Here is a 57671-nt window from a genome sequence, read left to right as displayed (position 1 = left end):
GATGCGCGCCGGTCAGTGCTTCCTCAACGGCGCGGCGTTCAATTATCAGGCGCCGTTCGGTGGCTACAAACAGTCGGGTAACGGTCGCGAATGGGGTGAGGAGGGGTTGAACGAGTTCGTCGAAGTGAAGGCGATCCAGGTGTGACGGTTGACGATTCAAACTGTTCGTCAACCACGATGGTTGCTACTCCACACCGTCAACCGATACGCGGGAACAAATCTAAGGAACCACAATGAAAGTACTGATCGTCCACGCCCACCCGGAACCGCAATCCTTCACCGCCGCCCTGCGCGACCAGGCTGTCGCCACCCTCGAAGCCCAGGGCCACGAAGTGCAGGTCAGCGACCTGTACAAAATGAACTGGAACCCGGTGGCCAGCGACGCGGACTTCTCGAATCGGGAAAACCCCGAATACCTGGTCTATGCCCTGGAACAACGCCTGGGCGTGAAGAACCAGTCACTGGCGCCGGACATCCAGGCGGAACTGGACAAACTTCTGTGGGCCGACCTGCTGATCCTCAACTTCCCGATCTTCTGGTTCTCCACCCCGGCCATGCTCAAGGGCTGGATCGACCGGGTGCTGGTGTCCGGCATCTGCTATGGCGGCAAGCGATTCTACGATCAGGGTGGTTTGGCCGGGAAGAAGGCACTGGTGACCGTGACCCTGGGTGGACGTGAACACATGTTTGGCGAGGGCGCGATTCATGGGCCGCTGGAAGACATGTTGCGCCCGATCTTGCGTGGGACCTTGGCTTATGTCGGTTTTGATGTGCTGGAGCCGTTCGTGGCGTGGCATGTGCCGTACATCAGTGAAGAGGCGCGCCAGCAGTTTCTGGTTGATTACGGGCAGCGGTTGCAGCATCTGAGCGATGATCAGCCGCTGGTGTTTCCGAAGTTGGCGGAGTTTGATGACAAGCTCTATCCGCTGGCCACCAACACTTAATATGCACCGCATACCCTGTGGGAGCGAGCTTGCTCGCGATGACTGACTACCAGCCAATATAGATGTCGACTGACAGTCCGCTATCGCGAGCAGGCTCACTCCCACACAACTCCCACCGCCTGTTCGGAAGTCCATCCTTGCGGGGCCGTTGAACTACACTTTTCAGTTGTTCCACCCGATCGGCAGGGCGACGCATGACGTCGCTTGCCATCCGCCAGTCGCCCCAAGGCTTGCCCATTGTTGCAAGCCTGTCGGAGGTCATCATGAATAGGTTTTCACCGGTCAGTCTGTGCATCGCATTGTCGGTTTTGAGTAGCCCGGGATGGGCGCAATCGGTGGTGCCGATGAAAGGGCAAAGTTCTCAACAAACCCAGGCCGACATCAACGAATGCAACAGCATTGCCGCCAGCCAGGGCACTTCGACGTCTTCCTCGTCTTCCGGCGGGCGGCTCAAGGGGGCCGCTGTGGGGGCTGCCGCTGGTGCGGCCGGGGCCCAGGTGCGCGGCAATCAGCACGACGACGCTTATGATCGTGTCGACGATGACAGGAAACAGGACTATCGCCAGGACCGCGCCAAGGAGACGGCGGCCGCCGGGATGGTGGTCGGTGGGTCACGTCAGCGTCAGGAACGCCGAGCGGATCAGAAAACCACCCAGGCCAATACCGCGTCGGCCTACAGCAGCTGTCTGCAGGGCAAGGGTTATCAGGTCAATCCTTGAACTGACCCTGAACCGGGCGCCGGCCGCCTGAACAGATCTCAACCTGTGGGATCTTCAGTGTTTCAAGAATCCGGTCACGAGCACAGCTTCCGGGGCTTGAGCTCGCTGTTTCAAGGAAACAGACGGATAAGGAAACTGCCTGTAGCACAAATCTGACAACCGTTCATCGGTGAACTACGCTGCGGTACGTACCCTCGATCTGAATTTCGTGACGTAAGGATCCGACACATGCGGAGCAGGCTGCTCGCTGTAATGTTTACTGTTTTCGGGATGTTTTGGTCGGTGCAACTGTGGGCCGAAGATGCGCCGAAAGTGGTTGATGCTCCCGTTGAATTGAAAGTGGCCAACCGCAGCATCATGGTGTTTCGCGCGACCATCTTCGGAGAAGCCCCGGTGTCGCGGGTCAAACGGGCGAAAGCGGTGATCGGTGAGGCGCTGGATGACACCGACGATCTCAATGTCTCCATCGACCCGATCATGAAAAGCTACATGGTGCTGCTGGGCAGCCGGTGCGCCTTTATCGTTTCGCCCAATGATTTCGACGCGACCGAATTCGACACGGTACAGCAGGCCGCCGAAGCCGCGGCCGACCGGCTGCGCCAGGTCGTGGCCGAAACCCGGGAAGCCCGTAACCTGCAGTTGATCCTGCGCTCCGTAGTCGCTGCGTTGATCGCCACCGGCGTTTACATCGCGCTGCTGTTCGGCATGTCGTACCTGCGGCGCAGAGTGCTGAAGAAACTGCCCGAGCTGATGCACCGGCACACCCAGGCCCTGAAAGTCGGACGGGTGCCGCTGGTCGACGCCAATTACCTGTATCCGCTGGCCAGCCGCCTGCTGGAGCTGGTGCGCTGGGTCGTCGTGTTGCTGCTGACATACGAATGGCTGGGCTTTGTGCTGTCGCGCTTTCCCTATACCCGTCCCTGGGGCGAAAGCCTCAACAATTATCTGCTGGAGCTCGGCGGCTATCTGCTGCAAGGGATCGTCGGTGCCATACCCGGGCTGGGCGTGGCGCTGGCGATCTTCTTCATTGCCCGCGGCGCCACCGCGTTCATGCGGCGGATACTGCGGCGCATGGCGGCACCGGGCACCCTCAGCTGGCTCAACCATGAAACCCTGCAACCGACCCAACGCCTGACGTCCCTGGCGATCTGGCTGTTTGCCCTGGCCATGGCCTATCCGTACCTGCCGGGTGCCGGCACCGATGCCTTTAAAGGCTTGTCGGTGTTGATCGGCCTGATGATTTCCCTGGGCGCCACCAGCGTGGTGGGGCAGGCGGCGGCGGGGTTGATCCTGACCTACACCCGAACCTTGCGCCCCGGCGAATTCGTGCGCATCGGCGACTACGAAGGCACGGTGACCGAACTGGGCATGTTCACCACCAGTATTCGCACCGGACTGGGCGAGGTGCTGACTCTGCCCAATTCGATGATCACCGGCACCGTCACCAAGAACTACTCGCGGGTGGTACAAGGCCCCGGCTACGTGGTCGACACTATCGTGACCATTGGCTATGACACGCCGTGGCGACAGGTGGAGGCGATGCTGCTGGAGGCCGCGAAACGCACGCCGGGGATTCTCGAAGTGCCGCCGGCCCAGGTGTTCCAGACGGCATTGTCGGACTTCTACCCGGAATACCGGCTGGTGGCCCAGGCCATTCCCAGCCAGCCTCGGCCGCGCGCCGTGCTGCTGAGCATGCTGCACGCCAACATCCAGGATGTGTTCAACGAGTACGGCGTGCAGATCATGTCGCCGCACTACCTGGGCGATCCGCAACAAGAGAAATGGGTGCCCCAGGACAAGTGGTACCCAGCCCCGGCACAAGAACCGAAGGAACCGTGATTTTTCGCCTGAAAGGGAGTTCGCACCATGCTTGAGTTCATTCTCCACGCCCTGCGGACTGACCCGGAAATCGCGGTGTTCCTGGCCATTGCCCTTGGCGTCTTCGTCGGCCGCATCCACATCGGCAGTTTCCACCTCGGTTCGGTGGCCGGTGCGCTGTTGATGGGGCTGCTGATCGGCCAGATCGGGCTGGAGGTGCCGACCGGATTGAAGTCGGTATTTTTCGTGATGTTCATCTATGCGGTCGGTTTCAAGAGCGGGCCGGAGTTTTTCGGCAGCCTCAATCGCGGCACGCTGAAACTGGTGGTGTTGAGCGTGGTGCTGTGCGGGACCGCGCTGGCGGCGATCCTGCTGATGAATGCGGTGTTCGATTTCGACGCCGGTTTCACCGCCGGGCTCGGCGCCGGTGCACTGACCGATACGGCGATCATGGGCACCGCCACCAGCGCCATCAATCAATTGTCGATCGACACCGTGGCCAGGGCCCAACTCAACAGCCACATGGCGATTGCCTACGCGATCACATACCTGTTCGGCACCATCGGCCTGATCGTCTTCGTCGGTAGCATTGCCCCGAAGTTGCTGGGCGTGGACCTCAGGGAGTCGGCGCGGGAGCTGGAGCTGGAGTTGGGTATCGCCAAGGAAGAAGACGCGATCACCGTGCCCTACACCCGCATCGTCGTGCGTGCCCATCAGGTGGCGGCCAATGGTTCGGCGAATGGGCAGCGTATTGCCGAGGTGGAGAAACAGCACGAGTCGCTGACCGTCGAACGCGTGGTACGTGCAGGAAAAATCTTCGAGCGAGACGAAGCGTTCACGCTGATGGCCGGGGATATCGTCGGGGTCTACGCCTTGCGTGAAGCCGTGGGCACGCTCACCCAGTGGATCGGACCGGAAATCGACCATGCCGAATCCTTGTCTTTCCCCACCCGTGAGGTGGACATCGTCGTGACCTCGCCTGAGTTCGCCGGCAAGACGATCCATCAGGCGAAAAGCCGGATGGAAAGCGCCAGGCGCCTGGGCTGCTTCATCAATACCATCACCCGCCAGGGCTACGAGTTGCCCTTGCTGCCCAACACCGTGCTGCGTCGAGGCGACGTGATTACCCTGACCGGCCGCACCGCCAGTGTGGAAGCCGTGGCCAAGCGGTTAGGGCGAATTCGCGAGCACAACTACAAGAGCGACATCGCCGTGCACACCCTCGGCATGGTGCTGGGCTCGTTGCTGGGGCTGTTGTCGACCCATGTCGGGATGATCCCCGTGGAACTGGGCATCGGAGGCGGGGTGTTGGTCGCCGCGCTGGTGATTGGCTGGTACAACTCGCGTCACCCGGAAATCGGCGCGTTGCCGCCCGCCGCGCAATGGGCGTTTTCCGAGTTCGGCCTGACCGCGTTCGGCGCGGTGGTCGGCTTGCTGGCCGGTCCCGCGGCGTTTGCCGCGATGAAGGAACAAGGCCTGGCATTGCTGCTGTCCGGCGCCGTGGTCACCATTGTGCCGCCGCTGGTGGCGCTGTACTTCGGCCGCTATGTGTTGCGCCTGCACCCGATGATCCTGTTCGGCGCCCTGGCCGGTGCGCAGACCGAAGCCGCTTCGATGAACAAGATCATCGAGCAGTCCGGCAGCAACACCCCGGTGATTGGTTTTACCGTGTGTTATGCGATTTCCAATGTGTTGCTGGCGGTGTGTGGGCCGATCATTGTGTTTGTCGTTGCCGGCTAGCAATTTTGCAACCGCAGTGACTTCTGTGGCGAGGGAGGGCGCATTGCGGGAGCAAAGACGCACCTGAGCACCGGTTATCGGACCCGGTGCCAAGGTGGGGGCATCGCACAGAGTGCGTTGAGCGACCAGCAAGGCCGCTCAGTTGCAGCGGTATCAGAAAAGCATGTAGGCGGATGCGGTCGTCTGATTCAGGTCGATCTCTCCGACCTCCAGGACTTCGTATTCGGCGCGCAGGCCGATGTTGCGAAAGACATCGAGCTCGACGCCGACACCGTAGGTCAGGTCAACCCCGGTATCGTCGTCGGTGGCATTGCCGTCGGCGTCCCAGGCGTGAGCGCCGACACTGCCGAACACCCGCAGCCGATCACCCAGCGGAAAGCCGACATGGGCGGCAGCCTGGGCCGATTTACCATCGAAGTCGACGTTCTTGTCCTTGAACTGACCGAGGTCGACATAGGCGCCCTCGAAGGCCAGGTAGCTATTGACGCGATACCCGGCAAAAACCTTGTAGCTGGTGTCGTCGTCATCCAGTCTGGATTCGTCGGTCTGAATGCTGCTTACGCCAGCTCCAAGATATAAACCTTTGTCATCAGCGAGCGCCTGAAAAGACAGCAGCGATAGCAGTGAAGCGAAGCCAAGGTTTCGAAGTAGCATGTTGAGTGGAGTCCTTGTACAGGGTTGTCTGGTGTTAGGGTTCGGCGAGCATTTGAGGGACCATGAGGGGTTAATAGAAGTCATTGATTGATATTTTTGGGTCGTAGGGCGGGATGTTTTCCGGACATTGAAAGTAGCGTCTTGCCAACGCTTGAATCGGCAGTGCTTTGGAGAACAACCAGCCTTGCGCCAGTAGAACCCCTTCCGAAACCAGATGCGGAAGTTGTTCCTGAGTCTCCACACCTTCGGCCACGACCTTGAGCCTTAGCGATTTGGCCAACTGGGCAATGTGGCGCCACAAGGCATCCTTGGCCGCGATCTTGTCGCCTGCGATGAACGAGCGGTCTATTTTCAGAATGTCGAAAGGCACTGAATCGAGGAGCGAGAGGTTGGAATAGCCGATGCCGAAGTCGTCCACGGCAATGCGGTGTCCGCACGCACGAAGCCGTCGCAATTGCAGGGCGGCGGGCTTCTGATCGAGCATGGTCCTTTCGGTGATTTCAAAGGCCATGGCGGACACAGGCATGTTGTAGGTTGCCAGCACGCTGGCCACATAGTCCGGGAAGCTCGGGTCCTGAATATCCTGGGCGCAAAGATTGACCGTAATGTAGAAGTCCTTGCACGCCCAAAGGTAGGTGCTGTAATCCTGCGCCACTTGTCGAATCACCGAGCGCGTAAGTTTGCGGATCAAGTCAGACTTCTCCGCCACCGGGATGAAAACATCCGCCGGCACTTGGGTACCGTTGTCGTTCCAGTGGGAAAGTGATTCGGCGCCCACCAGATAGCCCGTCGTCAAATTGACGATAGGCTGGTAGTGAACGCCCAGCGTGTTGGTTTTCAGGGCTTTGCGAAGCCGTACGGCGGTAGAGGTGTAATGTCGTTGAATACACCTTGCGAGCAAGAGCAGGGCTGTAAACAGGCACGCAAGGCCAATGAATAATTTGAGTTTGAGACCAGTCAGGTAGCTCAACGGAAGAGAAACGACAGCGATCAGTTCATTTCGGTTGCCCGCAAAGGCGATCAGGACCTTATCTGCCGAGATAACCAGTTCTTCCAGGTGGAAGGGTTTGTGCATCGTCAGCGGTGTATGGCCGGTGGAGGCGATGGGCACTGCGCCGCCGGGGCCGATGAGGTCCAGTTGCAGGTCCTCGGGAAACTTCAGATTATCGAGCAGGATCTTCTTGTTTGCCCAGACGTAGGTTGACTGTTCCGACACAATGATAAAGTCGGTGTCCGCGGAAACCCTGTGGCTAGCATCCACCCAGTAGGTTCGCTTTCCAACGGAGAACTTGCGTTTCTCGCTACCGGCCAGTATCGACGGGAGTTCTTGTCCGTAGGAGGAACAGATCTTGCCATTGGGCAACTGGATTGCCGCTTGATCAACAAATCGCAGGTTCTTGACCAGGTCAGCCAGTTGCGAGTATTGCTCGACGGAGCATTCCTGACCCGAACGATCAAGATCGTCGAGGGTTTCCAGTACTTTGTCGATCTGCGCATTGGGTTCCACTTGAGCAGCACGCAGATCGGCATAAATGTTATTCAGCTTCCGTGCAATGAATGGCTCCGCCAGTACTCCAGCACTGAGCCATGCGGCCCAACCCGCAGCAGCAATCAGACAGACAGTGACTGCGTGCCTTCCAAGTAACGCTTTATATGCGGCAACCATCGACAAACCTCGAGGTATCATTATTTCACTGTGCATCCTGCAGTCGCGGATTAAACGACTTCAGTACCAGTCAATTACCCAGGCCAATAAGATGCCGCTTGCATAGACGGCCATGCACAGTGCGATTTTCTGCTTGAGTGGCAGTGTGTTTATTCGATGATGCATGCTTATCTCCCTTGAGTAGGCAAATAAGCAATTTTGGATACCTGTGGTTAATCAAGGGAAATCATTAATCATCATTTACGGGGCATTTATAAATACCGGTTAACGATGATTTCTACCCTCGGCGACCTGATTGTAAACGGGGGAGACCGTGCTCCTGGGCCTGGCTGAGTTGCGCCTGGCCGTTTCCGACGGCGTCTCTCCGTAAGCCAACTGATACGCCTTGGAAAACCGGCCCAGATGATGAAAATTCCAGAACATCGCGGTTTCGGTGACGGTGGGCCAGGTTTTATTGATCAGGTCGCGACGGGCGCTGGCGAGTCTCAAGTTTCTGATGTAGGCGATAGGCGACATGCCGAACGTTTCAATGAAGCCAAAGTGCAGGGTGCGGGTGGTGGTTTCCAGTTGCCTTACGAGCGACTTTATAGTGAGCGTTTTTTTTGTGTTTTCATGGATGTACTGTATGGCTTCTATCGCCACTTTTCTTCTAGTCGGGACTTTGCGGCTGAAACCGCCTGCGGGTGTCAGCGATTGCAACAATGAAGCAAGCACTGCACTTCCAATCGCAGATCGCTGTGCTTCATCGCATTCTGCCGAAGCCGTGTCGCTGATATCGACACAGCAAACACTGATGGCTTGAATGGCCGATTGAATGAATTGAAAGTTTTCAGCCTGATAGCTGTGGTTTGTCCGGTTTGCAAGGATATCTATGACAGGGTGATCTTGGCGGTATCGGTCATAGTACTCCAGTGTCGTGGTGAGGGTGAAAAGTGTTTCATTCGGTTCGCAGGTGTAATGCACCGTTTCATCGCTGTGCAATACGATGACTTCGTTAGGCCGCAGTTTGTGATCGTTGACGACGGGGCGACCAATCGGCGCCTGGGAGATGGCGAATGTCACGAATCCGGCAGGGACAGAACTGACCAGGGTCACGGATGAGTCGAACTCAAGACGACTGCACTGCAGTTGCGGGCTGTGAAAGAGTTTGTGTTGCCGAATGCGCGCCTCATGCTCGGCCGGAAAAAGGCTCATTTCCCAATTGCCTATTGTTCTATTCAGTTGGCTCGGCAAGGCGGAAGACAAATGAAAGATCTCGTCGGGCGGTGCGATACTCATGAAATTGAAGGCTCATCTGTTAAATGAATAGGGTCAAGCCTGACGGGCAGTCACGGAGAAGATACGCGATTGGCCGTTCTTGCTGTCGGTAAGCTCGACCTCGTTTCCATTGGCTTTGAACGGGGTGTCAGAGGCCCCGGATCAGTTCCAGTTCCGCAGAAAATGCGTACTTGCTGTCCAACGCTGAGTCGTCCATGTGTTGAACATTGCGCGGATCGATTTTCGAACTGAAGATCTGCGATTGGGGTTTCATCGGGTCAATGGCAGCTGCTGTAAAGGCGTGAAAGTCGTCGATACGATAACCGGTTTTTACCTGATAGCCAGTTTTCACGGTACTTGGGGCCTTCTTGTTGGTTTCGATACTCGTCAATTTGGCACTGTAGAAGCCCTTGTCGTCGGCCATGGCCTTGAGGGAAAGCAATAAACCAAACGACACGGTGACGAAGTTTTTCAGTAGCATCGAGGCGATTCCTTATTAACAGTTTATTCAGGCAGAACAGAATGTCAGCTGTATCTCTGCCACGACTTGGGCTGTAAATAATCTCACTTCGATTGTGCCTGCCAAAGTCAATAACTCATATTTGCCAGGTCGCCGGAAGAGGTCAGTCAGCGCTTGCCCCTGCGGATACAACGCTCCTCAAAGTAGTATGAACCAGTTGGCGTAGCTCATGCCGGCATCACTTTGTGGTGGAGCAGGGAGAGCAGAATCACTGTTCTGTTCGTCCGTTTGATACTCATTCTCACTGTGGATTTTCAGATGCGACAGTTTCTGACTGTCATCCGGGCTTGTTTCAATTTCATAATATTCAATGGTCGTGCTTTCGACGGAGCGCTCGTCGTGTGCCAACGAATAAAGTGGCATGGCAGACAGAAAAAAGACCGCCAGGTATCCGAAAGTCGTCGTTCTATGGGTTCGCAGGAAATGCATGGTTTTCACTTGATTCTCCTGTATAGGGCATTGTCCCGGGTGAGAATCAAGCAAGCTCGATTCCAAGGATTATCGGCGAGGGATTTTTGGCAGGAGAGACGTATGATTCAAATCAATAAGTGTTATTTTTGTTTGAAGGGTTCTTTGATGTGAACCTGTGCCAGGTGGGTGTCGAGTCGCTACCTGAGGCCGATTAATGGCTCATGCAGCGCAAGCGGCCAAGTTCATGGATGTAAAAACACGCGGCGCTTTTATCCTGGGTCGGAATCAACTCGTAGTTAAGAATGGCGCCTTCTTGCAAGACATACTGACGCCTGAAGAACAGGTCAGGGGTCTTTTCAATGGCAAAAAGTTCATTGTCCTGGCTGAGTTTGACATTACTGACTTTGATCTCGACGTGTGTCTTGCTTTCTCCGATTATATTCGCCGAGATGGTCGCATTACGGATTTTTCCATTCAGGCTTTCCAACGTGGTTCCCGTGAGTCGACCATGCCCGATAGTGAGGTATTCTTCGGTATTGAGTTGGTTGAGATCCTCCAGCCATTGTCGGGATTTTGTCTGGTAGCTGATATTTTCCATGTAATGAGAAGGAGAGTAAAAAATGGAAAAAATGCACAGTGCATTGATCAAGCCTATAAGAGGCCAGTGAACGGCCTGCGGAATTTCAAACTTCATAAGGTGACTTCCAGACATTGACGAATCATCAAGGCGAGGTCTCTTTCGCTGCTGTTCAATTGCAGATTTGCAGTGCTTTGATCCTGGCGGATGCACGAAACGGAATAATTGGCTTTATACAGGTTGATCCAGACCTGGCCCTTCAGGTTTGGCGGTAGCTGTTCAGTTTGTTTGGCCGACAGGTCCATCAGCGCTTGAGCCTCGGCAAGATTGCTGCCCACGGCGTGTATGACCAGTCCACTCTTGTCGAGACTGGAAATTTCAATTTTTGGCGCGTCGAAGTCGAATTGAAAAATACTAAAGGCAACGACTGCCAGCGTAACGACATAAGCGATCAACTGAGCCTTTGTAATACGAGTGGATTGACTGGTTTTACCAGAAGGCGCCAGTCGTTCATCACCACCCGGTGGCGGTAGTTGCCCGGTGAAGGCCTCGGGTGGCTGTGCCGTTTCCTCTTGGGGTGTCGTTACATCTGCTTGTGCATCGACGACACATTGCCGGTTGAAGCAATATCCTCGTCGAGGAACCGTCATCAAGATCTCGTGATCCCGACTGTCATTGAGAATATTGCGCAGTGAGAAAACCGTCTGGTTCAAACTGCCGGAGGCAACCACGCGGTCATTCCAGGTGTACTCGATGATTTCATCGCGGGTTTTAGTGACACCTGGCTCCATGAGCAGCAGGTCCAACAGGCGCGACTCAGCTCTACCTAGCGTGGAATTCTGTACATCTCCATGGGGTGTTGTAATGGAAAGCATGGCGTTGTCGGGGTCGAATACCGCCACGGCGCCATTTTTCAACTTGAAGGTGTAGCTCATAGAAATCTTCCGTTCAGGCGGTGCTGGCCTGAGTATAGGGGCCGGATTTGGCTCGGTACATTCTGGTCTGGGAGGTGAGCGAAGATGAGGGTCGGGCGGAAGGTGCGCTGCGTGTCGCATTTACAGTGCCGGACTGGCTCGTGTCAGAGGCGTGCGGTTCGGCAAACAGCCGGGCCTGTCAGTGGTATCAGTTCAATCAAACAAAAAAAAAGCATTGCTGGATGATCCATGGTTTTCGATTTGGACACCATGAATAATGCTTGGAATGGATTAACGGCGCTATCCGAAAACTGCAAGCTGGAGCAGGTGGACTTGCGTGCAGGCACGCCTGAGTGAACTAACATCGCTGTTGCGACAGGTTTCAATTTCAGCCTGAACTATCAGGATACAAATCAATGGTTGTGTTTTTCTGCGCCGGGTTTGTTAAAGATTATTTTTGATTCTTATTAGCTTTGAACCAGAGGCGTTACCGATTTAAATGGCTCTCGAGGAGCGTTGACGCACATCGCGCTCATGCTTTGTTTGTCGCGGCGTAAACGATCCTCACCTCTCGTTCTACGGCTTTGCCCCGGGTCCTTTCTTGAAGGGCCCGGGGCTTTTTTTGAGCGCGGTAAAAGACAGGGGCACGAACACTCAAGGCCATCGTCGCCGCCGATCAGGGCAAGACATCGTAGCCACGTTGTTGCAGGCAACTGTTGTAGACGGAGTTGTTGGCGGTGACGCTTTGTTCGCTCTCACTCAGGTTCTGCCGGCGCTCCTGGCGTTGTCTGGAGCCCCCGACGACGGCACCGGCAGCCGCGGCACTGTGTGCCCGGTTCTGGCGATAGTCTTGCTTGGTATCGTCGTCGATCTGGTCATAGAGGTTTTCATGTTGGCGACCGCGAATTTCTGCCGCCGTGGCACCGGCGACCGCGGCGGTGGCGGCGCCCTTGACCCGACCACCGGAGGGCACGGTGCCTTGCACCGGATGTTGCGCGTTGGCCTGGGACTGGCAGGCACTGGTGTCCTGCTGGATGGTCTGGGAAGTCTGACCTTTGAGGGGAATCACGGTCGCAGCCAGGGCGCTGGTGCCCAGCAACATCGTAGCGAGCGCTAAGGTATTGGCCAGTATTTTCATCATTGAGTCTCACGTCAGGCGTCGGTACGGTTAACGGTTTGTCAGAGGGAAAACACGGCAAGGTATCACATTGAAACCCCATGCAGGTCTGCTTGCGATGGGGTTTGCCTGAGCGTCAACGCTTGAGGAGGAGGGCCTGCATATCGTCTGTCATGCCTTTGAGTGCAACCTTGAAGTCATTGGCAACAATCGGCTGTTCGGCATTCTTGATGGTCTCGCCGAATACCTTGCGCACGATCTTCGCGACCGGCATACCGGTCTTGGCGTCGATCAGGTTGGCTTCGATGTACATCTCGGCGGTCTGGTCCCGATGCCCGGTGGCGGCTTGTGTCGCCCCGACAATGGCCCCGATTGGAACGGCCTCATACCAGTGCATGCCTTCATTGTTAGCGCTGACGTGGGTGATCGCCGCCTGCAGGATCAGTGACCGCGAATCGGTCGGCGCCAGCTGCGGATAAGGGACGATCGCATAACGACGGGCAAAGGCGGTCTTGACGCTGTTACTGGCCATCAATTGCAAGTCTTGCAGGGTCTTCAGGCTGACGCGCGCGGTCGGCTGCGGCGATGGATACAGTTCCATCTGCCTGAACACTACTGTGGAATACGTGCGTGGATCGAACCCTGGCGATACCCAGCGCAATACTTTCTGCTCACTCGGCGTAGTTTGCTCCTCCAGGCCCTGGTAATTGCCCAGGAAGCCCGAGTATTGCTCTTGCTGCGCGACTTTCGAGACACAGCCGACCTGAAATACACAGCTCAAAGCAATACCCGCAATCCATTTGTTCGACATGCCCATGTGTTTGGTTCTCAAGTGATTAAAGTTGTCATTCGGGTTCCGACCTGGCCCCGGGCATTGGTCCGGGCACCTTGTATCCAGGCACTGGTACTCGCCGGTCGGTTACGCAAAGCAGGTGCTTGCACGCCGGTCAATGCGGGCCGAATGCTGCACGTAGCGGCGGGATAATCCGAATCAATAACTCTCAAAAACTGTTAAATACCCGAGCGGAAAAAATTGCACATCGATCACAGTTGCCTACGCTAACCCTTTGCAATGCCGGCTTTGGCGTCTACAGGTGAGTGAGATGGATTTGAAAGAAGGATGGATGGGTACCGCGTCGACACTCGTCGTTGCGTTGGGTTTCATCCCGATGGCTCAGGCCGACGATTCGGCGGAATTGGCGAAGAAAGCCCTCAACCCGGTCGCGGCGATGTACAGCCTGCCGGTGCAGTACAACTGGGACCAGAAGATGGGGCCGACCGGGGAGGGCATGCACAGCGTCACCAATATCCAGCCTGTGCTGCCGTTTGCCTTGAACGAAGACTGGAACCTCATTTCCCGGACCATCCTGCCGATCATCGACCAGCACGGCCTGGCCCCCGATGGCGCGGCGGACAAATCCGGCAGCGGCGATATCACCCAGAGTTTTTTCTTTTCGCCGACCAGGCCCACGGAAAGTGGCTGGATACTCGGTGGTGGCCCGGCGTTGCTGATACCGACCGGCAGTGATGAGTTGCTCGGCAGCGAGCAATGGGGCCTGGGCCCGACGGCCGTGGCGTTGAAACAGTCCAATGGCTGGACCCGAGGCATTCTGGCCAACCATATCTGGGGCCTGGACGACAGCCCGCCGGACGACAAGGAAAAGGTCAACCAGACCTTCCTGCAACCCTTTCTCTCGTACACCACCCATACGTACACGACCTACGGGGTGAACACCGAGTCGACCTACAATTGGCAATCGCGCGAATGGTCGGTACCGGTCAACCTCACGGTCACCCAACTGCTGAGGATCGGCGGTCAACCATTGACGGTGCAGGCCGGCCCGCGCTACTGGCTCGACAGCCCGGAAGACGGCCCGCAAGGCTGGGGCTTTCGCGCCGCTGTGACGCTCCTGTTTCCACGCTGACAGGCCGTTTCCGAGGGCCTGGAGGAGACACCCCATGGACCGATTCGCCGGCGGTTGTTTGTGCGGCAAGGTGCGTCTTGTCGCATCGGGGCGCCCGTTCCGGGTTGGCGTTTGTCACTGTCTCGACTGTCGCAAGCACCATGGGGCGCTGTTCCACGCGTCCGCGATATTTCATCAGGATGCCGTGACAGTCGAGGGCGAAACCCGTGACTACGCCGGGCGGTATTTCTGTCCCCACTGCGGTTCGTCCGTGTTCTCGCGCAGTGCAGACGAAATCGAAGTGAACCTGGGATCCCTGGATGCTCCTGACCAGTTGACGCCCACCTACGAGAGCTGGACTGTGCGCCGTGAGGCCTGGTTGCCGGCGTTTGCGCTCACCCGGCATTACGAGCGCGATCGAGATTCCACGGGGCGTTTTGAAGACTAACGGGCACATACTCCATCCTCAACAAATCAATATCAGCCCGTTATCCCCAGCGCGACCGACGAGCAGTCGATCGCGTGCTGTCGGTCAATTGCTCATGATGGGTGCCAGTGCAGCCTGAATCCGGGACATCTGTGCCGGCGTTGTCATCTGCGTCAGCAGTCGGCCGAAGTGTGGATGCCGTACACCCGAGATAATGTATTGCCAGCGGTAGGCGCTCAGCACGCTGGCTTTGATTTGCGCCGTCTCATCGACACTGAACGATCGTGAAGCATTACCAATGAAGTAGTCGGCATCGGCTGCCGCTTGTGCCTGCAGGATTGTGTCCACGGCCGCCACCAGCGCAATCAGGTCATTCACTGCCTGGTCGCGCTCGGCTGGCGAGAGTTTCACGTGCTCGTCCCGCCACTCCAGTTCATCGAGTACCACGTGGCGGCTTTCATCCTTCCAGTGGAATTTGAAGACATCCTTGAACAACGGGCACAGCTCCTCGCGCGGGGCGATGCTTTGCACGTAGTGCGCCTGTACGAACAGTTCGATATGACAGGTCAGCGCCAGTACCGACCAAGTGCTGGCCGCGAGTACCGCGCGCGCGACCTCGTTTGGATCGGCAACCTGACGATATCCCGCGGGCAATTTCGAACTCATCATCGTCTCCATGCGCCGGAACAACTCCTGGTGCTTGATCTCGTCGTTGGAAAAACGCACCAGTGCTTCAAGCGCCAGTTGATCGTCAAACACATGGGCCCGACCCTGATCGAGCATCTTGGCACTGATGAAACGCTCGACCAGGCCAAAGATATACGCGTAGGTCCGGCCCTGGATCTGACTGAGCAGACGTGCCTCGGCCGCATCGAGAAAAGTCAGGCGGTCGACCTGTGACAGTCCGTCGGGCAGGAATTTGCGCGAGAAGTCGAAACTGCGGTCCTGGAGCAGATCGCGATCGATCTGCCATTCGGTTTTTTTCGAAGACCTGACCATTTGCGCATAACGGGCGGTGTTGCCTGACGCTGAGCCGGGTAGGGTAACGACGCTGTTCATATGGATCTCCTGCTGCCCTGGTTGAGTTGGTATGGGGCAATTTCGGTTGACGTCGGAGCCAGTGAACCTCTGGGGACAATCTCGATCGCTGAGTCCGCGTTGGTGCTAATCTAGGCGTCGCAGTCCAGGCGGTGAATGACCGTTGCGCCTGAATACCTGCTCCGGACTCCGGAAAGGATGGCGATCAAGTGTTGGATGCGCTTTCTGATGTCTTGCGTGTGATTCGGCTGTCGGGAGGGGTCTTCCTCGAGGCGGAGCTCACTGCGCCCTGGTGCATCAACGGCAGAATCTCGACGGATGATTGCAAGCCGTTCCTGGCGGCCCCTCGACACATCATTGCGTCGCACTTTGTCGCCGCGGGGCACATGCAAATTCAAATCGACGGTGGCGCCGCCATCGAGGTAGGGGCAGGCGAACTTGTTTTGCTTCCCCGCAACGATGCCCATTCCTTTGGCAGCGACCTGAGCATTGCGCCCATGCCGGCCCGGGAAGTCATCCAGCCGCCAGAAGTCGGCGGCATTTCACGGATCAGGTACGGCGGGGGCGGCGAGGCCACGCAGTTGTTGTGCGGGTTCCTCGGTTCGGAAACTCCCTTCAGTCCACTGCTTTCATCGCTGCCTTCCTTATTGAAGCTGGACCTGCGGGCGACGGCTTCGGGCACCTGGATCGAAAGCTCATTCCGTTTCGCTGTCAGTGAAATCGCGGCGGGCCGCGTCGGCTCGGCAACGGTCATCGCCAAGCTATCGGAACTGCTGTTCGTCGAAGCCGTCGGCCAGTATGTCGCCAGCCTTCCCGCTGAGCGGCGCGGGTGGCTGGCGGGTTTGCGCGATCCGCATATCGGGCGGGCACTGGCGTTACTGCATGCTCGCCCGACCGAAGGCTGGACCGCAGAAGCCCTGGCGCTTGAGGTAGGCATGTCGCGCTCTGTATTCGCCGAACGCTTCACGGCATTGGTCGGACAGCCACCGATGCAATACCTGACGCTGTGGCGCATGCACGTGGCGGCCCAACAGCTGCGCGAAGGTCGCGGCAATGTGGCGCAAATCGGCTTTGCCGTTGGCTACGACTCCGAAGCCGCGTTCAGTCGCGCATTCAAACGTCAGTTCGGCACATCCCCCGGCACCTGGCGCAGACAATCAGCGTGAGAGGGGCCGGTGCCGGCTCTCCATGGTTACCTGACCAGGCTTGCTCCTTTGAACTCAAGGAAGCCGAGGCAATTGCGCCCGAGCCTGGCTGGCTCGCAGCGTATTGGAGACCTTGGCTTGAATCTCGTAGGCAGGCGCCTCGACGGCTTCGTAATCACGGGTATAACGGGTGGCAAACTCGTGATTGCCCCATTGCTGGTACTGCTGCACGTGTTTCAACTCATGGGCCCACAGCGCGACATCGTTCAGTGCATCTTCGGCATTTCGAAACACGATGATGTCGATAAGGGTGACCGCACGTATATCGGGATTCTGCAGCATGGTGTTTGCGGCGTTCAGTTCCACATCATCGCCGACTTTGTAGCGAGCCGAATCGAGCACTTGAATGTCATACCAGGGTTCGAGCTGGGCCCGGATATTCAGCGGGATTGGCAGGATATCGCCCGTTGCCGCGGATTCGCGCGATTGCACAATCCAGCTCTGCAATCCAGAGGCGGCCATCTGGTTCATGTCGTCGAAGATCGATCCAGCGTCCTCTTCGGAATCTGGAGCACAAAAACAAGCGACCATGCAGACCTGGGACTGGCCGGCCGGGCAGGCGAAAACCGAAGATGAGGTGCCAGTGCAAAGGAACACTATCGTTAACCGGAAAACCTGACGCAAAAATACAGCTGACAATGGGTTCTCCCCTGGGCAATGGCGATCGGCAGGCAATACGTTGGGCATCTTGTGTCCATTGCCCTGCCGCGTGTTGGACCGCTGCTACACCGTTCGATTCCCTGGGTTCCACAGTATTTTCAACATCACCTGAAAGGCCGTGCCTGTGAGCATCAACGCCAACATCATTGCGTTCTTCTTCGGGCTGATTTACCTGTTTGTGCTGGGACTTGGGAAAGAAAACCTGACGCTGATTGCGATCATGGTTGCAATCTCCTTCGGGCGCTAACGTAACCCCAAAGACTGACGCAACTGCGCCGGACTCACTCCAAGGCGTTGTTTGAAGGTGGTCGCCATGTGCGCCTGGGAGTTGAAACCGCAGGCGTAGGCAATCTGCGTCAGGGTGGCGGTCGAATCGCGCATCAGGGCGCGGGCCCTGGCGAGGCGGCGGTCGATCAGGTAACTGTGGGGGCTTTTGCCGGTGGCGTTTTTGAAGGCCCGCATGAAATACCCCTCGGACAATCCAAGCAGGCTCGCCATCGCCGGCACGCTCAACGGGCCATCGAGGCCAGCGTCAATGAATTCATCGAGCAAGCGCATCCGGCTGCCGGTTATCGAGCCATGGGGGGCTGTCGACAGCGCTTCGCTACCCGTCGCCCGCTCGGACAACGCCAGTGCCCAGGCTTCCCAATCATCCTCCACGCAAGGGTGCAACAGCGCGGCACGGATTCGCCACGCGAGGGCGGTGGCCTGCTGGTCGATGCGATTGTTGAAGGCGCGATCCCCCGTCAACGCCATACCGTCGGTGCGAATCACCCGCAGGTATTCACCGCCCCGGGGGGACTCGGACAGCACGTCACACCCAGCGGGGACGAACGCCAGGCCGTTGGGCACGGCATCGAAGGGGCGTATTCGGTCACTGCCGATGGCGTGCAGGCCTCGCTGGCTGTCGAAGGCGAAGCCGATTCCCGACCGGGTCGCGACATAGCGGGTCGCGTAGGCGCAGCCGGGGAGCAATTCGATTGCCCAAGGGCCGGCCTCGATACGACAGACCGGTTCGGACAGCAGGGGTGGCGGCGGGCGATTTCGATGACTCATGGACACCATAGTAGTGAAGAGGGGGGACAAAAGTCAGGTCGGTTTTTTGAAAGCCGCGGTACCGCGCCGTTGTTCAGACTGGACAAAATCTCAAGGAGACCACTCATGCACAGACTGACTCGCGACGATATCGAACAGGCAGCTCGCCTGGTTTACCAGGTCATGCCCGCCACGGCCCAGTACCCTTGGCCCTTGCTGGCTCAACGGTTGGGTTGCACGGTGTGGGTAAAGCACGAAAATCACACGCCTACCGGTGCGTTCAAAGTGCGCGGCGGTATCACGTTCATGCACTGGCTCAAGCGCGAACACCCGGGCGCGAAGGGCATTGTCAGCGCTACCCGCGGCAACCATGGCCAAAGCCTGGCACTGGCGGCTCGCACGCTGGGTTTGCAGGCGTTGATCGTCGTGCCGGAAGGTAACTCGGTGGAAAAAAACAACGCCATGCGCGGCTTTGGCGCTGAAGTGGTCGAGTATGGCCGCGATTTCGATGAGGCCCGTGAAGAGGCTGCGCGCCTGGCGCAGACCCATGACCTGTTCCTGGTTCCGCCGTTTCACACCGAGCTGGTCAAAGGCGTCGCCACCTATGCGCTTGAGCTGTTCAGCGCCGCGCCGGACCTGGACACCGTTTATGTGCCGATTGGCTGTGGCTCGGGGATTTGCGGGGTGATCGCCGCCCGCGATGCGTTGGGTCTGCAAACAGAGGTGGTTGGCGTGGTTTCCACGGAGGCGGCGGCTGCACAGTTGTCGTTTGACGCTGGCGAGATATGCGAAACCGCCTCGGCCAACACCTTTGCCGACGGCCTGGCCGTACGCAAGCCGATTCCCGAAGCCTTTGCCGTCTACGCGGCAGGTGCGGCACGGATCGTATCGGTCAGCGATGAGCAGATCGCCGAAGCCATGCGTGTGTATTACACCGATACCCATAACCTTGCCGAAGGGGCCGGTGCGTCGGCGTTGGCAGCGCTGATCTCGGAGCGTGAAGCCATGTCGGGAAAAAGGGTGGGGGTGATTCTGTCCGGTGGCAACGTCGACAGAGCGGTGTATGCACGAGTGATTGCGTGAAGGCGGCCATGGCCCTGGTCATATAAATTTGAAATGCGCGGCATTGCTCGACAGAATCACGCCCCGATCCGGCCAAAGGCGCCGGACGTTCGTGGTGAAAGGGGCCGCAGTTGAACCAACAGACATTGTCCATGCGCCTGGAACGCGTGGCGGCACAGGTGCCAGCCGGTGCGCGCCTGGCCGATATCGGCTCGGATCATGGCTACCTGCCTGTGGCATTGATGCGCCGGGGCGCCATCGCGGCGGCGGTGGCCGGCGAAGTGGCGTTGACGCCGTTCCACGCGGCCAACCGCACCGTGCTCGCGGGTCACCGTGCGCCTGGCCAACGGCCTGGCGGCAATCGAGCCGGGAGACGGGATCACGGCGGTCAGCGTCTGTGGCATGGGCGGCGAAACCATCCGCGACATCCTCGACAGCGGCAAGGCGTACCTGAGTGGTCAGGAGCGCCTCATCCTGCAACCCAACGGCGGCGAGCAGCCACTGCGCCAATGGCTGATGGACAATGGCTACCGCATCCTCTGCGAGGAGGTGCTGCGGGAGAATCGTTTCGACTACGAGATCATCGTCGCCGAGCGCTCCGGACCAGTGATCTACACCGCCCAAGAACTGTACTTCGGTCCGTTGCAAATGCAGGCCCGCAGTCCGGCGTTCCTGGTCAAGTGGCAGCGCAAGTTGCGCCAGAAACAAAAGACCCTGAGCCACTTTGCCCGAGCGCAGCAGGCCGTGCCCGAGGAGGCGGTGCAAGACATCGCGCGGCAGGCCCGGTGGATCACCGAGTTGCTGGCTTGAGCAAGCCTGGGGCACAGCTTCTCAAGCACCTCGCTTCAGTGTGGGTGCGAAAGAGTCGTTTCCATTCGGCGTGAACCGAATGCGGCAGGCGTTCGCGTAGGTGCTCACCAGCGAACAGACGCTCCTTGCGCGAGAGAAAGACCGCGTCGTCACCGGAGTCGTCCGACGGCTTTGCTTTTCAAACGTAGCAGTTCCGATCCTGGATACTGTATTGCCAGTACTGAATTTGCGCTCGATTGGAAGTGGTTTGCTGATGACTGCAGGCGACTCGAGCGTGCTGGCAACCGGTAGGAAATTGTGCCACTGGTCGGGTCTGGCGACGAAAGTTCAGCGCAAAAGCGGTTTTATTTTCGGCGTGGAACAAAAAACGATTCAGCTGCGTAGCGACGCGGGTTTCAGCCAAAGCGGCAGGTGTCCACAAGTGCTGGAAATAGTACCGTTTGTCGATGTTTGTGCTCAAAAAATGAACGATCGGGATATGCTGGGCTCTGATTTCCCAGCAGGCGGATCCTTAGGGTCCCGCTGCACTCACTAGTAAAATGGACGTATACCTCATCTGCATTGAATGAAATGCACATGGGGATTTTTTTTACCTGAGACCTGGAGTGATAGTATGCCGTCATCACTGACTCGCTGGGCGAGTCGCTCTCTCTTGTAATACCAAATTATTTAGTTGCTTCAATCTTTGCCAACTTGACCTTGCAGGTGCGAATCAATAATTCGCACGCCTGGGGCATGGTCAATTCGCACTGCTGCTATAAGTGGAGATGTAGTCTTGGATATTAATACAATGATCGGCCTGATCGGCCAGAAAGAATCCATGGAGTTTTTGCGTTTAGGCGTTGTGTACGTTCATCTGTTGGCTTGCTGCGTAGCTATTGGCCTGGTGTTTGCCAGCGATGCGGCAATGGTGAAGGACTTGTTGAAAGGTCGCGTGTCGTCGGGGCACGATAATGAACATATGGCCAGTCTGCAGAAGTCTGTTGCCAATGCGTTGATATTCTTGTGGGTTACCGGAGCCGCGGTAATAGGCATTGATTACCTTGAAAAAGGCATGACCTATTTTGCCAATCCAAAACTTCAAGCCAAAGTTATTATTGTATTGTTGCTGACGTTCAACGGCATGTTGTTGCACCGCTATGTATTGCCTGCAATGTTGAAGGCCGGTTCGTTGCTTGATCTCCAGATCAATGTGCGGATGTTTGCCCTGTTCTCTGGCGCACTGTCGGGCGTATCCTGGTTGTATGCCGCCATGCTCGGTGTCGGTCGACCGCTGGCCTGGAAGTATTCGCTCACCGAGTTGCTGATGGCCTATCCGGTGTTGATCGTACTCGGCTTTGCGATGATGGTGACGCTGACCCAGTGGGCGCGTAAACGCAACGCAGCAACGCAGGTTCAGGAATCTACCTGGATGTTTGCCGGAATTCCTGCGCTGCGTTGAACTGACGTGAATCCAGGAAAGGACGGTTGAAACCGTCTGAACCTTTCAAACATCAGACCCCTCCTTGTGAGGGGTTTTTTGTGGGTGCGGGCACCCGAAAGCCGAGCAACTGTTTGCCGGAGCATGGTCGGCCTGCTACATGGCAGCGGTGGGGCTGGCCGCCCAACAGATGAACGTGACACTGCCGACCGACATGGCCGTCGGCCTGACCTACACGCAATACATCTCCCTGGTTGCGCTGTGGGAGGAAGAGTTTGAGATCCAGCTCCGGAGGGCAATGCAGCTATCGGATGTTCTGCGGTGGTTGTACCGCAGGACTGACCCTTGATCTGAATCCCCCCGATTTCGGCGTGATTTCCCCCCGCTAATGGGCACGATTCCCCGGCAAGACTCGCGTCTCCATCCGCTTGGGAATTTCAAACTCCGAGCAATGTTTGCGGGGCGTTCAGGTATGCCGATAAATTTTGTTACATCAATGGCAGGGTAATTGCTGAGCGAGGGTATCCCGTTCATGAAAGGTGTCGGGACGCCGTGGAGCTGCAAGTACCCCCATTGAACGATCGATGTAACCGTCGGGTTGCATCACGAGACACCCCTGGCGACTCAATGGACGTGCTGCGGTCATCCTCTGCAACTGTCCAGGGGAAGTCGTTATGATCCACTCCAAGGTAGTGCCGCTGCGACGTCTGTTGTGCTTGCTGGTTTGCCTGTTGACGGCCACGCTGGTGGCGGCCGACGAGCCTCAGGGCAATGACAATCAAAGTAACGATAAGTGGGTGGAGCCGGCACGCTCCAGGCTCATGCATGTGATTGGCGGTATGCCGTTCTTTCCCCATCGGGCCAATACCACCGGCAACCTGGTCTTGAATGTGAAGGACTTCGACAATGCCCAGGTCTGTGGCGCCTGTCATACGGAGATCTACAGGCAGTGGCGCTCGTCGATGATGTCCCAGGCCTGGGATGAACCCATCTATCGGGCCTTGCTCAAGCGTGCGAGTGCGGCCACCGAGGGCAAGGTCGATAACTTCTGCACCGGCTGCCATACCCCGATCGGTCTCACGACCGGGCAGATCACTTCGCAAGTCAACCGCTCCTCGATTGAAGACAGTGCGAAGAACCATCCGATGCCCGGGGTCGATTGCGAGACCTGCCACAACATCAGTGCCCGCACGGGCCTCGATAACGGCGCCTATGTCCTGAGCCCGCGGGCCCACGGCAAACCGACCAAGTTCGGCCCGCGCAGGGATGCCGTTTCGCCCTATCACGACACCGTCTATTCCGCTCTGCACACCCGCTCGGACTTTTGCGGCACCTGCCACAACGTCACGCACCCCTTCAGCAGCGTGGCGGTGGAGCGCACCTATGATGAATGGCAGGAGAGCACCTACAGCCTGAACAATGTGACTTGCCAGAGCTGCCACATGCCGGGTTTTGCGGGCAAGGCCGCGATCATGGGGCCAGACCGCGAGGAGGTCGCTTCGCATTGGTTCAGCGGGGCCAACGCGATGATGCTCAAGCATCTCGGTCAGGAGGAGGGCGCGCAACGCGCACGCGACATGCTCGGGCGCGCCGGGGACATAAAGTTCGAGCAAGTGCCGGCAGCCATGACGCCCGGGCAATACACCTCGGTAGCGGTCAAAGTGACCAACGTCGGCGCCGGGCACAAGCTGCCGACCGGCTTTCCCGAGGGGCGGGAGATGTGGATCGATTTTCGGGTGCGCGATGCCAGTGGTCGCGAGATCTATCGCCTGGGTTCGATCAAGGACGGCAAGACCGAGGTCAACACGCGAAATTTCAAGGTGCACATTGGCGACAAGGACGGCAATCCGCTGGACGTCGAGGTCTGGAATGCCACGCAGATTCTCTCGGACAACCGCATTCTGCCCAAGGGCTACGATATCGGGGAGTTCTCCTTCCTGGTGCCGGCCGACGCCGTCGGGCCGCTTACCCTCACAGCCGATCTGAACTACTGGCCGTTCTCCCAGAAGCTGGCCGACTACCTGCTCGGCAAGGATCAAGTGCAGGTGGAAATCACCCGGATGGCCAACGTCACGCAGAGCGTACCCCTGTCGACCAGCCTGTCAGTTGTCGGGCCAGATACGGCGCACTTTTAGCGGTGCTGCGTCGACCTCCAGGCGGGTCTCTGGCATTTAAATCGAGACGTTCGTCCTGAGTAGCGTCAATGACGTGTATCGGAATGATATGTATTTGCTTAGAAGGGATGATCGTTATTAATTGCGCGATGATTCAGGCAAAGACTTCAAAAAACGCTGTTCATGATCAGGATCCGGTAACAGACAGGTGTCGTATTTTCCGAAGAGCCGATAACGATTAAGCGCAATGCGGTCGTATGCCCAATCTCGAAGTTTACGAGGGAAGATGCGCAGCAGAGACACGGGGCGCCAGCGTGGGGGAAGCTGGGCGATGACTTCGAAAAAAGCTTGCGAACGCTCCCAGTAGCGTCGGTCGCGGATCACCGCCATGGTGTGGAATTGATCCATGGGCAAACCTGCCCATGCGAGCAGAGCCTGCCCCTCGGGTGACTGAACCGCCGCCAACCGCAGGCGCCGCTGGCGGTCATGGCGAATCAAGAACCTCACCCAGCCATTGCACAGTTTGCAGACACCGTCGAACAAGACCACCGTCTCTCCTGGTTCGAGCAGGGGCGCGGGTGAGGGACGGATTTGCGAGACTGGCATTTGAGACTTGAGGCCGCACATTTCAGTTAACCGGGGGGCGCGCTACACAGATCAGCTTTTGGCGCGATCGGTTGCCTTGGCTTTGCTTTCAGCTACAGCGCCTTCAGTTTTCTGTTTCTGTGCTACCTGGTAGGTGTCCATCGAGACTTTGCGGGCCGACTCCATGCGTGCGAAGGTCTTATCACCACCACCTGTGGCCATCGCCAGAGAAGAGGCGGTCAGAGTGGCAACTACGAAGAGGGCTTTCATGGATTTCATTTGGGTATCCTCAAGTGAGATTTAGTTAATAGATAACAGCAGGATTTATTCGCAAAACTAGAACTTCCTGGTTCAATCTGGCTTCACCATCCAGCCAGGGCGGCGTTTCCTGGTGACCAGGTGCCTTGCTCCTTGCGCTCTTGCGCGTCTCTGCTTTTTGCCCAGGCAGTGAGCAGTACCATCGCCCCGAATCCACCGACGATGAGCACCGGATAGGCTGCCAGCAACTCCACCAGCGAGTACTTCCAGGCCAGCGGACGACCGACACCCAACATGGCGGCATAGAACCACGACACGCCAGAGAGGGCGCCGGAGAACAGCGCCAGCATGCGCAGGTTGAAGGAGAGATTCAGTAGCGAACCGGCTTTCTTCAGCGCCGGCAATACAGCGCTATGCAACAGGAAACCGTTAAAGGTCAACAGCACAACGATGCCGATCTTGGCTTGCAGTTTGGGATTGAGGAAATACTCCATCCCCTTGCCGGCATAGTCGATCCCTACAATGCCAATACCCGTAATCCAAAGCGCTACAAGTGCAAGCGACACGGTTTTTTGAAGGCTTTCCATGTGCGCGTCATCGTGGTGACTTGAGGCATCGCCCTTCAGGAGTTGCTTGACCATTGCAATGTCACTGGTCAAGACCAGCCCGATTGCCACGCAGCAGGCGATAAGATGAAAATATACAACGCCCAAACGTACATATTCCACGGTGGACGAAGAGAACATACTAAGTTCCATGGTGACCTCTTGGCTTCAGTGAATCAGTAATGCTCTCGGCACGGCTTAGTTGGAGTTTGCCGTTGCTGGCTGCAATCAGGATTCAGCAATTATTATCAATTAATCTTGCGACATTACGCCGCCAAGATAACGGTGAGTTTCTCGAATGAACTTTTAGTCATTCGATCATGTCCATTTTCAGGTAACAAAAAACATCATTCGCACTGGGCGCAGTATGAGGTTTAACTTCCGCTTCTGGGGGTGGGCAGTCGAGGCCCGGAACTCTATTGGCGAGTGGATCAGGCAATACTGTCGGGGTTGGCCGGACTTGCGCCCCACTCGAGGAAACGGATCTTGTGAACCTCGCCTTTACTGTCCAGATAGACAACAGTCACCGGTACCACGCCGGTCTTGTCGGATGTATCGGTACGCTGCAGTACTTGTTTCACATCGATGTCCATTCCGTAGTGGTAATCGACGGCCGAGACATGCGCGCCGGGTTCTTGCAGGCCGTTCTGGTCGAAGACGCTTGGTGCGAGACTGGAAATCACGGCACTTACTACTGTGGCCATGCTCATTAGGCTGTACCTCTGCTGAAGTTCGCTTGACGGGGACCTAATGTGACATGTCTTGAAACTGAAGTTCACTGCTGCAAACTCCCGGGAATTCCCCGCGCTTGACGCCTCTTGACCATTCGTCCTTTAAACCCCGTATTTGTTGGGTAAAGTCCGTTTTTTAAGGAGGTCATGACATGTCATGACGGATTTTCACGCAAGGTGAATCAGGGCCATCCGGGTCAGTCGAGTGGCAGCGATATCGTTAATCTCGTTCCTTTGTCCGGCGCGCTGTCGATCGTCAATTCTCCGCCCAGCATGCTGATGCGCTCCTTCATTCCCACCAGCCCGAACGAGTTCAATTTTTTGCGATCCGTCATGCCTACGCCATTGTCTTTGATCCGCAGATAAAGCCAACGACCCTCCCTGGAAAGTTCGATATGCACCTTTGTCGCTTGCGCGTGTCGGGCAATATTCGACAGCGATTCCTGCACGATACGGAACAGAGTCGTGGCGGATTTTTCATTCAGATCGCAACGGAAGTTTTCGTCTTTTGCCGACATCTTGCAATCGATCGCACTGCGCTGCCGGAACTCTTCAAGTTGCCACTCGATTGCTGCCTGCAATCCCAGATCGAGTACGGGGGGCCGAAGATCATTAATGATACTGCGGACACTGCGGATGGCTGTATCGAGGTGATTCAGGGCATCACTGGCCTTTTCGTTGAGCTTGGGGTGCATGGTACTGGTGCGCGCCTGCAACATGGAGACATCGATTCGCAAAGCCAGCAGACTCTGTCCCAGTTCGTCATGGATGTCGCGTGCGATCCGCTTTCGCTCTTCTTCCTTGATGTGCTCCTGATAGGAGGCCAGTTCGCGCAGCAACAGCTTCGATTGCAGCAACTCTTCGGCCTGCATCGTCAGCTTGCGCTGCAAGTAGAACAGGTCGACAAACACCCGGATCTTGGCGCGAAGAACCTCGGCCACAATCGGCGAGAAGATGTAATCCACTGCGCCGGACGTATAACCGCGGAAACGCTCGGAATCCGTGTCGGCCTCAGCTGTGACGAAGATAATGGGCGTGTGGGCCGACTTCGGGCGGCCGTGGATGAGTGCCGCGGTCTCAAAACCGTCCATCACTGGCATTTTCACGTCGAGCAGAATGACGGCGAAGTCGCGTTGCAATAGCAGGCGCAGGGCCTCGCGTCCGGAGGTCGCCGTGGCAATATCGAGGCCCATGTCCGCAATCACCGCGGCGAGCGCCGTAAGCTTGGCGGGATTGTCATCCACCAGCAACACAGATGCTGGCACGCCATCAGGCGGGAGCGGGTGCCGCGCCTGGGCTCTCTCATTGAATACCGGAGGTTCCTGTTGCATATCTATGCCACTTCGGTTTGCGCTAGCGCGCAATGAGCGCGGTACACAGTCATCGATAGAGCCATTTGCGCATCAGTGACAGCAACTGGTCGGTATCCACCGGCTTGCTGACATAGTCCGAGGCTCCTGCCTCGATGCACTTTTCGCGGTCACCCATCATCGCCTTGGCCGTCAGCGCAATCATGGGCAGGGTTTCAAATCTCTTGAATGTGCGGATCTGGCGCATGGTTTCATAGCCATCCATCTCGGGCATCATGATGTCCATCAGCACAATGTCGGTATCGGGCTGCTGCTGCAGCAGTTCTATGGCGGTTCGGCCGTTTTCGGCCGTGGCCACCAGCATTTTGTTGCACTCAAGCACGCTGGTCAGGGCAAAGATATTGCGCACGTCATCGTCGACCACCAGGGCCTTTTTACCCTCGAGGCTGTCCGAACCCTCATAGAGTTTTTCCAGCAACCTGCGCTGGGTCTGCGTCAGCCTGGCTACGACGCGGTGCAGAAACAGCGCGGTTTCGTCGAGTATGCGCTCGGGGGACTCAACGGCCTTGATGACGCCCTTGCCGAGCAGGGTCCTGAAACGCTCGCGTTCCGGCTTGGTCAGTGTCTCCGCACCATAGACGACGATCGGCAATTCACGCATGGCGCGGTCTTCCTGCAACGCCTCGAGCAACCTGATGCCGGATGCGTCGGGCAGTTTGAGATTGATTGCCATGCAGTCGTAGCGTTTCTTTGCCAGTTTCTTCAAGGCTTGCGTGTCGCTGGCGGTCGCTTCGATCTTCACGTCGGTGTTGCCGAGTAGATCGAGGATATGGGCACGGCTCCCTTCGTTGTCGTCAATGAGTAGAAGGTTCCTGGTCTTGCGCCGAGCGAATGCCACGATGCCGACCAGCGCATTTTGAATCTCGTCGGCTGTGACCGGCTTGAGCAGATAGTCGAAAGCGCCGTAGCGCAGCCCGCGTGTGTGGTCGTCAGTGGTGGAGATGATCTGGACCGGGATGTGACGTGTAGCGAAATTGCGCTTCAACTGCTCGAGCAGCGACCAGCCATCGATGTCCGTCAGGCCCGGGTCCAGCGTGATCGCAGCGGGTTGGAAGCGCTCGACAAGCTCCAGTGCATCTGCGCCACGGGTCGTGACGATAGCCCTGAACCCCTCCTGGTGCGCGGCCTCGAGCAGAATGCTGCCGAATCGGGCGTCGCCCTCGAGCATCAACAGCACTTGGTCCCCGGGTTGGACAGACTCGCGGTCGTCCGGTATCTGTGCAGACGGGCTTGACATGGGGTCGCGCTTGACTTGGCCAGGTACTGTCTCTGTCTCAGTCGCTGACTCGTCTAGCGTCTGACGCTGGGCATTCTCTGTACGTAAGGGTACGTACAGCGCGAAAGTACTGCCCGGGCCGATCTCACCGGGGATCAACCGCAGCTCTCCACCCAGCCGGTGTGCGAGCTCACGGCTGATCGACAGGCCGAGGCCGGTGCCGCCGTATTTACGTGAGGTTCCGGTATCTGCTTGCTGGAACGCTTCGAAGATGAGCTTCTGCTTGCCGGCAGATACGCCAATGCCGGTGTCGGTGACCACGAATGCGACTACTGTATCGGCACGATTGAGCTCGCTGTTATCCACGCTCCACCCGGACACAGCGGGTTCGATGCTGATCTTGACGCTGCCTTGCTCAGTGAACTTGAAGGCATTGGACAGCAGGTTCTTGACCACTTGTAGCAGGCGCTTTTCGTCGGTCCAGATGACGGGGGGCAGGGCAGGCGCCAGTTCAATCGTGAAGGTGAGGCCCCGGCTTTCGGCGACCGGCCGGAAGGTGCGTTCGATCTGGTCGTGCAAATCGGCGAACAGCGCTTCATTCAGATCCAGTGTGACCGTACCTGACTCGATCTTGGACAGATAGAGAATCTCGTCGATCAGTTCCAGCAGGTCTTTGCCCGCGCTACGGATGGTCTTGGCATATTCGACCTGCCTTGGTGTGAGATTGTGTTCCGCGTTGTCGCTGAGCTGCCGGGCCAGGATCAGCAGGCTGTTCAATGGCGTTCTGAGCTCATGGGACATGCTGGAGAGGAATTCGGACTTGTACTTCGAGGTCAGCATCAGCTGCTCCGCCTTCTCCTCCAGCGACAGCTTGGTGATTTCGACTTCGCGGTTCTTGCGCTCGACTTCGGCTTTCTGTTCCGCCAGCAGTCCAGCCTTGTCCCCCAGTTCCTCGTTGGTCTGTCTCAATTCCTCTTGTTGCTTTTGCAACTCCTGCGCCAGCGATTGCGACTGCTTGAGCAGTTCTTCGGTACGCATATTGGCTTCGATCGTGTTGAGTACGATACCAATCGATTCAGCAAGCTGATCAAGGAAGGTTTGATGAATGATGCTGTAGCGCGTGAACGAAGCCATTTCGACGACGGCCTTGACCTTGTTCTCGAACAGGATCGGCAACACGATGATATTCAGCGGGGCGGCCGCACCCAGTCCCGATGAAATCGCGACGTAATTGGCGGGTACATCGGTCAGCAGGATGCGTCGCTTCTCGTAGGCGCATTGCCCGACAAGGCCCTCGCCGAGCCGCCACTCATCGTTCACATTGATGTTTCCCTTGTACGCATAAGCGGACAGCAGCTTGAGTTTCGCGGGATCGGGCGGGCTCTCGTTCATCATGTAGAACACACCGTGCTGGGCGTTGATCAGCGGAGCCAGTTCAGACAGCACCATCTTGGAGACTGCCGCCAGATCGCGCTGGCCCTGCAGCAGACGGTTGAATTTCGCGAGATTGCTCTTGAGCCAGTCCTGCTCCGCGTTTTGCCGCGTGGTTTCCCGCAGGTTGCGGATCATCTCGTTGACGTTGTCCTTCAATTCCGCCACTTCACCCTTTGCTTCCACTTCCACGTAACGAGTCAGATCGCCCTTGGTCACGGCCGTCGCCACGTCGGCAATTGCGCGCACCTGATTGGTCAGGTTGGCCGCCAGGCCGTTCACGTTGTCGGTCAGGTCGCGCCAGGTGCCGGCAGCACCCGGCACGTTCGCCTGGCCCCCCAGCTTGCCCTCGACGCCCACTTCACGCGCCACCGAGGTTACCTGGTCGGAGAACAGCGCCAGCGTATCGGTCATACCGTTGATGGTGTCGGCCAGTTCGGCGATCTCGCCCTTGGCTTCCAGTGTCAGTTTTTTCTTCATGTCGCCGTTGGCTACTGCGGTCACCACTTTCGCGATGCCTCGCACCTGGCTGGTCAGGTTGGCCGCCATGAAGTTCACGTTTTCGGTCAAGTCCCTCCAGGTACCGGACACGCCTTGCACCTGTGCCTGTCCCCCGAGCTTTCCTTCAGTGCCGACTTCGCGCGCCACCCGCGTTACTTCGGCGGCAAAGCTGTTGAGCTGGTCCACCATGGTGTTGATGGTGTTCTTCAGCTCCATGATTTCGCCCTTGGCCTCCACGGTAATCTTGCGCCCCAGGTCGCCTTTGGCCACCGCCGTCGTCACGTCGGCGATGTTGCGCACCTGATTGGTCAGGTTGGCCGCCATGCTGTTGACCGAGTCGGTCAAGTCTTTCCAGGTTCCACCGACGCCCGTCACCCTGGCCTGGCCCCCGAGCTTGCCGTCAGTCCCCACTTCGCGAGCCATGCGCGTCACTTCGTCGGCAAAGGTCGAGAGCTGGTCCACCATTGTGTTGATGGTTTCCTTGAGTTGGAGAATTTCACCTTTGGCTTCGGCTGTGATCTTGCGCGACAGGTCGCCGTTGGCCACCGCCGTCGTCACGTCGGCAATGTTGCGCACCTGGGTGGTCAGGTTGGCCGCCATGCCGTTGACCGAATTGGTCAGGTCCTTCCAGGTACCGGACACACCAGTCACTTCGGCCTGTCCGCCCAGTTTGCCTTCGGTACCGACTTCCAGCGCGACGCGTGTCACCTCAGAGGCGAAGCTGGAGAGCTGGTCGACCATCGTGTTGATAGTGTTTTTCAGTTCGAGAATCTCGCCCTTGGCTTCAACGGTAATTTTCTTGCCGAGGTCGCCGCGCGCCACCGCCGTCGTCACCTGTGCGAGGTTGCGCACCTGGGTGGTCAGGTTGGCCGCCATGCCGTTGACCGACTCGGTCAGGTCGCGCCAGGTGCCTGATACGCCGCGCACTTCCGCCTGGCCGCCCAACTTGCCTTCGGTACCGACTTCCAGTGCCACGCGGGTCACCTCCGCAGCGAAACTCGAGAGCTGGCCGACCATCGTGTTGATGGTGTTTTTCAGCTCGAGAATCTCACCCCTGACTTCGACGGTAATCGTCTTGCCCAGATCGCCTTTGGCCACCGCGGTCGTCACGTAAGCGATGTTGCGCATCTGGGTGGTCAGATTGGCGGCCATGTCGTTGACGGAGTCGGTCAGGTCTTTCCATGTGCCGGACACCCCTTTGACATTGGCCTGACCACCGAGTATCCCCTCAGTGCCGACTTCGCGCGCCACGCGGGTGACCTCGGAAGCGAAGGAGCCCAGTCGAGTCACCATGGTGTTCACGATCCGGGCGGATTTGAGGAACTGGCCCCGCAGTTTCAGGTCGTCGAGTACCGGTGGTACCTGCTGGCTCAGATTACCCTCGGCAACCGAGCCGATAACGCGGATCATCTCGTTCATCGGACTGATGAGGTCGCTGGTGAGTGCATTGCTCGAGTTGACGATCTTTTGCCATGAGCCTTTCATCATCGGCAGTTCGATGCGCTCATCGACCTTGCCCTGCTTGCCTATCAGTCGCGCCACGCGTTCGAATTCCGTGGCGGTGTCGGCCGCCATGTCGATGATCTCGTTGAGCGTGTCGGCGATCTTGCCCGGCATGCCGGTCCAGTCTTCCGGCATACGCGTGGTGAAGTCACCATTGCGCAACGCCTTCAGCGCTGCCAGCAACGTCTTCATGTCGAAAGCTTCGATCGGTGTCGTCACTGTGGCCATGTCTATGTCCAGTCAAGATGGATGCCAAGCGCAAGGCGTCGTGCAGGAGCCGGCATTGCAGTATTGACCATGCTGAAAGCTGAGCGTTGGCTTACGAAATATTAGCAAGGTTGGCGCAATACCCCGGATCCTGGGGGAAATTGGCCGGGAACAGGCCGTTCCAAGTGACTGCAACCGCGGTCCGGGGATGTGAGCACTAACGCCTGAGGCAAAAGTGCAAGTGTGCTCTGTGCCTGCTAACGTCAAGCTCTGCAGCAGATTCCATGGCTTGCAGGCCACTGCCGAATGGAAAATACAGATGAGTGACCACAAAATCAGAGTCTTGCTGGTAGATGATCACAGCATCGTGCGTAGCGGCGTGCGACGCATGCTGGAGACTGCCGGCGAGATTGACGTTACGGGCGAAGCAGAGACGGCACAAGGCGCAATGCTCCTGGTCCGGGAGCAGGATTTCGACGTGGCGCTGGTAGACATTCAGCTTCCCGACAAGACCGGCCTTCAACTGCTCAAGCTCATGCGTGCAGAGAAGCCCAAGCTCGCCGTTCTGATGTTGAGCATGCATTCGGTCGAGGCCTATGCATTACGCGCGATCAAGCACGGCGCAGCGGGATACCTCACCAAGGATATTTCCGCAGCCACCCTGGTTACGGCAGTTCGCAAGGTGGCCTCAGGCGGCAAGCACGTCAGTCCTGAGCTGGCAGAAAAACTGGTCAACGCTATCGGCAGAAGCGACGGGGCACCCCACGAAGCACTATCCGACCGGGAGCTTGAAGTACTGAAGCTCCTCGCTTCAGGCGAGAGGATTGTCCGCATCGCTCAGATACTGCACTTGAGCCCAAGTACCGTCACGACGTACCGGGCACGGATCCTGGAAAAGACAGGGATGGACAGCAACGCGAAACTGGCCCGCTATGCGCTCGAAAACGGCCTGTTGACTTAGTACACCCTGCCATCCGACGCCGCCGGGCCGCTCAATCCTTCTCGGCTTCCTCAGCACTCCGCGGCACATGCCCGGCATCGCCGAAACGTCGCCTGGTCCTGCCTGCCTGTAGTGGAATCACTACAAAGAAGTCCTGCTAACGTCGATAGCGGGGACCGTACCAATCAAGCATATTTACCTCTCGGCAAATTTTCGTCCGTTCAATGGAGTTGTCTTTGTCAGCGTCTTGTACAGCCATTTTCACAAGTCAGAAAAGACTCCGGAATCGATATCCGCAAGTTGAGCGAGGAGTGCACGCTGCATTCGTGTTGAACCAATGTTCTAACTGGAGACGTCATGATGATAGGTTATTGGTTATGTGCGTTGCTGTGGGGTGTGGTGCTGCTGGAGGAGATCCAACTCATGCCCCCTCAGGAGTGGAAAGACGAGGGGCTGAAAAAGGTTCTGTTATTGCGCCGGACCAGAACCCGGACCGGCTACTTTATTGCGTTGATCGCGGGCGCGGTGTGCCTTTATAGCGAAATCCTGGTAGCGCCGGTCGAGCAGAGCATTTTCAATCCGGAGTTGATACTTGCTCTTTGCGGTGTTCTTTGGGGTGCTTATCTTTCCATAGTTTGTATGAAGGGCAAGCGATAGACGCCTATCTCAACTCATCCGAGGTTAGCGGACGAGTTCCAGGCGCGCGGCATTATTGATCGGGATGAGCGAAAGGGTCTGAGGCGACGGAGCATAATGCCCGTGCTGTCGAGGCGGTTTCAACACACTGGATTGGGTGTAGGCGGGATCTTGGTTAAACCGGCGCTGGCAGCACCTTGGGTGCTGCCAGCGAGGCTTGAGGCTGCACACTTCTGTCAGCCGAGGTTTTGTGAACTGCTAAGCAGCGGAATTTGAATTTATTGGCTAAAGCTGAACTTCCGTGTTCAACCTGGCTTCACCATCCAGCCAGGGCGGCGTTTCCTATTGTCCTGGTGCCTTGCTCCATACGCGCTTCGGTGTCTTTGCTTTTTGCCCAGGCAGTGAGCAGTACCATCGCCCCGAATCCACCGACGATGAGAAACGGATAGGCTGCCAGCAACTCCACCAGCGAGTACTTCCAGGCCAGCGGACGACCAACACCCAGCATGGCGGCATAGAACCACGACACGCCAGAGAGGGCGCCGGAGAACAGCGCCAGCATGCGCAGGCTGAAGGAAAGCTTGAGTAACGAACCGGCTTTTTTCAGCGCCGGCAATACAGCGCTATGCAACAGGAAGCCGTTAAAGGTCAACAGCACAACGATGCCGATCTTGGCTTGCAATTTTGGATTGAGAAAATACTCCATCCCCTTGCCGGCATAATCGATCCCTACAATGCCAATACCCGTAATCCAAAGCGCTACAAGTGCAAGCACTACGGTTTTTTGAAGGCTTTCCATGTGCGCGTCATCGTGGTGACCTGACGCATCCCCCTTCAGGAGTTGCTTGACCATTGCAATGTCACTGGTCAAGACCAGCCCGATTGCCACGCAGCAGGCGATAAGATGAAAATATACAACGCCCAAACGCACATATTCCACGGTGGACGAAGAGAACATACTAAGTTCCATGGTGACCTCTTGGCTTCAATAGTGAATCAACTTGGCTCTCGGCACGGATTGATTGGGTTTACCGTTGCTGACTGCCATTTAGATCCAGCAATTGTTATCAATTAATCTTGTGACATTACGCCAGCAAGATAATAGTGAGTTTCGCGAATGAACTTTTAGTCATTCGAATATGTCCATTTTCAGGTAACAATAAACATCATCCGCACTGAGTGCATATGAGATTTAACTTCCGCTTCTGGGGAGGGCGGCGAAGCCCGGAACCCGATCGACTGATTGATCAGGCAATGCTGGCGGGGTCGGCGGGGCTTCCACCCCATTCGAGGAAACGGATCTTGTGAACCTCGCCCTGGCTGTCCAGGTAGACAACAGTCACCGGCACCACGCCGGTCTTGTCGGATGTATCGGTACGCTGCAGTACCTGTTTCACATCGATGTCCATTCCGTAGTGGTAATCGACGGCCGAGACATGCGCGCCGGGTTCTTGCAGGCTGTTCTGGTCGAAGACACTGGGTGCGAGACTGGAAATCACCGCACTGACAATTGTGGCCATGCTCATAAGGCTGTACCTCTACTGACGTTTGCTTGACAAGGACCTAATGTGACACGTCGAGAAAGTGAAGTTCACTTCACCGCGACAAACGCGCCCGTTTGAAAAGCCTGTAGTGGCTGCAGCTGCAAACTCCCGGGAATTCCCCGCGCTTGACGCCTCTTGACCATTCGTCCTTTAAACCCCGTATTTGTTGGGTAAAGTCCGTTTTTTAAGGAGGTCTGACATGTCATGACGGATTTTCACACAAAGTGAATCAGTGCTTTCAATCTGTCGGCTGTCAGGGGAAAAATGTCGGGTATTGGTCGTCGCGAAGGGTTGCAAACGACCCAAAACCGCCCGTGACGACAGGCGGCTTTGGGATTGAAATGATCAGCCGTTTGATGGACGAGGCTAGCCTTTGCCTCCGCTGACACCGCTGCCGCTGCTACCACTGCCGCTGCTATCTTCCCGGTTATTGTCGTCCTCGACCTGTGGTCCGACGCCATCTCCGGTACGGAATGTCGGTAACGCAACCGAGTTCACGAACTTCACGCCGTCCCAGCTGGGCAATGGCGTGGGCATCAATTGGATCTGGCCCGGGTGCTCGGAGTCCCAGCGCAACAGCATCGCCGTGTCCTCATGTTGTGTATTGTGGCAGTGCTCCATGTAGGTACCGGCAAACTCACGGATGCGTAAGGCCATTTCGACATTGTCGAGGCTTTCGGGATGGGAGCCTACATTGTAGATATCCTTGCGCGCCCCTTTTTCCCATTCCGGTGGTGTCTTGCCACCTCGACTGAGAATGATCCCTTCCTCGAAGTGCACATGCACCGGGTGACTCCAGCCATTGCCGCCGTTCTGGATCTTCCAGACTTCCAGCGTGCCTTCCCCCTTGAACCCTGCCGGTGTCGGGCCGGTGGCCAGTTGTGGTGCGGCTGAAATCCGCCGCGGGTCCATGCCGAAACCTTCGCCGCCATCGGTCTTGATCGTCCAGGGCTTGAAATCCGTGCCATCGGAGCGGCCAAAGATAAAGGTGCGGTGCCGCGCCTGGGCAAGCCGCGCGATATCGGCAGGGTCATCACGGTGCAATGGCAGGGGGATCATTAACTTGCCCTCGGGCTTGCCAGGTTTGGCGGGCTCGAAGTCGACCGGGTTCATGCTGACATCCTGGCCGGTGTAGGGCTTGACGTTGATTTGCATGAATATGCCCACACCAGGGTCACCGTTGACCCACTGTGGTCCTTTGCTGGTCTGCCTGACAACGGGCAGGTATTTCCCGGAGAGTACATCCGCCAACGGAATATCAGCGTTGGGACGCTTGCCGTTTTCATGCTCCTCGATGTTGACGAAGAAAATCCTGTCGCCCGGCTTTATGCCGTTTTTTGCGAAGTCGACGACGATGTCATAGCGTTCTGAAATGCCCTGTATCGGTAGGATCGCATTGTGGTCCTGTGTGTCGCCGTCGCCGTCGAGGTCCAGGCTGCCATCGAACGGCACCGCGTGCTCCATGATATTGCCGTCGTTGGCAATCATGTGGAACGGCACGCGGGTATAAGACAGGCCTGAACCGGTCCGACCAGGAAACTCGCCACCATTACCATTGACCTGACGCACCACCGCCAGCTTGAAGTAGCGAGAAACCGATCCGTTGAGTATGCGGAAACGGTAGCGGCGGGCACGTACGTCCAGGAAGGGCTTGTACTCCCAGTTGGTCAACACCTGGTCACCGAGAAAACCGTCGGTGTTGAAGGGGTTGAACCACAACTGGCCGGCCTTGTCCCAGGCCTTGTCGGCGATCGTCAGGTTGACGTCATAGTCGCGGTTACCCCAACCCAGCGCGGAACCGCTGGGCAAGCGCAGGTTGACCCCGTCGTCGACCGCCTCGTTGCCACGGTCCACGGCACTGTAATAGTTCATCATCGTGGCATTGCCCTTGTAGACATTCTGCGCGGTGAAATCGAGCATGTGGTCGTGGAACCAGTGGCTGCTCATGGTTTCGCGCCAGTCGCCACGGATCTTGATGGTGCCGTTGTTGCAAGTCTTGAAGCCGGGCTTGGCGTCGTTGACGAAAAGGATTTCACCGGGGTCGCAGGGGAATGCCGCACGCGGATCCTGAGCGCTGGTATTGATGCTGTCGTAACCGGCCAACTGGATCGGCCAGCGATAGTCGTAGAACTGGCCCGGGAAGAAGAACGCGTTGGCAAAACCGTCGCTTTCGGCGGGCGAGTGGCCGTTATGTTCATGGGTGGTGATGGTGTGCAGGCCAAAACCACGGTTGGCTGACGGGTCAATGGGCAAGGCATCGTAATGACGCATCAGCATCGCCTGGCCGTAGCGCACCTGGAGCAGCTTGGGCGGAAAGGTGCCGTCGAATGTCCACAGCGCATTGTGGTCCTGGACAGGGAGGTTGGGGTGAAACTGCACTTGAATGCCCTTGGTTGTGCCCTCGTTGACCGGGCTGCCGTTGGTGTTGTGATAGAGCCCGCCAGGGGCAAACTCCCCCACGGCGTAGTTATGCCGTTGCATGCGATCACGCAAGCCGCTGTTGACGTGTGCGCCGGCCTGTACAGTCTTGAAGGCTTCGCGCGGGAAAAACTCATTGAAACGCTGGTGCGACCAGCCTTTTCCCGGTGGCCGGCCTTCTGCGGGCGAATCGACCCGGCGATTGAGGAAATCCTCGATCTGGGCCTTCCAGGGGTTGCGGTCCAGCACATTGGAGAACTCGGTCGGGAAGGGCGTCAAGGTGGGCTGCCTGAGAAAGGTATCCAGCGCAGCCGGCGACGGACCGCTACGCGCCACCTTCAATGGATCTTGCGCTGGTGCGGGTCCCAGCGTTGGAACCGGAAACGGAACGGGTGATGGCGGGTCGGCCGCATTCAGTTTGTTCGAGCCGAATTCCTCGAACAGTTCAAGCTTCTGCGTGAACGGTTGAGCTCCGAACACCGGGCTGGCGTTACCGTTGGTGGGGATATTGAAGCTGGGTTGCAGATCGGGTGGCAGCACATTGTCGACCAAGGGGGTCTTGCGGTTACCGACCACTCCATTGGGCAAGTCGAAGGCGCCGACGTTTGCCGCAGGCAGCTTGAGCAAGTCCCTCAAGGCGGCTTCGGGGTCGGCGGGCTGATTGGTGAACGCCGATGGGTCGGTAGGAGGCGGTGGGTCGGTGTTGTCGAGGGGGGCTGCCCGGGTCTGGGACAGGCCCAGCCCAAACACAATCATGGCAGCAGAGATACTCAACGCCAGTCTGGTTTTGGACAATGAACCAGGTATCAACCTTCCGGCATCCAGTTTCATCGCAAACACCTCTGACGGGTTCCTCGGAGCGTGGCAATGCATGGCATCGAGCCACTGCTTCCAGCCCCGGTTGGTTAAACTTTTGATTCCGGGCCGGGATGGAAACGATGCATATTTCCCGCCAAAAGTGACAGGGAGTGACTGGTGGCTCTACGCCGCAGCCCCCCTTGTCTGCTGGCTTCAAGTTGACGTATCAGAAGCCCGGATGGACACCCCTATACGGGGAATATCCCCCAATACAGGGGGCGATTGTGCGGGCGTGCGGGCCAGCAGTTAGCCGAAGCGGTTACCGGCCCAAACTGTTCAGTCGTGCAGGCCTGCCGTTTCATCCAGGTGGTCAATGTGTCTGAAACGCTCGACCAGGAAATCGATCAGGCTGCGCACGCGGGCTGACAGGTGCAACTGTTGCGGGTACACCGCATAAACGTCGGCGCGGGTCGGGGTCTGGTCTTCCAGCACTAATCGCAAGCGGCCGCTGCGCACGTATCGTGCAATGTCCCATTCGGCCCGCAACAGAATGCCGTAGCCTTCAAGCGCCCAATTCAGGGCCACTTCGCCGTCGTTGCAGCCGAGTGCGCCACGGACCTTGATGTTTTGCGTGCGCCCCCCGTTGGTGAAACTCCACACCCCGTAGGGCGTTTCGTTTTGCCTGAGAAAGATGCAGTTGTGTTGCTGCAGGTCCGACAGGCGTTGCGGCACGCCGTGCTTTTCCAGGTACAGCGGCGAAGCGCATAGGAGACGCCGGTTGGACGCGATCTTGCGCGCATGGAAGGCGGCGTCCGGCAGGGTACCGAAGCGGATGCCCAGGTCAAACCCATGGGTCGTCAGGTCCAGGGGGTGATCGCTGATTTCCAGCTGCACCTCCACCTCCGGGTACTGGGCGAAGAATGCACCCAGGGCAGGGCCGATGTATCGGCGACCGAAACCCAGCGACGCGTTGACCCGAATCAGGCCTTTGGGGGTGGCCCGACTGCTGTGGATCAACTGCTCGACCTCATCGATCTGCGTCAGGATACGGGCGGCGTGGGAAAACAGCAGTTCACCTTCCGAGGTCAGGCTCATGGAGCGCGTGGTGCGATTGACCAGGCGGATGCCCAGTCGAGCCTCCAGCGCGGTGAGACGCTTGCTGACCGCCGGTGGCGTGATACCCAGTTCCCGTGCGGTCGCGGCGAGACTGCCTTTATTGGCCAAAAGGTAGAAAAACGACAAATCCAGGGTCTGGCTCATTCGTAACTCAAAGTTATTTATGTAGTGATTATGAGTAACTCACAGCTATTTGTTCACTACATATACTCCGCTCACACCCTGATTGAACAGCCCGTTCGACAGGCACAACAAGAAACCTACGAGAGTGGAGTTGACCATGAGCGCATACAAGATTGCAGCGGTTCCAGGTGATGGCATTGGTGTCGAAGTGATTGCCGCTGGCGTCGAGGTGCTGCAAGCCCTGTCGAAAAACTCCGGCTTCCAGCTGGATTTCAAACACTTCGACTGGAACTCGGATAACTACCTGAAAAACGGCTACTACATTCCCGAAGGTGGCCTGGAAGAACTGAAAACCTTCAATGCCATCTTCTTCGGTGCAGTGGGCGCGCTCAATGTGCCGGATCACATTTCACTCTGGGGTTTGCGCCTGCCGATTTGCCAGGGCTTCGACCAATACGCCAACGTGCGTCCTGCCCGGGTACTGCCGGGGGTGAAAAGCCCGCTGCACAACGGCGATCAAATTGACTGGGTGGTGGTGCGGGAAAACTCCGAAGGTGAGTACTCCGGCAACGGTGGCCGGGTACACCGTGGCCTGCCGGAAGAGGTTGCCACCGAAGTCTCGGTATTCACCCGTGCCGGCGTCGAGCGCATTCACCGTTTCGCTTTCGAACTGGCGCGCAGTCGTCCGCGCAAGCACCTGACCATGGTCACCAAGTCCAACGCCCAGCGTCATGGCATGGTGTTGTGGGACGAGATTTTCTACGAAGTGGCCAAGGATTTCCCGGACGTCAGGATCGACAAGGAACTGGTCGATGCGGTGACTACGCGCATGGTGCTCAAACCGTCGACGCTCGATGTGATCGTCGCCACCAACCTGCACGCCGACATACTGTCGGACCTGGCGGCGGCACTGTCAGGCAGCCTGGGCATCGCACCGACCGCCAACCTCAACCCGTCCCGCCAATTCCCGTCGATGTTCGAACCGATCCACGGCTCGGCGTTCGACATCACCGGCAAAGGTGTGGCCAACCCGATCGCGACGTTCTGGACGGCGGCAATGATGCTCGAGCATCTCGGTGAACACGCCAGCGCCAAACAGTTGATGTCCGCGATCGAAGCGGTGACCGAAAGTGGTTTGCATACCCCGGATCTTGGCGGCAACGCCACCACCCGCCAGATCACGGATGCAGTCATCGCATTGATCAACCGCTGATTTTTCCAGCGCTTCCAGGCAGTACTGCGGCACAACGCCAAGGGGCGGGTCAGTTGATCTGACTCCCTGGCATTTCCTGACAACAATAAAAAATCAGGGCCCTGTCATGAAAAGAATATTCGGCAAACTCTATGTGCAAGTGCTGATGGCGGTGATCCTCGGTGCCATCGTCGGCGTGTTCGTTCCCGAAACCGGTGCTGCGCTCAAGCCCTTGGGCGATGCCTTCATCAAATTGATCAAGATGCTCCTCGCTCCGGTGATCTTTCTGACCGTGGTCACAGGGATTGCCCGCATGGAAAACATGAAGGAACTGGGGCGTGTGGGCTTTCGCGCCTTGCTCTATTTCGAAGTGGTCTCGACCCTGGCGCTGGTGGTCGGCCTGGTGGTGGTCGATGTGTTCAAGCCAGGTGCCGGCATGAACATCGACGTCGCCACCCTCGACACCTCCAGCCTGGCCACCTACACCACGGCGGTGAAACATGCATCGTTCATGGACTTCGTCATGAACATCATCCCTGACACCATCGTGGATGCCTTCGCCAAGGGCAATGTGCTGCAGATCCTGCTGTTTTCCATTCTGCTGGGCATCGCCCTGGCGCATGTAGGGCCACGGGGCAAGGCATTCGTCGATACGCTCGATAGCCTGATGCAAGGCATGTTCCGCATCGTCAGCATGGTTATGCGCCTGGCACCGATCGGCGCATTTGGTGCCATCGCCTTCACGATCGGCAAGTATGGCTTCGGCTCGCTGTTCTCTCTGGGCAAGTTGATGGCTTGCGTCTATCTCACCTGTGCCGTGTTCGTGATCTTCGTCCTCGGCCCGATCTGCCGCTACAGCGGTTTCAGCCTGTGGAAGTTCTTGAAGTTCATCAAGGAAGAATTGTTCACTGTGCTGGGTACCAGTTCTTCGGAGTCGGTGCTGCCACAGATGATTTCCAAAATGGAGAAGGCCGGGGTGTCCAAACCCGTCGCCGGAATGATCATTCCCTCCGGCCTGACCTTCAACCCGGACGGGCAAGCGATCTACTACACCATCGCCGCGATATTCATTGCCCAGGCGACCAACACGCCGCTGACCCTGACCGATCAACTGATCGTGCTGGCAGTACTGATGTTCACCTCCAAAGGCTCGGCCGGTGTCACTGGTTCCGGGTTCATCATTCTGGCCGCTACCTTGTCTTCCCTGGGCACCATACCGGTGGCGGGCATGGTGTTGCTGCTGGGCGTCGACCGGTTCATGTCGGAAGCGCGGGCAATCACCAATACCATCGGCAATGGTGTGGGCACCATGGCGATTGCCAAATGGGTCGGGGCGCTGGACACCGTCAAGATGCACAAGGCACTCAATGGTGGGATCGAGGAGCAAAAACCTGAGGCGGTGCGGGCGGAGGTGGTTCATGCCCATGCATCGGCAACGAGCAGCCCCTTGCTTCCCGGCCTTGAACAAACTTCACGAGTGTAGGTATCCAGGGGCTGATGTCCCGAATACAAAGGGCCCTTCGGGGCCCTTTATTGTTTTGCCGGCGGCTTCGACAGGGGAGGCTTGAACCCTCGGTGATTTGAAATGACGCAGGTCGCCTTCAGAAAATACAAATGAGAATACGTATCAAAACATGGCGGTGTGGTATACCATGCGCCACGATTTGTTGGCATGTATGCCGTCCTGTTTGGCTATTTTCACAAGGTTTCCTAGATGCGTCGTACTTTGATGTCTATCTGCGTGCTTCAGGCGTTTTCCGCTTCCTCCTGGGCGGAGCAAGCCACTACCGATAAATCCAGTCTGGAGTTGCAAGCGACAGACATCATTGGCACCGCAGACTTTGAAACCGCCCTGGGGCCGGTTGACGGCTATCGCGCGACGCGCTCGGCCAGCGCCACGCGCACCGATACGTCGATCCACGAAACGCCACAGTCCATCACCGTGGTCACCAGGGATGTCGTCGAGGACATCAGTGCCACCCGCTTGCAGGACGCCCTCGATTACGCTGGCGGGGTGGGGCGGGCCAACAATTTCGGCGGCCAGGGCCTGACCACCTTTACCGTGCGCGGCTTTACCACCGGGGAGTTCTATCGCAACGGATTCCCGATCAACCGTGGTTATCCGAACATGCCCGATGCCAACACCATCGAGCGACTGGAAGTACTGCGAGGGCCGGCGACCATGCTCTATGGCCGAGGCGATCCGGGCGGCACCTTTAACGTGATCTCCAAACAGCCCCTGGCCGTGCCCACTGTGACCCTGGGCAGCCAACTCGATGACCAGGGCATGAAGCGTGGCACGCTGGATGCCTCCGGCCCGCTGGACGAAGAGGGCCGCCTGGCCTATCGCCTGAACGTGGTGGGCGAGGGCGGTGATACCTTTCGCGATCATGTCGAAACCGAACGCTACGGCGTGACCCCGGTGCTGTCCTGGCAGGCCACCGACGACACCAAGGTAATTTTCGAAGGCGACTTCATGCGCAACAATCACCCGCTCGATCGCGGCGTGACGCGCTATCCGAATCAGATTGGCACCGCGTCCCGCGATACTTTTTTCGGCGAAAAAGACGTCGGTAAATTGCACAACGACAACAACATGGCGCAGCTGCGGTTTGAACATTTGTTGAGCGATAACTGGACGTTGGGCGGCGGATTCCAATGGCTCGACGGCACCCTCGAGGGGAATGCGGTCGAAGCCAACGGTGTGGCCGCGGACGGGCGCACCCTGGGCCGTAACTTCAACTACCGCAAGCTGGAGTGGACGGACAAGGACACCCAACTCAACCTCACCGGACATTTCACCACAGGCGGTTTCGATCACATCCTGCTGACCGGTGTCGAGTACGAGGATTACGACTACAAGTCGATCATCCAGCGCTCCAGCGGCGCGGTGAGTGCCTACCCGATCGATATCTTCAACCCGGTGTATGGCCAACCGCGTCCAGCCCTGACCCGAACCCCGACCAACGACAAGGAAAATCTCAAGACCTACGCGGCATTCGTCCAGGATCAGGTGGCCTTGACCGAACGTTTGAAAGTATTGGCCGGGGCCCGTTTCGAGCGCTTCGAGCATGATTACCAAACCTTCGTGCCCGGCGGCAGAAGCTGGGAGGCCAGCGACAATGCGGTGACCCCGCGCGTTGGCGTGACCTATGACCTCACCGACACCGTGGCGATCTACGCCGATACGGCTCGCTCGTTCAAACCCAATACCGGTGCCAGTCGCCAGGGCGGTGGTTTCGAACCGGAAAAGGGCAAGTCCTATGAACTGGGTATCAAGTGGGAAGCGCTGGACAGTCAATTGAGTGTCGACGCGGCGATCTACCAGATCGAAAAGCGCAACGTTCTCACCACCGATCCGGTGGACTCGACGTTCAGTGTGGCGGCAGGCGAGGTGCGCAGCCGTGGTTTCGACCTGAACATCGCCGGCAACCTGACCCCGCAATGGCGGGTGATTGGCGGCTACGCCTATGTCGATGCCGAAGTGACCAAGGACAACGTCATCAAGTCCGGCACCCGGCTGATGAACATTCCGCAGAACAGCTTCAGCCTGCTCAATGTCTACGAGTTCCAGGATGGCGCGCTCAAGGGGCTGGGGCTTGGCACCGGGCTCAAGTACGTCGATGAGCGTGCAGGGCAGACGGCCAACACGGCGTTTTCGATGGGCAGCTACACCGTGGTCGACCTGCTGAGCTATTACAAAGTGAACGACAGGGTCAGGCTCAACCTGGATGTGAAGAACCTGACGAACGAAGATTATGAGGAGGGCGCATTCGGCAACGTCTACGCCTATCCAGGGGCACCGAGAACGGTGCAGGTCGGTGTTTCCTATACGTTGTAAAGGTGAAGTCAACTTGACTGCGACGAACGCGCCGGCCTGAAAAGTCCGTAGTGGCTACAAACCCCCGGCAATTTCCCGCGCTTCACGCCTCTCGACCATTCGTCCTTCCCCCCTCGTATTTGTTGGTCAAAGTCCGTCATGACATGTCATGACGGACTGTCACTCAAGGCGACAATCGTTTCGTCACCTTCAGACTTCGTTAAGAAATACCTTTGATACTTCTCCCCATTAGATCCGGGGAGATGTTTTTCAATGTCCGATTTCAACTGGAACCTTCAGTTGCCGCTGCACTTTGGCCTGACCGAAGCACAGCAGATGTATCTGGTCAGGGCCTTGCCGGACGCCCCCCAACGGGGCGCCTTCGAAGCCTTTATCCAGCAACGTTTTCGTAAGGCCCACGGTGCCGATATCCGCCATTTCATGCCGGAGCTGTTTGGCATGAGCGATGCGTCCGGCGCGCTTTGTGCGGTGGTCGGGGTACGTCTGGCGAGCACCGGGCCGCTGTTCCTGGAAGGTTATCTGGACGAGCCGATCGATCCGCTGATCAGTGCCGCGGCCGACCACACCGTAAGCCGCTCGGACATCGTCGAGGTAGGCAACCTGGCTGCCAGCGACACCGGCAGCGCACGGATGAGCATCATCGTGATGACCTACCTGCTCGCCATGGGGGGGTTGGAATGGGTCGCTTTCACCGGAAACCTGGGGCTGGTCAACAGCTTTCATCGCCTTGGCTTGAAGCCCGTGACCCTGTGTGCTGCCGACCCGGCGCGCCTGGGCGAGGACCGCCATGCCTGGGGCAGTTACTACGAAAGCAAACCCTGGGTTCATTTCGGCAATATCCGCTCCGGTTTCATTCATTTGCGCAACACTGGCCTGTTCAGTCGCCTGGGCTTGCCGACCTCCATTGAAGGGGACTGCCATGTCGCCTGAAATGGAGCGTTTCAAACAGGCCCTGCGTCATCATGCCGAGCAAAAAACCAATGCCATTGCCTTGTGGGGCGATCATCTGAAGCTGGACTACGCCACGCTGTATGCCGAGGTCATTTATCGCCAGCAGCGCCTGCGCGATGAGCTGGTCAGGGTGGTCGCCCTGGCGCTGGACAATGGCGTCGAAGCCATGCTGTGGGACCTGGCCGCGTTGTTCGAGGGATTGACCTGCGTGGCCTTGCCGCCTTTTTTCAGTCCGGCGCAACGTAAGCATTGCCTGGAGCAGAGCCAGGCCGAACATGTCATTGCCGAACCGCAATTGCACGACGAGCTGCAAGCGGCTGGGTATCAGAAGGACGGCGAGTTCTGGCTCCGTACCTTCAATGGCCCGAACCGAATGCCTGAAGGCACCGCCAAGTTGACCTTCACCTCGGGTACCACAGGCACGCCCAAGGGCGTGTGCTTGAGTGCCGACAGCATTCTGCGGGTCGCTCGCGAGCTGCACCTGGCCAGCCAGCCCACCGACCCGCAACACCACCTGGCGTTGCTGCCGCTGGCCATTTTGCTGGAAAACATCGGTTGTTACGCCGCACTGTATGCCGGCGCTACCCTGAGCCTGCCCAGCCAGAAAGCACTGGGGATTCAAGGCGCCAGCGGTGCGGATGTGACCCAGCTGTTGGGGTGCCTGGCCAGCCGTTCGCCCCAGAGCCTGATTCTGGTGCCGCAGTTGTTGCTGATGCTGGTCAGTGCGGCCGAGCAGCAGGCTTTCGACCCACAGCATCTGCGTTTTACCGCCGTGGGCGGTGCCCGGGTCAGCGAAGATCTCCTGCATCGCGCCCAACGCGTGCGCATACCCGTCTATGAAGGTTACGGGCTGTCCGAGTGCGCGTCGGTAGTGTGCCTCAATCGCCCGCAAGCACAGCGCCCCGGCAGTGTCGGACGGCCATTGCCCCATGTGCAGATTCGCCTGGCGGACGACGGTGAAGTGCTGATCAAGGGTTCAACCTTGCTGGGCTATCTGGGAGAGCCGCCGCATACCGCCCAGTGGTGGCCCAGCGGCGATCTCGGCGAGTTCGACGCCGAAGGTTTTCTCTATCTCAAGGGACGCAAGAAACATCAGTTCGTCACCAGTTTCGGTCGCAACGTCAACCCCGAGTGGGTGGAAGCCGAATTGACCCAGCGTGGGCCCATCGCCCAGGCCTTCGTCTATGGCGAGGCCATGCCTCACAACCATGCGCTGCTCTGGCCCCATCGCCCGGACTGCACCGACGAACAACTGGCCGCCGCCGTAGCCCAGGCCAACGAGGCTTTGCCCGAGTACGCCCACATCCATCACTGGAGCCGGCTAGACCAACCCTTCACTGCCACCAACGGCTTGCTCACCGCCAATGGCCGGCCCCGCCGTGACGCCATCATCGAACGCTACCGGGGGCAATTGGCCGAATCTGCATTTTCCGAGGAATCCGCACCATGAGTTTTTTTGACAGGCTGCAACAAGCCACCGAGCAAGAACGCAATGAACTGTTCAACCTGCCGATCATCCGTGATGCGCTGCAGGGCGAAGTCAGTCTGGAAAGTTACCGGGCGTTTCTGGCACAGGCCTATTACCACGTGCGCCATACCGTGCCATTGATGATGGCCTGCGGTGCGCGCCTGCCGTTGCGCCTGGAATGGTTGCGCAAAGCGGTATGTGAATACATCGAGGACGAATACGGCCATGAACAATGGGTACTCGATGACATTCAAGCCTGCGGCGGCGACAGGGACGCTGTACGCGACGGGCGCCCGTCATTGCCGATCGAGTTGATGGTCAGTTTCCTCTACGACCTGATCGCCAGGGACAATCCGGTGGGATTGTTCGGCATGGTCAACGTGCTCGAAGGTACGAGCATCGCCTTGGCCACCCACGCCGCCGGCAGTATTCGCCAACGCCTGGACTTGCCGGAAAGCGCTTTCAGCTACCTCAGTTCCCACGGCTCGCTGGATATCGAACATATGCAGACCTACCGTCGACTGATGAACAGCCTTGAAGACCCGGGCGACCAGGCCGCCGTCATTCACGCCTCCAAAGTGGTGTACCGGCTCTACACCGATATGTTTCGTGGCTTGCCGCGTAACGGGGAGAGCCTGCATGCGCCTGTCTGAAGCTCGCGTCGTGTTGACCGGTGCCAGCGGCGGCATCGGCCTGGCCATCGCCACCGCACTGTGCGCCAGTGGTGCCCGGGTGCTGGCCGTGGCTCGGCATCGGGAACCCTTGGTGCCGCTGCTTGAGCTTTATCCCGGTAACCTGAGTTGGGTCCGCGCGGACCTGACGCTGCTCACCGACCGCCGCGAGGTATTGGCGCGGGCGCAGGGCATCGGCGGCATCAACCTGCTGATCAATGCCGCCGGGGTCAACCATTTCGCCATGCTCGAACAACTGGACGACAGTGAAATCAATTCGATGCTCGCGGTGAACATTGGCGCGCCGATGTGCCTGACAAAACTGATGTTGCCACTGCTCAAGCAAGCCGACAGTGCCATGGTGGTGAACGTCGGTTCGACCTATGGCTCCATTGGCTACCCCGGCTACGCCAGCTACTGCGCCACCAAGTTTGCCCTGCGCGGGTTTTCCGAAGCCTTGCGTCGAGAGTTGGCAGACACCCGGGTCAGTGTGCTTTACGTCGCCCCGCGAGCGACCCGTACCAGCATGAACAGCCCGCAGGCCCAGGCGCTGAACGATGCGCTCAAAGCCAATGTCGACGATCCGCAAACCGTGGCGGCCGCGGTGATTCATGCCATTGCCGGTGAACGTCGCGACTTGTACCTGGGCTGGCCCGAGCGTTTTTTTGTACGCCTGAACAGCCTCCTGCCCCATCTGGTGGACCGTGGTTTGCGCAAACAATTGCCGCTGATCCGCCGCCTGAGCCAGAAACCCGACCAGGAGAATCCCGAACCATGAAAAAGATCATCGCTTGCCTGCTGCTTGGCGCCTTGAGCCAGAGTGTCTGGGCGCTGGATGCTGCCGACCAGCAGCGTCTCAACAGTATCCAGCAAAGCTGGGCGCACATTCAGTACGAGTTACCCGAGGGGCAACGAACCGCGGCTTTCGAAAAACTGGCCGCCCAGGCTTCGAGCTTCAAGCAGGAACGCCAAACGGTGGCCGAGGCCTGGATCTGGTCCGGCATTGTCACCAGTAGCTGGGCGGGCGCCCAGGGGGGACTGGGTGCGCTGGGCAAGGTCAAGGATGCCAAGGCCGACCTGGAAAAAGCCCTGGCCCTGGACCCCAAGGCCCTGCAAGGCTCAGCCTATACCAGCCTGGGGGCGCTCTATGACCGCGTACCCGGTTGGCCCATCGGTTTCGGCGACGCTGACAAGGCCGAGCAGTTGCTCAAGCTGGCATTGCAAATGAACCCCAACGGCATCGACAGCCTGTACTTCTGGGGCGATCACCTCTACCGTCAGAAGCGTTATGTCGAAGCCAGGGCTGCGCTGCAAAAAGCCTTGCTGGCTGCGCCTCGACCTGGCCGCGAGAGCGCTGATGCCGGGCGCCGCAAGGAGATCGAAACGCTGTTGGTGGACGTGAACAAGAAACTTGGCTGACAGGAGACCCTGTGCGTTTATTACTCATAGAGGATGACGTGGCACTCGGCGAGGGCATTCATCAGGCCCTCGGCCGTGAAGGTTATACCGTCGACTGGTTGCAAGACGGCAACAGCGCCTTGCACTCGTTGCTCAGTGAAATCTTCGATCTGGCGGTGCTCGACCTTGGCCTGCCTCGCATGGACGGTCTCGAAGTGCTCAGGCGCTTGCGCGACAGCGGTTCCAACCTGCCGGTGTTGATCCTGACCGCGCGCGATGCCACCGAAGACCGCATCGCCGGCCTGGATGCCGGCGCCGATGACTACCTGATCAAGCCTTTCGACCTGGCAGAACTGAAGGCGCGCATACGTGCGTTGCTTCGGCGCAGCGCCGGGCGTGGACAATCGCTGATCGAGCACGCCGGTATCAGCCTGAACCCCGGCACCCAGCAAGTGAGCTACAAAGGCGAGCCGGTGGCCCTGACACCCAAGGAGTACCAGTTGCTCCACGAGTTGCTCTCGCCACCGGGCCGGGTAATGACTCGCGACCATCTGATGCAGTTGTTGTACGGTTGGAACGAAGAGGCGGAAAGCAACACCCTGGAAGTGCACATCCATCACCTGCGCAAGAAGTTCTCCACCGATCTGATCCGCACCGTCCGTGGTATCGGGTACCTGGTGGAGGAGCGTCGATGAGTTCGATCCGGCGTCGCACCCTGGTCCTGATCATCGGTCTGATGCTCGCCGGCCTGGGCGTGATCAGTGTGTTCAATCTGCACGACAGCAATCACGAAATCGCCGAAGTCTATGATGCCCATCTGGCCCAGAACGCTCGCCTGCTGCAAGGGGTCATGCGCATGCCCATGGTGAGCAAGGACCATGCGGACCTGTACAAGGCTTTCAACCAGGCCCTGAACGAGGCGACGCCCAGGGCCGAAGGGCATCCGTATGAAACGAAGATTGCGTTTCAGGTATGGAACGCCAGGAACGAAGTGCTGGTACATACGGCCAGCTCTCCGTCCTTCAGCACACCGCCGGTCACACCAGGCTTCAGCGATGTAGTCGATCTGAACAATCGGCATTGGCGCGCCTTCCTGCTTGAAGACAAGCAGAACAACCTGCGCATCTGGGTGGGTGAACGGGACGACGTGCGAATGGACCTGGTGGACCGGATCGTACGCCACACGCTGTGGCCCAATATCCTGGGGAGTCTGTTGCTGGCCGCCATGATCTGGCTGGCCATCGGCTGGGGATTGAAGCCGCTGGTCAACATGGCTGCAACGCTGCGGGCCCGCAAGCCCGGCTCGCTCGAACCCCTGCAATTGACGCCGCTACCCACTGAGCTTGAGCCCATGCAGGCGGCCCTCAATCGCATGCTCGCGCAAATTCAGGAAATCATGGGGCGCGAGCGACGCTTTATCGCCGATGCCGCCCACGAAATGCGTACACCCCTGGCCGTGCTCAGGATCCACGCGCAAAACCTGATGGAAGCGGGGAGTGAAGAGGATCGTCGCGCATCGCTGGAATTCCTGATTGCCGGTGTGGACCGTACCAGTCGACTGGTCAATCAATTGCTGACGATGGCTCGTATTGAGCCTGGAGCAGGGACTGAACTGCCTGCATCTATTGATCTGGCCAGCACCGTTCGCGACAGCCTGGTCCAGTTGACGCCCTGGTTGCTGAGCAAGGGGCTGGAACTGGTTTTTGAAGTCAGCGACGACATCATCCTTGCCAGAGTCGACCCGGCCGCGATCGATATTGCCTTGAACAACCTGGTGACCAATGCGGCGAATTTCTCCCCTCGGCATGGCGTGATCACTGTAAGGCTGGTCGAGAAGGAAACCCGCTACGAACTGTCTGTCGAGGATGAGGGCCCGGGCATCAACGAGCAGGATCGCGATCGGCTTTTCGAGCGTTTCTACAGCCGCGGAAATGATCAGGGTGCAGGGTTGGGGCTGACCATCGTCAAGGCCATTGCCGATCGCTTTGGTGGGCAGGTCAAACTGGAGAACCGCACCCCTGCAGGGTTACGCGCGACGTTGGAAATCCGTCGCTTTTGACGTTGTTCCTGGTTTTGCCTGGTGCAACGTCCAGGGGAGCGATTGTTGGTCGGATGAAAACATACGACTGGTGACCGGCGTGCCCCCGGGTTCCCTGCTATTAATCAATGAATGTTCGAATGCTTATCCGTTCGGGAGCCGCGTCATGAGTCCATCCATTCGCATCGGCATAGTCGACGATCATCCGATGTTACGTGAGGGCGTTGCCAATACGTTGAGAAAACGGGCGGATCTTCAGGTCGTGGAGCAGGGCGCCAATGCGCAGGATGCCAGGGATATCGCCCAGAGGGTGTACCCGGACGTGATGCTGATGGACGTCAATATGCCGGGGGATGTGTTCGCCGCGGTGCGCTTCATTTCCACTGAACTGCCGGATGTGAAGGTGCTGATGCTGACGGTTTCGGAGTCTGAAGATGACGCCTTTCTGGCACTGGATGCTGGCGCGCGCGGGTATGTGTTGAAGGGTGTCAGCGGACCGGACCTGATCCTGGCGATCAGGTCGGTTGCCAAGGGTGAGACCTATATCACCCCCGAGTTTGCCAACAAACTGCTGAGTAACAGCAAGAAGCACGAGGCGCAAACGCCCAACTTTGATTTGACCCACCGCGAGGAGGAGGTCATTCGAGAAGTTTCAAAGGGTCTGACCAACAGGGAAGTCGCGACAAGGCTGTCGATCAGCGAAAAAACCGTCAAGCACCACATGGGCTGCGTGATGCACAAGCTGCACGCCCGAAATCGTGTCGAAGCGGTCACGGCTCTACGGCGTTATTGGGAGCGTGAAGCTGTCGGGCGCCTTCACAACGGTGAGGGGAAAACCCCAGTGGATGCCCACAGCAGCTCTGACTAAAGCTTGAACTGTGCATTGACCGACGTACCCGAGGCGCTGGAGTCGATGCTGAACAACCCGCCCAGGGATTCAACGCGATAACGCAAACCGGCGAGTCCCAATCGGGTTCTGCCGGATGTATCGAGCAGCATGGCGTCCTGCGCCATGCCCGGACCACCGTCCCTCACGCTGATGTTCAATACCTCATCAACGTATTGCGCACGGATGACCTGGCCTTCGCCGTTGGCATGACGGAAAGCGTTGTTGAGGGTTTCTTGCACAAAACGGTACAAGCAGAGTTTGAGCGGCAGTGGCGCGGCCTCCGGTAGCCGCCCCATGGTTAATGTGACCCGGGTGCCAGTGCGTTGCTCGTGCCGTTGCGCCACCAGTTGCAACTCTTCCTCCAGGCTCAGGTCGTTGATTTCCGGAAGCGCCAGGCCTCGTGATAAATCGCGGACCTCGCTCAATGCGTCGGTGGCGGCGCCACGAATGGTTTCCAGCGACTCCTGATCGACAGCGGAGCAGTTTTCGGCCAGGTCGTCGAGACGGATCAGAATCAAGGTCAACAACTGCGCCGGCCCATCGTGCAGGTCTGCACCAATGCGCCGCAAGGTGAGTTCGTTGATCCGGGAAAACTCCTGGGTAGCCGTCGCCATCTTGTGCTGGAGTTCGGCATTGCTGAGATGCAGGCGGGTTTGCTCCTGCAACCGCATGCGCAGTGCCACTTGCTGTCGCAGGATAATCTTGTCACTGCGTCGCACGATGAAGAAGAGCAGCGTCAGCATCGCCAGTGTCGCGGTGCCTACGTCCACCCACACCTGCTGCCGGACGCGATTGATCTCGCGCTTGAGGCTATCGGCCTTTTCATAAAACTCGCCCACCGCAATGATATCTCCGGTGCGTGAGTCGCGAAGGGGCGCGTAGATCTCATAGAGCGGCATGTTGAGTTTGCGCTCGAACTCGTTCTCATCCTCCTCCTTCAGGTCTTTGAGGTCGGTAACCACATTGCCCTTGAGTGCCTCGGTGATTTCATCGAGTGGGAATTTGCGGTCAGTGATGGCTTTGTTCGTGCCGTAGATCACCGTGCCATCTGCTCGCCAGATCTTGATCGAAACAATGTGCTGTTTGAGCGAACGACTTTCCGCGAGGCGATCGAGGGACTGGACGCTGGCAGCCGAGAGGGCGTTGTCCCGGCTCATTTCCTGCACATAGGGCTCCAGAAACGTATCCATGTACTGAGCGGCAGCTTCTGCTGCGCTGTGCACGGCGGCGTTTTCTATCCGTTCACTCACCAGATTACCGACGAAGAACATGGTCAGCCCCAGGATCACTGCAGCGACAATGACAAACTGGGTCGAGCGACTGAGTTCGCGCGCCTGGCCCCCGATGCGAGTGCGCCTGATGCCATTGCCAGCCACTTCGCAAACAGGGGCTGGTTCGCCCGGGGACTCAGTCTCCTGCGCGGTAAACGTCTGGTTTTTTGATTCGGCTCTTGCATCTTTTTCCATCGGCCTGATTCCGTGATCATCGTGATATGTCGGTTGGAAACCCTGCAATTCGATGGATATCTGGAGATTGGCTGTGGGCGCCATGCCCATGACTGACAGTAGTTCACTGTATAGCGATCCGACGCCCGCCTTGTGCAATTTCAGGCAAGGCGTTATGCCGTGCGTCAGTTCAAGCTGGCCGCACCGCCAGGATTTGTTCGATCAGCCACGCCAGCACCGGCTCATGTTGGCGTTGCGCCAGATGCACTCATCGGGGTGGAACGAGCCGACGTCGAGCGGCAATTCGAACACCTGCAGCGGCAACAGCTGCGCGAACCGAATGGCCAACCGGGGAAGCCGTTTTCGCATTTTGATGGCTACGCCGTGCGGCGGTAACCGAGAGACTCCGGTTACCGCCGCGCTGCATTCACTGTCTATGTTCAGGCTTGCGCGGCGCTGACCTTGCCAGTGATCGTGGCATTCTTGCGGACCGCTTGATACAGCAGGCTGGACACCATGAACCCGACAATGGCCAATACGCTCATCAACGAGAACACGTAGTTGTAGCCTTGTTGACCCGGGAAGTGGTCAAGGATGGCGCCATAGATGACGTAGGCAAACATGCCGGGTGCATAGCCGATCAGGCAACCGATCCCGAAGGCTGAACCGGTGATGTGCTGGGGAATGCCGACTTCACCCATGGGGGCCCAGAACACGCCGCGCATGGAAAACACAATCAGCGCGAAGGAGAGGGTGGCCGCCATGCCTGCGTAGATGTAATCCGGGCTTTTCGGGATGAGCATGATGACGCCCATCAGCGGCAACAACGCCAGGAACGCCCACTTCAGATAGCGGCTGGAACTCTTGAACTGTTTGTCGGCGATGAAGCCACCGGCGGGGCCGCCCAGGATCTTGAGGAAGTACTGGTTGATGATGCCGTAGGCGCCCACCAGGGCCACGGGCAGTTCGTACATTTCCTTGAGGTAGGGAATGAAATAAGTCAGGCCGCAGTACACGATGTAGACCATGAACACATTGAGGCTGACCAGCCAGATGCCCGGCACCTTGATGGCCTCGAGCAGGTTCGACAACCCGTTCTTCGGCTTGACGGTCGACTGGGTTTTGCCGCTCTTGAGCAGCAGCCAGGTCAGGGTGCCGGCAAGAATGTCGATGACCGAGTAGAAGAGGATCGCCGACTTCAGACCGTTTTCACCGGAGCCCATGGCGACGAAGACGCCCAGCGCAGAGAAGGCGACCAGGGTATCGATGACGCCACGCCCGCCTTCGAGCAGGCCGAACAGGCGCCCCTGTTCCTTATCGTCGCCCAGGTTGCGGATGGCTTTGAGCAGCGAAGGCCAAAAGAGGCAGTCGGCACACACGGCCAGCAGGCAGAACACCACCAGCAGATTGCTGAAGGGCGGAAAGGTCGCCAGGTAGAGCCCGAGGCCGCCGGTACCGATCAGGCCCAGGGGGATCAGCTTGCGCGTGTCGTAGCGGTCGGCGAGCATGCCGCCCACCACGAACAGCGCCGTGGCGATGATGGCGTTGGCACTCAGCAGCACGCCGATTTCAGTGTGGGACAGCCCCATGAATTCTTGCATGGGGATGTAGAAGGCGTCTTTGAGATTCGCCAGCTTGTAGATGGTGCCACCACCGAGGATGAGAATCAGGAATCTGAGCCATTTGGCCTTGTCTTGGGATGTCATTATTGTTCTCCAGGCTTGATTGGGTAGGCAGTGCCGATGGGCACGTCAGGTTCAGGCGTCAGGGCATTGGGCCAGGGTCAACTCGGCCAGGGTGCGGAACTCGGCCAGCAGGCCTCGTACGTAGGCCACCTGGTTGTTTGCCCAACGATGCTCATCGGCCAGCATTCGCTCCAGCGAGAAGCCTTCCGGCAGCGCTGTTTCACTCATTTCCCGGTATGCAATGAACGGGTCGGCGGCTTCGTCGAGCTGGCGGAACGCCGGGGCGACGTAGTGGTTTTCCTGCTCGAGAATGAAGGCGATCACCTGTGGGGTTGATTCGCCGAGCATCAGCAATTCGAACAGCATGCGTGCGCTGGGCAGGTCGTCTTCGTCACTGCCTTGCAGCACACCGTAATGCCCGAAGCCGTTTTGCTCAGGCACGATGCGCACACCCTTGAGGTGGGTCTGGCGTATGTGCGGGGCCAGGGTGCGCAGTGCCGCAAGGGGCTGTTCGCAGGCATTGATCATGTTGCCGAAATCAAACAGGGCATGCAGCCGAGGGTGGTTCAGCCGGTTCAACAGTTGCGCGATCTCGCCGCTCTTGAGTTCCTCATGCTGCTCGAAGTCGAAGAACAGGTCGTGCTCGTCTGCCTGTTGCGCGAGGTAGTGCAGGTCTGACTCGATCACGTCCATGACCCGGGACAGCGCCCCTTCGTAGCGTGAGTAGACACGGATGTTGCGGGTGCCCAGCGCCTTGGCAATGGCGATCACTTGATCGACATCTTTTTTCAGGGTGCTGCTGATTTCCAGATGCACGTCCAGCCCGAGTGCATTGGCCTTGGCGGCGAACGCCTGAAGCTGCGCGGCTGTCATTTGACTCAGACTGTTTTCCTCACCGTCTAGCAGGTGCAGGCTCAGGCCCTGCAGTTCATGGCGATAGGCAAAATCCAGCAGGTCGCCAGGGGTGACACGGCCGTGGGTCAGGTTGGTCAGCAAGGGATAGGCATGGGCAAACAGGCGCAGTTGCGCCAGTCGGTCGAGCAACTGGCGGGCCAGCGCCTCGTTCAGTAGGGGCGGAGCCTCGGCCTCGACAGCCTTATGGCTGAGCAAGGCGTTGAATCGTTCCTGGATCTTATTGTTCATTCGAGTCGTTCCTGGTTCAGACACCGGGTCTACCGGCGCAGCCTTTATCGCGCCAGTCAGGAACTCTCGATAGATCCATTATCAGTTAATTCATAAGGCCACTTGCCTTGGGTCAAGTGGCCGGTTGCAGGTAGCCCATTTTGTCCAGGGCCTGGGCCAGCGCTTCGACGCGCGCTTGAGCCTGGTCCTCGGGGGTGCTGGCAAAGCCGATCAGCAGCGCCGGCGGCAAGACGTGTTCGACCCAGTAGTCGCTCAGGGGATAGGTATGAATGCCATGCTCGCCAAGTTCCCTGGCCAGGGCATCGTCATCGAGATGCGCGGGTAACCAGGCGATCAGGTGCATACCGGCTTCCACTGGCGTGATCCTGAAGAAAGTCCCCAGGCGTTTGTGCAGGTGTTCCACCAGTGCCTGCTGGCGAGCCTGGTACAGGGCGCGCATTCGACGAATATGGCCGAGAAAGTGGCCTTCGCGCATGAAGTCCGCGGTGACGGCCTGGAGCAGGGTGGGCGGGCTGCGATCCATGACCGCCCGCAGGGTGCAGAAGGGTTCGATCAAGGCGTTCGGCAGTATCACGTAACCCAGTCGTAGCGAGGGGAAGAGCACTTTGCTGAAGGTCCCGGCGTAGATGACCCGGGCCCATTGGTCCATGGCATAGAGTGCCGGCAGCGGGCGGCCGTTGTAGCGAAACTCGCTGTCGCAGTCGTCCTCGATGATCCAGCTTTGATTCTGGGCGGCCCAGTCGATGAGTTCCTGGCGCCGCCCATAACTCATGGTGATGCCCAAGGGATGCTGGCGAGAAGGTGTGGTAAACACCAGGCGAGCGTCAGGACACACAGCCAGGCCTTGCCGGACATCGATCCCCTGTTTGTCGATACGCAACGGCACGACCCGGCCACCCTGGGCCTGGAGCGCAATGCGCGCCGCGATATGCCCCGGATCCTCCATCCAGAAGCTG

General features: G+C 58.2%; 53 protein-coding genes and 2 pseudogenes (2 of these 55 running past the window's edge). 29 read left to right on the top strand and 26 right to left on the bottom strand.

Annotated elements, in window-relative coordinates:
• From ASD95_RS16130 to aspT, 5 genes are all read left to right on the top strand, one after another.
• Positions 1-145, top strand: the end of a protein-coding gene (locus tag ASD95_RS16130) for an aldehyde dehydrogenase family protein (protein WP_056725041.1). 1271 nt of this gene lie to the left of the window's left edge; only the last 145 of its 1416 coding nucleotides appear in the window; its start codon lies off the left edge, out of view; its stop codon occupies positions 143-145.
• 88 nt (positions 146-233) lie between these two features.
• A complete protein-coding gene (locus tag ASD95_RS16125; protein ID WP_056725039.1) occupies positions 234-944 on the top strand; it encodes an NAD(P)H-dependent oxidoreductase in 711 nt (236 codons plus the stop codon).
• Between the two features lie 263 nt (positions 945-1207).
• Positions 1208-1663 carry a YMGG-like glycine zipper-containing protein gene (locus ASD95_RS16120; RefSeq protein ID WP_056725037.1) on the top strand — a complete coding sequence of 152 codons (456 nt, stop codon included), beginning with the start codon at positions 1208-1210 and terminating at the stop codon, positions 1661-1663.
• Between the two features lie 228 nt (positions 1664-1891).
• On the top strand, positions 1892-3502 hold the full coding sequence (locus tag ASD95_RS16115; RefSeq protein ID WP_056725035.1) for a mechanosensitive ion channel family protein: 1611 nt from the start codon (positions 1892-1894) through the stop codon (positions 3500-3502).
• Between the two features lie 27 nt (positions 3503-3529).
• On the top strand, positions 3530-5221 hold the full coding sequence (aspT, locus tag ASD95_RS16110) for an aspartate-alanine antiporter (protein WP_056725033.1): 1692 nt from the start codon (positions 3530-3532) through the stop codon (positions 5219-5221).
• Between the two features lie 153 nt (positions 5222-5374).
• Here aspT and ASD95_RS16105 read toward each other — a convergent pair whose 3' ends face one another.
• From ASD95_RS16105 to ASD95_RS16065, 9 genes are all read right to left on the bottom strand, one after another.
• Positions 5375-5875 carry an outer membrane beta-barrel protein gene (locus tag ASD95_RS16105; protein WP_056725031.1) on the bottom strand — a complete coding sequence of 167 codons (501 nt, stop codon included), beginning with the start codon at positions 5873-5875 and terminating at the stop codon, positions 5375-5377.
• Positions 5876-5945: 70 nt separating this feature from the next.
• Positions 5946-7541, bottom strand: coding sequence for an EAL domain-containing protein (locus tag ASD95_RS16100; protein ID WP_056725029.1), 1596 nt, complete (start codon positions 7539-7541; stop codon positions 5946-5948).
• A 264-nt stretch (positions 7542-7805) separates the two neighbouring features.
• Positions 7806-8819, bottom strand: a complete 1014-nt coding sequence (locus ASD95_RS16095) for a helix-turn-helix domain-containing protein (RefSeq protein ID WP_056725027.1) — start codon at positions 8817-8819, stop codon at positions 7806-7808.
• Between the two features lie 127 nt (positions 8820-8946).
• Positions 8947-9279: a hypothetical protein gene (locus ASD95_RS16090; RefSeq protein ID WP_056725025.1), complete on the bottom strand. Its 333-nt coding sequence runs from the start codon at positions 9277-9279 to the stop codon at positions 8947-8949.
• A 177-nt stretch (positions 9280-9456) separates the two neighbouring features.
• Positions 9457-9747: a hypothetical protein gene (locus tag ASD95_RS16085; protein WP_056725119.1), complete on the bottom strand. Its 291-nt coding sequence runs from the start codon at positions 9745-9747 to the stop codon at positions 9457-9459.
• 193 nt (positions 9748-9940) lie between these two features.
• Complete coding sequence (locus ASD95_RS16080) at positions 9941-10423, bottom strand: hypothetical protein (RefSeq protein ID WP_056725023.1); 483 nt, start codon at positions 10421-10423, stop codon at positions 9941-9943.
• A complete protein-coding gene (locus ASD95_RS16075) occupies positions 10420-11241 on the bottom strand; it encodes a transcriptional regulator (protein ID WP_056725021.1) in 822 nt (273 codons plus the stop codon). Before ASD95_RS16075 ends, ASD95_RS16080 begins: the two co-directional genes overlap by 4 nt.
• Before the next feature lie 655 nt (positions 11242-11896).
• On the bottom strand, positions 11897-12358 hold the full coding sequence (locus ASD95_RS16070; protein WP_082562968.1) for a YMGG-like glycine zipper-containing protein: 462 nt from the start codon (positions 12356-12358) through the stop codon (positions 11897-11899).
• A 115-nt stretch (positions 12359-12473) separates the two neighbouring features.
• Positions 12474-13154, bottom strand: coding sequence for a DUF3313 domain-containing protein (locus ASD95_RS16065; protein ID WP_056725017.1), 681 nt, complete (start codon positions 13152-13154; stop codon positions 12474-12476).
• A gap of 307 nt (positions 13155-13461) precedes the next feature.
• Between ASD95_RS16065 and ASD95_RS16060 the strand changes: the two genes are divergently transcribed.
• Together ASD95_RS16060 and ASD95_RS16055 are read left to right on the top strand one after the other, a co-directional pair.
• Positions 13462-14262: a transporter gene (locus ASD95_RS16060; protein ID WP_409079243.1), complete on the top strand. Its 801-nt coding sequence runs from the start codon at positions 13462-13464 to the stop codon at positions 14260-14262.
• Between the two features lie 34 nt (positions 14263-14296).
• Positions 14297-14689, top strand: a complete 393-nt coding sequence (locus ASD95_RS16055) for a GFA family protein (RefSeq protein ID WP_056725014.1) — start codon at positions 14297-14299, stop codon at positions 14687-14689.
• Positions 14690-14773: 84 nt separating this feature from the next.
• On the opposite strand, the gene ASD95_RS16050 is transcribed toward ASD95_RS16055, so the two are convergent.
• Complete coding sequence (locus tag ASD95_RS16050) at positions 14774-15727, bottom strand: diiron oxygenase (protein WP_056725012.1); 954 nt, start codon at positions 15725-15727, stop codon at positions 14774-14776.
• A gap of 188 nt (positions 15728-15915) precedes the next feature.
• Here ASD95_RS16050 and ASD95_RS16045 point away from each other — a divergent pair, with 188 nt between their 5' ends.
• Positions 15916-16872, top strand: coding sequence for an AraC family transcriptional regulator (locus ASD95_RS16045; RefSeq protein WP_056725010.1), 957 nt, complete (start codon positions 15916-15918; stop codon positions 16870-16872).
• A 54-nt stretch (positions 16873-16926) separates the two neighbouring features.
• On the opposite strand, the gene ASD95_RS16040 is transcribed toward ASD95_RS16045, so the two are convergent.
• Positions 16927-17598: an eCIS core domain-containing protein gene (locus ASD95_RS16040; protein WP_236709745.1), complete on the bottom strand. Its 672-nt coding sequence runs from the start codon at positions 17596-17598 to the stop codon at positions 16927-16929.
• Between the two features lie 97 nt (positions 17599-17695).
• Between ASD95_RS16040 and ASD95_RS28750 the strand changes: the two genes are divergently transcribed.
• Positions 17696-17818, top strand: coding sequence for a DUF2628 domain-containing protein (locus ASD95_RS28750; protein ID WP_409079220.1), 123 nt, complete (start codon positions 17696-17698; stop codon positions 17816-17818).
• Here ASD95_RS28750 and ASD95_RS16035 read toward each other — a convergent pair.
• Positions 17815-18636, bottom strand: a complete 822-nt coding sequence (locus ASD95_RS16035; protein WP_056725006.1) for a helix-turn-helix transcriptional regulator — start codon at positions 18634-18636, stop codon at positions 17815-17817. The genes ASD95_RS28750 and ASD95_RS16035 overlap by 4 nt on opposite strands.
• Positions 18637-18732: 96 nt before the next feature.
• Between ASD95_RS16035 and ASD95_RS16030 the strand changes: the two genes are divergently transcribed.
• The 6 genes and pseudogenes from ASD95_RS16030 (at position 18733) to ASD95_RS16010 (ending at position 24033) form a co-directional block, all read left to right on the top strand.
• Positions 18733-19689 carry a threonine dehydratase gene (locus ASD95_RS16030; RefSeq protein ID WP_056725004.1) on the top strand — a complete coding sequence of 319 codons (957 nt, stop codon included), beginning with the start codon at positions 18733-18735 and terminating at the stop codon, positions 19687-19689.
• Positions 19690-19799: 110 nt separating this feature from the next.
• A pseudogene (locus ASD95_RS16025) lies at positions 19800-20478 on the top strand (tRNA (adenine(22)-N(1))-methyltransferase).
• A gap of 100 nt (positions 20479-20578) precedes the next feature.
• Complete coding sequence (locus ASD95_RS29190) at positions 20579-21013, top strand: hypothetical protein (protein ID WP_156385773.1); 435 nt, start codon at positions 20579-20581, stop codon at positions 21011-21013.
• Positions 21014-21268: 255 nt separating this feature from the next.
• Entirely contained in the window at positions 21269-21919 is a 651-nt protein-coding gene (locus tag ASD95_RS16020; protein ID WP_082562966.1) for a hypothetical protein, read from the top strand.
• A gap of 91 nt (positions 21920-22010) precedes the next feature.
• Positions 22011-22127, top strand: a pseudogene (locus ASD95_RS29895) (peroxiredoxin); the annotation flags it as partial.
• A 445-nt stretch (positions 22128-22572) separates the two neighbouring features.
• Positions 22573-24033, top strand: a complete 1461-nt coding sequence (locus ASD95_RS16010; protein WP_056725000.1) for a multiheme c-type cytochrome — start codon at positions 22573-22575, stop codon at positions 24031-24033.
• A 117-nt stretch (positions 24034-24150) separates the two neighbouring features.
• Here ASD95_RS16010 and ASD95_RS16005 read toward each other — a convergent pair whose 3' ends face one another.
• The 6 genes from ASD95_RS16005 to ASD95_RS15980 all read right to left on the bottom strand — a co-directional run bounded on the left by ASD95_RS16005 (position 24151) and on the right by ASD95_RS15980 (position 32440).
• Positions 24151-24618, bottom strand: coding sequence for a thiol-disulfide oxidoreductase DCC family protein (locus tag ASD95_RS16005; RefSeq protein ID WP_056725116.1), 468 nt, complete (start codon positions 24616-24618; stop codon positions 24151-24153).
• Positions 24619-24669: 51 nt separating this feature from the next.
• Complete coding sequence (locus ASD95_RS16000) at positions 24670-24876, bottom strand: co-regulatory protein PtrA N-terminal domain-containing protein (protein WP_056724998.1); 207 nt, start codon at positions 24874-24876, stop codon at positions 24670-24672.
• Between the two features lie 83 nt (positions 24877-24959).
• Positions 24960-25613 carry a hypothetical protein gene (locus ASD95_RS15995; protein WP_056724996.1) on the bottom strand — a complete coding sequence of 218 codons (654 nt, stop codon included), beginning with the start codon at positions 25611-25613 and terminating at the stop codon, positions 24960-24962.
• Between the two features lie 278 nt (positions 25614-25891).
• Positions 25892-26170: a DUF2790 domain-containing protein gene (locus ASD95_RS15990; RefSeq protein WP_056724994.1), complete on the bottom strand. Its 279-nt coding sequence runs from the start codon at positions 26168-26170 to the stop codon at positions 25892-25894.
• Between the two features lie 218 nt (positions 26171-26388).
• Entirely contained in the window at positions 26389-27522 is a 1134-nt protein-coding gene (locus ASD95_RS15985; protein ID WP_056724992.1) for an ATP-binding response regulator, read from the bottom strand.
• A 49-nt stretch (positions 27523-27571) separates the two neighbouring features.
• Entirely contained in the window at positions 27572-32440 is a 4869-nt protein-coding gene (locus ASD95_RS15980; RefSeq protein WP_056724990.1) for a HAMP domain-containing protein, read from the bottom strand.
• A gap of 298 nt (positions 32441-32738) precedes the next feature.
• Between ASD95_RS15980 and ASD95_RS15975 the strand changes: the two genes are divergently transcribed.
• Both ASD95_RS15975 and ASD95_RS15970 read left to right on the top strand, forming a co-directional pair.
• The gene (locus ASD95_RS15975) at positions 32739-33380 is read left to right on the top strand and encodes a response regulator (RefSeq protein ID WP_056724988.1); all 642 of its coding nucleotides are present in this window, start codon (positions 32739-32741) and stop codon (positions 33378-33380) included.
• A 336-nt stretch (positions 33381-33716) separates the two neighbouring features.
• Positions 33717-34016 (top strand): hypothetical protein, encoded by a 300-nt coding sequence (locus ASD95_RS15970; protein WP_056724986.1) that lies wholly within the window; start codon positions 33717-33719, stop codon positions 34014-34016.
• Between the two features lie 295 nt (positions 34017-34311).
• On the opposite strand, the gene ASD95_RS15965 is transcribed toward ASD95_RS15970, so the two are convergent.
• The 4 genes from ASD95_RS15965 to ASD95_RS15950 all read right to left on the bottom strand — a co-directional run bounded on the left by ASD95_RS15965 (position 34312) and on the right by ASD95_RS15950 (position 40015).
• A complete protein-coding gene (locus ASD95_RS15965; protein WP_056724984.1) occupies positions 34312-34965 on the bottom strand; it encodes a hypothetical protein in 654 nt (217 codons plus the stop codon).
• Positions 34966-35242: 277 nt separating this feature from the next.
• A complete protein-coding gene (locus tag ASD95_RS15960; RefSeq protein WP_056724982.1) occupies positions 35243-35521 on the bottom strand; it encodes a DUF2790 domain-containing protein in 279 nt (92 codons plus the stop codon).
• A 384-nt stretch (positions 35522-35905) separates the two neighbouring features.
• Positions 35906-38788 (bottom strand): multicopper oxidase domain-containing protein, encoded by a 2883-nt coding sequence (locus ASD95_RS15955; RefSeq protein WP_056724980.1) that lies wholly within the window; start codon positions 38786-38788, stop codon positions 35906-35908.
• Between the two features lie 303 nt (positions 38789-39091).
• Positions 39092-40015 (bottom strand): LysR family transcriptional regulator, encoded by a 924-nt coding sequence (locus tag ASD95_RS15950; RefSeq protein WP_056724978.1) that lies wholly within the window; start codon positions 40013-40015, stop codon positions 39092-39094.
• A 136-nt stretch (positions 40016-40151) separates the two neighbouring features.
• On the opposite strand from ASD95_RS15950, the gene ASD95_RS15945 reads away from it, so the two are divergent.
• The 11 genes from ASD95_RS15945 (at position 40152) to ASD95_RS15895 (ending at position 52421) form a co-directional block, all read left to right on the top strand.
• Positions 40152-41207: a tartrate dehydrogenase gene (locus tag ASD95_RS15945; RefSeq protein ID WP_056724976.1), complete on the top strand. Its 1056-nt coding sequence runs from the start codon at positions 40152-40154 to the stop codon at positions 41205-41207.
• A 106-nt stretch (positions 41208-41313) separates the two neighbouring features.
• A complete protein-coding gene (locus tag ASD95_RS15940) occupies positions 41314-42669 on the top strand; it encodes a dicarboxylate/amino acid:cation symporter (RefSeq protein WP_056724974.1) in 1356 nt (451 codons plus the stop codon).
• 231 nt (positions 42670-42900) lie between these two features.
• Entirely contained in the window at positions 42901-45027 is a 2127-nt protein-coding gene (locus tag ASD95_RS15935) for a TonB-dependent siderophore receptor (protein WP_056724972.1), read from the top strand.
• A gap of 252 nt (positions 45028-45279) precedes the next feature.
• A complete protein-coding gene (locus tag ASD95_RS15930) occupies positions 45280-45957 on the top strand; it encodes a thermostable hemolysin (RefSeq protein ID WP_056724970.1) in 678 nt (225 codons plus the stop codon).
• Positions 45947-47428, top strand: coding sequence for an AMP-binding protein (locus tag ASD95_RS15925; RefSeq protein ID WP_056724968.1), 1482 nt, complete (start codon positions 45947-45949; stop codon positions 47426-47428). The genes ASD95_RS15930 and ASD95_RS15925 overlap by 11 nt, the downstream gene beginning before the upstream one ends.
• Positions 47425-48099: a TenA family transcriptional regulator gene (locus ASD95_RS15920; protein ID WP_056724967.1), complete on the top strand. Its 675-nt coding sequence runs from the start codon at positions 47425-47427 to the stop codon at positions 48097-48099. Before ASD95_RS15925 ends, ASD95_RS15920 begins: the two co-directional genes overlap by 4 nt.
• Positions 48086-48895, top strand: a complete 810-nt coding sequence (locus ASD95_RS15915) for an SDR family oxidoreductase (RefSeq protein WP_056724965.1) — start codon at positions 48086-48088, stop codon at positions 48893-48895. The genes ASD95_RS15920 and ASD95_RS15915 overlap by 14 nt, the downstream gene beginning before the upstream one ends.
• A complete protein-coding gene (locus ASD95_RS15910; protein WP_056724963.1) occupies positions 48892-49536 on the top strand; it encodes a tetratricopeptide repeat protein in 645 nt (214 codons plus the stop codon). Before ASD95_RS15915 ends, ASD95_RS15910 begins: the two co-directional genes overlap by 4 nt.
• 11 nt (positions 49537-49547) lie before the next feature.
• Positions 49548-50210: a response regulator gene (locus tag ASD95_RS15905; protein WP_056724962.1), complete on the top strand. Its 663-nt coding sequence runs from the start codon at positions 49548-49550 to the stop codon at positions 50208-50210.
• Positions 50207-51574: a sensor histidine kinase gene (locus ASD95_RS15900; protein WP_056724960.1), complete on the top strand. Its 1368-nt coding sequence runs from the start codon at positions 50207-50209 to the stop codon at positions 51572-51574. Before ASD95_RS15905 ends, ASD95_RS15900 begins: the two co-directional genes overlap by 4 nt.
• Positions 51575-51719: 145 nt before the next feature.
• Positions 51720-52421: a response regulator gene (locus tag ASD95_RS15895; protein ID WP_056724958.1), complete on the top strand. Its 702-nt coding sequence runs from the start codon at positions 51720-51722 to the stop codon at positions 52419-52421.
• On the opposite strand, the gene ASD95_RS15890 is transcribed toward ASD95_RS15895, so the two are convergent.
• Positions 52418-53908 (bottom strand): sensor histidine kinase, encoded by a 1491-nt coding sequence (locus ASD95_RS15890; RefSeq protein ID WP_056724956.1) that lies wholly within the window; start codon positions 53906-53908, stop codon positions 52418-52420. The genes ASD95_RS15895 and ASD95_RS15890 overlap by 4 nt on opposite strands.
• A gap of 159 nt (positions 53909-54067) precedes the next feature.
• Here ASD95_RS15890 and ASD95_RS29185 point away from each other — a divergent pair, with 159 nt between their 5' ends.
• Positions 54068-54283 carry a hypothetical protein gene (locus ASD95_RS29185; RefSeq protein ID WP_156385771.1) on the top strand — a complete coding sequence of 72 codons (216 nt, stop codon included), beginning with the start codon at positions 54068-54070 and terminating at the stop codon, positions 54281-54283.
• A 44-nt stretch (positions 54284-54327) separates the two neighbouring features.
• Here the strand turns inward: ASD95_RS29185 and ASD95_RS15885 are convergent, their stop codons facing one another.
• The 3 genes from ASD95_RS15885 to pdxR all read right to left on the bottom strand — a co-directional run.
• Positions 54328-55593: an MFS transporter gene (locus tag ASD95_RS15885; protein ID WP_056724954.1), complete on the bottom strand. Its 1266-nt coding sequence runs from the start codon at positions 55591-55593 to the stop codon at positions 54328-54330.
• 51 nt (positions 55594-55644) lie between these two features.
• On the bottom strand, positions 55645-56715 hold the full coding sequence (locus tag ASD95_RS15880; protein WP_056724952.1) for a sugar phosphate isomerase/epimerase family protein: 1071 nt from the start codon (positions 56713-56715) through the stop codon (positions 55645-55647).
• Between the two features lie 112 nt (positions 56716-56827).
• On the bottom strand, positions 56828-57671 hold the 3' portion of the coding sequence (pdxR, locus tag ASD95_RS15875; protein ID WP_056724950.1) for a MocR-like pyridoxine biosynthesis transcription factor PdxR. 665 nt of this gene lie beyond the right edge of the window; the window shows 844 of its 1509 coding nt (coding positions 666-1509); the start codon falls outside the window, past its right edge — the gene reads right to left on this strand; the stop codon is at positions 56828-56830.

Origin of the sequence: Pseudomonas sp. Root71 (assembly GCF_001429045.1) — a bacterium.
Lineage (GTDB): Bacteria > Pseudomonadota > Gammaproteobacteria > Pseudomonadales > Pseudomonadaceae > Aquipseudomonas > Aquipseudomonas monachiensis.
Note: the sequence above shows the minus strand (reverse complement) of the source record. Positions and strands in the feature narration are given on the sequence as shown.

Excerpts from the sequence above, each read along its gene's own strand:
- ASD95_RS15945 (WP_056724976.1), top strand. The coding sequence starts at position 40,152 with ATGAGCGCATACAAGATTGCAGCGGTTCCAGGTGATGGCATTGGTGTC.
- ASD95_RS15985 (WP_056724992.1), bottom strand. The coding sequence starts at position 27,522 with ATGCAACAGGAACCTCCGGTATTCAATGAGAGAGCCCAGGCGCGGCAC.
- ASD95_RS16030 (WP_056725004.1), top strand. The coding sequence starts at position 18,733 with ATGCACAGACTGACTCGCGACGATATCGAACAGGCAGCTCGCCTGGTT.
- ASD95_RS15910 (WP_056724963.1), top strand. The coding sequence starts at position 48,892 with ATGAAAAAGATCATCGCTTGCCTGCTGCTTGGCGCCTTGAGCCAGAGT.
- ASD95_RS16090 (WP_056725025.1), bottom strand. The coding sequence starts at position 9,279 with ATGCTACTGAAAAACTTCGTCACCGTGTCGTTTGGTTTATTGCTTTCC.
- ASD95_RS16085 (WP_056725119.1), bottom strand. The coding sequence starts at position 9,747 with ATGCATTTCCTGCGAACCCATAGAACGACGACTTTCGGATACCTGGCG.
- ASD95_RS15965 (WP_056724984.1), bottom strand. The coding sequence starts at position 34,965 with ATGGAACTTAGTATGTTCTCTTCGTCCACCGTGGAATATGTGCGTTTG.
- ASD95_RS16065 (WP_056725017.1), bottom strand. The coding sequence starts at position 13,154 with ATGGGCATGTCGAACAAATGGATTGCGGGTATTGCTTTGAGCTGTGTA.
- ASD95_RS15955 (WP_056724980.1), bottom strand. The coding sequence starts at position 38,788 with ATGAAACTGGATGCCGGAAGGTTGATACCTGGTTCATTGTCCAAAACC.
- ASD95_RS16095 (WP_056725027.1), bottom strand. The coding sequence starts at position 8,819 with ATGAGTATCGCACCGCCCGACGAGATCTTTCATTTGTCTTCCGCCTTG.
- ASD95_RS15960 (WP_056724982.1), bottom strand. The coding sequence starts at position 35,521 with ATGAGCATGGCCACAATTGTCAGTGCGGTGATTTCCAGTCTCGCACCC.
- ASD95_RS15890 (WP_056724956.1), bottom strand. The coding sequence starts at position 53,908 with ATGGAAAAAGATGCAAGAGCCGAATCAAAAAACCAGACGTTTACCGCG.
- ASD95_RS16115 (WP_056725035.1), top strand. The coding sequence starts at position 1,892 with ATGCGGAGCAGGCTGCTCGCTGTAATGTTTACTGTTTTCGGGATGTTT.
- ASD95_RS15915 (WP_056724965.1), top strand. The coding sequence starts at position 48,086 with ATGCGCCTGTCTGAAGCTCGCGTCGTGTTGACCGGTGCCAGCGGCGGC.
- ASD95_RS16060 (WP_409079243.1), top strand. The coding sequence starts at position 13,462 with ATGGGTACCGCGTCGACACTCGTCGTTGCGTTGGGTTTCATCCCGATG.
- ASD95_RS15950 (WP_056724978.1), bottom strand. The coding sequence starts at position 40,015 with ATGAGCCAGACCCTGGATTTGTCGTTTTTCTACCTTTTGGCCAATAAA.
- ASD95_RS16035 (WP_056725006.1), bottom strand. The coding sequence starts at position 18,636 with ATGGTGTCCATGAGTCATCGAAATCGCCCGCCGCCACCCCTGCTGTCC.
- ASD95_RS16005 (WP_056725116.1), bottom strand. The coding sequence starts at position 24,618 with ATGCCAGTCTCGCAAATCCGTCCCTCACCCGCGCCCCTGCTCGAACCA.
- ASD95_RS15885 (WP_056724954.1), bottom strand. The coding sequence starts at position 55,593 with ATGACATCCCAAGACAAGGCCAAATGGCTCAGATTCCTGATTCTCATC.
- ASD95_RS16075 (WP_056725021.1), bottom strand. The coding sequence starts at position 11,241 with ATGAGCTACACCTTCAAGTTGAAAAATGGCGCCGTGGCGGTATTCGAC.
- ASD95_RS16040 (WP_236709745.1), bottom strand. The coding sequence starts at position 17,598 with ATGCCCAACGTATTGCCTGCCGATCGCCATTGCCCAGGGGAGAACCCA.
- ASD95_RS15940 (WP_056724974.1), top strand. The coding sequence starts at position 41,314 with ATGAAAAGAATATTCGGCAAACTCTATGTGCAAGTGCTGATGGCGGTG.
- ASD95_RS15970 (WP_056724986.1), top strand. The coding sequence starts at position 33,717 with ATGATGATAGGTTATTGGTTATGTGCGTTGCTGTGGGGTGTGGTGCTG.
- ASD95_RS15900 (WP_056724960.1), top strand. The coding sequence starts at position 50,207 with ATGAGTTCGATCCGGCGTCGCACCCTGGTCCTGATCATCGGTCTGATG.
- ASD95_RS15975 (WP_056724988.1), top strand. The coding sequence starts at position 32,739 with ATGAGTGACCACAAAATCAGAGTCTTGCTGGTAGATGATCACAGCATC.
- ASD95_RS16070 (WP_082562968.1), bottom strand. The coding sequence starts at position 12,358 with ATGAAAATACTGGCCAATACCTTAGCGCTCGCTACGATGTTGCTGGGC.
- aspT (WP_056725033.1), top strand. The coding sequence starts at position 3,530 with ATGCTTGAGTTCATTCTCCACGCCCTGCGGACTGACCCGGAAATCGCG.
- ASD95_RS15895 (WP_056724958.1), top strand. The coding sequence starts at position 51,720 with ATGAGTCCATCCATTCGCATCGGCATAGTCGACGATCATCCGATGTTA.
- ASD95_RS16100 (WP_056725029.1), bottom strand. The coding sequence starts at position 7,541 with ATGGTTGCCGCATATAAAGCGTTACTTGGAAGGCACGCAGTCACTGTC.
- ASD95_RS15990 (WP_056724994.1), bottom strand. The coding sequence starts at position 26,170 with ATGAGCATGGCCACAGTAGTAAGTGCCGTGATTTCCAGTCTCGCACCA.
- ASD95_RS16120 (WP_056725037.1), top strand. The coding sequence starts at position 1,208 with ATGAATAGGTTTTCACCGGTCAGTCTGTGCATCGCATTGTCGGTTTTG.
- ASD95_RS15995 (WP_056724996.1), bottom strand. The coding sequence starts at position 25,613 with ATGGAACTTAGTATGTTCTCTTCGTCCACCGTGGAATATGTACGTTTG.
- ASD95_RS16055 (WP_056725014.1), top strand. The coding sequence starts at position 14,297 with ATGGACCGATTCGCCGGCGGTTGTTTGTGCGGCAAGGTGCGTCTTGTC.
- ASD95_RS15935 (WP_056724972.1), top strand. The coding sequence starts at position 42,901 with ATGCGTCGTACTTTGATGTCTATCTGCGTGCTTCAGGCGTTTTCCGCT.
- ASD95_RS16000 (WP_056724998.1), bottom strand. The coding sequence starts at position 24,876 with ATGAAATCCATGAAAGCCCTCTTCGTAGTTGCCACTCTGACCGCCTCT.
- ASD95_RS16050 (WP_056725012.1), bottom strand. The coding sequence starts at position 15,727 with ATGAACAGCGTCGTTACCCTACCCGGCTCAGCGTCAGGCAACACCGCC.
- ASD95_RS15880 (WP_056724952.1), bottom strand. The coding sequence starts at position 56,715 with ATGAACAATAAGATCCAGGAACGATTCAACGCCTTGCTCAGCCATAAG.
- ASD95_RS15920 (WP_056724967.1), top strand. The coding sequence starts at position 47,425 with ATGAGTTTTTTTGACAGGCTGCAACAAGCCACCGAGCAAGAACGCAAT.
- ASD95_RS16010 (WP_056725000.1), top strand. The coding sequence starts at position 22,573 with ATGATCCACTCCAAGGTAGTGCCGCTGCGACGTCTGTTGTGCTTGCTG.
- ASD95_RS16105 (WP_056725031.1), bottom strand. The coding sequence starts at position 5,875 with ATGCTACTTCGAAACCTTGGCTTCGCTTCACTGCTATCGCTGCTGTCT.
- ASD95_RS15925 (WP_056724968.1), top strand. The coding sequence starts at position 45,947 with ATGTCGCCTGAAATGGAGCGTTTCAAACAGGCCCTGCGTCATCATGCC.
- ASD95_RS16020 (WP_082562966.1), top strand. The coding sequence starts at position 21,269 with ATGATCGGCCTGATCGGCCAGAAAGAATCCATGGAGTTTTTGCGTTTA.
- ASD95_RS16125 (WP_056725039.1), top strand. The coding sequence starts at position 234 with ATGAAAGTACTGATCGTCCACGCCCACCCGGAACCGCAATCCTTCACC.
- ASD95_RS15980 (WP_056724990.1), bottom strand. The coding sequence starts at position 32,440 with ATGGCCACAGTGACGACACCGATCGAAGCTTTCGACATGAAGACGTTG.
- ASD95_RS16080 (WP_056725023.1), bottom strand. The coding sequence starts at position 10,423 with ATGAAGTTTGAAATTCCGCAGGCCGTTCACTGGCCTCTTATAGGCTTG.
- ASD95_RS15930 (WP_056724970.1), top strand. The coding sequence starts at position 45,280 with ATGTCCGATTTCAACTGGAACCTTCAGTTGCCGCTGCACTTTGGCCTG.